The following is a 41,372-nucleotide window of genomic DNA, read 5'->3' as shown; positions in this document are numbered from 1 at the left end:
CCTTGATCACGTTGATCGGGTCAGTAGGCAACAGCTGCGGGAACGGCAGCGGGTTGCGCGACCAGATCATCATCGCGAGGGTTTGCAGCAGGATCGACACGCCGATCGCGGTGATCAGCGGGGCGAGACGCGGTGCTTTACGCAACGGCCGGTAGGCCACGCGCTCGATCGTGTAGCCGACCAGCGAGCAAACCACTGCCGCGATGATCAACGCGATGATGAGCGTCGGCACATTGCCGAGGCCGGGGAAATGGTTCTGAAGCACACCTACGGCTGAGAGCGCAACCATCGCGCCCACCATCAACACATCGCCGTGCGCGAAGTTGATGATGCCCAGGATGCCGTAAACCATCGTATAGCCCAGTGCGATGATGGCGTAAACGCTGCCAAGCACCAGCCCGTTGAGGACCTGCTGGATGAAGATATCCATTTAATGCTCCTTAGCCCGTGCGACTGGATTCGCGTTCTTCATCAGCCGGTGGGCGGTGATGCGGTACGCCAATCTCAACGGCACTGCGGGTACTGATGTAAAAGACCGGTAAGGGTTATCCGCTATCCGGTTCGTCTTACGACTGGGATGCAGTCGGGGACGAACCGATGGCGGATGCAAAAACGGCACCGTTGGGTGGTTTCGGTGCCGTCAGGCTGTACGTCCCGTCATCACATCTTCACGACGTCGAGAACCGCTTTCTTGCCGTCCTTGAAGTCGTAAAGCGTAATGGCGCCCTCTTTCAAATCACCCTTGTCGTCGAACGCGATGTGGCCGATTACCCCGTTGTAATCGGTGGACGGCATCGCAGCCAGCACCTTGGGCGCCTCGATCGAATTAGCGCGCTTCATTGCATCGACAATCACGTACACAGCGTCATACGTGAACGGTGCGTAAATCTGCACCGGCGTGTGGAAGCGGTCCACGTACTTCTTTTCGAAGTCCGCTCCCTTGTCCATTTTCGAAAGCGCGAGTCCCGCCTCCGAACAGACCAGGTTTTGCACGGCGGTTCCCGCCAGCTCACCCACCTTGTCGGTACACACACCGTCGCCGCCAAGGATTTTTGCCCTGATACCGAGCGCCGCCGCCTGTTTGGTAAACGGCCCGCCCGTTGCGTCCATGCCGCCGAACATGATCACGTCCGGCTGAACACTCTTGATCTTTCTAAGGACGGCCTGAAACTCCGTAGCCCTGTCATTCGTAGCTTCACGCGCGACGATCTTCGCCCCGCTCGCCTGTACTGTCTTCGCGAACTCGTCGGCCAGTCCCTTGCCGTATACGGTCGAGTCGTCGACGATCGCGATGCGTTTCGCGCCGAGCACTTTCGTCGCGTAGTTGGCAAGCGCCGGGCCCTGCTGGGCATCGGTCGCGACCACCCGATAAGTCGTCTTGAAACCTTGCTGCGTGTACCCCGGATTTGTCGACGACGGTGAGATCTGCACGATCCCGGCATCGCTATAGATCTTCGACGCGGGAATCGAGACGCCTGAATTCAGGTGGCCGACCACGGCGACAACATGATCGTCGACAAATTTTTCAGCGACCGCCGTACCCGTTTTCGGGTCCGCGCCATCATCTTGTGCGTCGAGTTCCAACTGGATCTTGTGACCGTCGATGGTCAAGCCTTGCTTATTGATTTCCTCGACCGCCAGACGCGCGCCGTTTTCATTGTCCCTGCCAAGATGCGCAATACCCCCCGTTAGTGGGGCCGCATGACCGATTTTCACAACAGTCGTTTCACTCGCCGGTGCCGCTGCCGCCGTGGCAGCCGATGCACCTGCTCCCGCCTCGCTATCCTGCTTCTTGCCGCACGCGGTCAACATCGCAACCGCGGTCACGATGGACACGGCGTAAGCAAACTTGACTCGCATTAAGTAGGTCTCCTGCGCCTTGCAAAATCTATTGTTCGGGACCCGGAGGCCTTGAGAACGCGCGCATTGTAACTCCAATTATGCGACGGGCAATATTGTTGAAACGGTGGGGTTTTCCTGCATTGCAACCTTATTTTGAGAGAGGAATTCCGCAAAAGGCGCAACCGGGTTGCGACTGTTTTTCGTGCATCAGTTGCACCATCGCTGCGCCCAATGGCATCAAGTGTTGCAGCGATCTGGCCCGATCCCTGATTGCACCGTGGTTCGCGTTAAGTATTACGTTTCCATTGATATCAGGACGCGCGCACTATTTTAGTGCGCCAAAAATCGGGGCAACGCGTTTGATACGATTTAAACGGGGCCACATCATCGAAAAATTGATTAAAAGCCAAATCACAATTCAAAGGAATTTGTGTGGGAGGACACTTAAAACGGCTCGATACACTGATCTGGCACTTTATTTTCTGCGGGCTCACGATTTTGCGGGCGTAAAAAAAGCGCGCCCTCGGGCGCGCTTTCCTTTCAGAAACGTCGGCTGATTGTCAGGCAGGCAGACCCAGCCCGCGCGGCAACGGAAACGCGATGTTTTCCTCGATGCCTTCGAGCGCACGCACGTTGCGCACGCCGAGCTCACGCAACCGGCCGATCACCGCTTGCGCCAGCGCTTCCGGCGCCGAGGCGCCCGCCGTCACGCCGATCCGGCGCTTGCCTTCAACCCACACCGGATCGATCTGGTCCGGCGAGTCCACCATATAAGAAGGCACGCCAAGCTTTTCGGCCAGCTCGCGCAACCGGTTCGAATTCGAACTATTCGGGCTGCCAACCACGATCACGACGTCGCATTGCGGCGCCATGAACTTGACCGCGTCCTGGCGGTTTTGCGTGGCGTAGCAGATGTCCTGCTTCTTCGGCTCGCGGATCGCGGGATATTTCGCCTTCAGGGCGCCGATGATCTCGGCTGCGTCGTCGACCGACAGGGTGGTTTGCGTCACGAACGCGATCCGCTCGGGATCGGCCAACTGCAAGGCCAGCACGTCTTTGATGTCTTCCACCAGATGCATGCCTTCGCCCGCCTGCCCCATCGTGCCCTCGACTTCAGGGTGGCCCTTGTGGCCGATCATCACGATGTCGAAGCCGTCCTGGCGCATCTTCGCGACTTCGATATGCACCTTTGTCACGAGCGGACAGGTGGCGTCGTACACCCGCAGGCCACGCGACTCGGCCTCCGAACGCACCGCTTTCGACACGCCATGCGCGCTGAAGATGACCGTATTGCCAGCCGGCACTTCTTCCAGTTGCTCAATGAAGATTGCGCCCTTCTTGCGCAAATCCTCGACGACATAGGCGTTATGGACGATTTCGTGGCGCACGTAAATCGGCGAGCCGTGCAGCTTGATGGCCCGCTCTACGATTTCAATGGCCCGATCGACGCCGGCACAGAACCCACGCGGCTGCGCCAGCAGGATCTCGGTTTCGGCAAGAGTCGTATCCGTGATGCTCATGTTTACAGAATCCCGATGATTTTCACTTCAAACGCCAGCGCCTGGCCGGCAAGCGGATGGTTGAAATCGAACAACGCCGACGTCTCGCCAACTTCCTTGAGGACGCCCGCGTAGCGGCCGCCACCCGGCGCGTTGAATTCGACCAGGTCACCCGGCGAAAAATCCTCGCCGATCATGCTGTTTTCGCGCAGCGTGGCCAGCGAAACCCGCTGGATCAGCTCCGGATTGCGCGGACCGAACGCCTGACCCGGCGTTAGCTGAAAGGTCGAATGGTGGCCCACCTTCAAACCCAGCAAAATATCTTCCAGCGGCGGCGCCAGTTGACCCGCGCCGAGCAACAGCGTGGCCGGCTTGTCGGTAAACGTATTGATGACTTCGGCGCCATCGGCAAGGGAAAGCCGGTAATGAAGCGTGACGTGTGAACCGGGCTTCACTTCGGAAATGTCGATGATGCTCATGCAATGCTCGCTCAGTCGAAGCGCGCTGCACGCGTGCGCCGCGGGCGCAGTTGGCGCCGCAGTTGACGCGCGTGGCAAACCCTCGGGGTGCCGTGCGCAAAGCGTCTATTGTAAGCCACATAGCGGGCGGCGGCTTGGCTCCGTCGCGCGCATCGCGGCTCGGCCGCGCACCGCGCGCCGCCACAAACCCCAACTGGAGGATGCATATCTATATGGCCGACTATGCCTGCACGATAGACGAAGCCGCACTTGAAACGGCCTTGCCGGAGCCCATCGCGCCCGTCGTCGCGCCCGCCATCGCCGCACCCGCTGCACCCGCCCCGGCGTCGCCACGCGCTGGCGCCACAACGGGTCATACCGCGGCCGCAGCCGGCGTCAGCTCCGCGGACGCCACCGCGAACGGCGGCGCCCACCCTGCCCGCTCGCTTGTACGCGGCAAATGGCACAAAAACGACATGCCGCGCGAGCGGCTGATCGAGGAAGGGCCGGGCGTCCTGTCCGACACCGAAATGATCGTACTGGTGCTTGGCGCAGGATTGCCCGGCCACGACGTGTTCGACGTGGCGCGCACACTGCTCGACCGCTTCGGCTCGCTACGCGCCATGCTCGACGCAACTTACTCGGACTTCGACGGCTTGCGCGGCATCGGGCCGGCGAAAAAGGCCCAGTTGATTGCCATCATGGAAATGGCGCGGCGTTCGCTGGTCGATAAAATGCGTGACCGCTCGCTGATGAACTCGCCCGAAGCCGTGCAAGACTATCTGCGCCTGCGCATCGGCGGAAGTCCCCACGAAGTCTTCGTGTCGCACTTTCTCGACGCCCGCCACCGGCTGATCCGCTGCGAGGAGAGCGCCCGGGGCACGCTCACGCGCATGGCCGTCTATCCGCGCGAAATCGTGCGGCGGGCGTTGAGCCTGAATGCGGCCAGCCTGATCGTCGCGCATAATCACCCTTCCGGCGCCGTCCAGCCGAGCGCGAGCGACTGCCGGCTGACGCATACACTGCGCGAAGCCCTTGCGCTGATCGACGTCCAATTGATCGATCATCTGGTGATCGGCGCGGATCGCACATACTCCTTTGCCCGCGCCGGCTGGCCGTGACACGGTGCGAACCAGGGTCGCGGCAACGTCGTGCCGAGTTCGGCATCGCAAATAAGGTTTGATTTTGCGGCTTTTTTTCTGCTAGAATTCCGGTTTGCCTATTTCCAACCCCCTGTTCCGAAGCCACCAAGGCGTTCCGGAAAGGAAACGTGCCTCGAGTTTCAATAAACTCTCAGCGCGGCTCTTTTCGGGAAACTTTCACGGCGTTCGAACTCAGAATTAGCGTATTAGGAGTGCTCTCATGGCACGCGTATGCCAAGTAACTGGGAAAGCGCCGATGAGCGGCAACAACGTTTCCCACGCGAACAACAAAACCAAGCGCCGGTTCCTGCCGAACCTGCAAAACCGCCGTATTTGGGTGGAAAGCGAAAACCGTTGGGTGCGTCTGCGCGTTTCGAACGCCGGCCTGCGCCTGATCGACAAGAACGGTATCGACGCTGTGCTCGCAGATCTGCGCGCACGCGGTGAAGCCTAAGGAGTAAATCATGGCGAAAGGCGCACGCGACAAGATCAAGTTGGAATCGACCGCAGGCACGGGTCACTTCTATACGACGACGAAGAACAAACGCAACATGCCGGAAAAGATGCTGATCAAGAAATTTGATCCGGTCGTCCGTAAGCACGTTGACTACAAGGAAACCAAGATTAAATAAATCTTGGCTCCTGCCTGACGAAGGCAAAAAGATTTGCAAAAAAGCCTCGCATTCGTGCGGGGCTTTTTTGTTTTCAACGTCCCAATATCGCGCTGATTAGCTGCCCTTTAGCTGTCCTTTCGCTGCCAGGACAGTCTTATCCCGTTCGGCTAGCTTTCCCTCATTCGTCGCGACGCGTATCCTTTCTCGTTTTAGCGGCATGCACACAGCATGGCGTCACGGCAAAACGAAAGACGGAGATGCAGGCGATGGAATTCGATGTAGCGATTGTCGGTAGCGGTCTGGCGGGCTTGAGCGTCGCGCTCAACCTCGCGGAGACCCGGCGGGTTGCGGTGGTCGCCAAGCGATCGATGACCGAAGGCGCGAGCGATTGGGCGCAAGGCGGGATCGCCGCCGTTCTGGATTCGGCAGACAGCGTCGAAAACCACGTGCGCGACACGCTGATCGCCGGTGGCGGCCTGTGCGACGAGACGGCGACGCGTTTTATCGTCGAGCATGGGCGCGCTGCGATCGAATGGCTAATCGAGCAAGGCGTGCCGTTCACCAAAGACGACGCCGCCGAACTCGGCTTTCATCTGACACGCGAAGGCGGCCACAGCCATCGCCGGATCATTCATGCTGCGGATGCAACGGGCCATGCAGTGGTCACCACGCTCAGCGAACGTGTACGCCGCCATCCGAACATCACCCTGCTCGAGGACCACTACGCGATCGACCTGATCACGTCCGACCGTCTGGGTCTGCCGGGGCGTCGCTGCCACGGTTTGTATGCACTCGATCTGCAAAGCGGCCGCACCGTCACAATCGAAGCGCCGCATACCGTGCTCGCCACCGGCGGCGCCGGCAAGGTCTATCTGTACACCACCAACCCCGACACCGCGACCGGCGACGGCATCGCAATGGCCTGGCGCGCCGGCTGCCGCGTGTCGAACATGGAATTCATCCAGTTCCATCCCACCTGCCTGTTCCATCCTTATGCGAAGTCGTTCCTGATCTCAGAGGCCGTGCGCGGCGAGGGCGGCATTTTGAAGCTGCCGGATGGCACGCGCTTCATGCCGAACCACGACGAACGCGCCGAACTCGCGCCGCGCGACATCGTCGCGCGTGCGATCGACTTCGAGATCAAGAAACGCGGCATCGATTGCGTCTATCTCGACATCAGCCATCAGCCGCCCGAATTCCTGCGCGAGCACTTCCCGACGATTCTGGCCCGCTGCCTGGAATTCGGCATCGACATCACCAAAGAGCCGATTCCGGTTGTGCCCGCCGCGCACTACACGTGCGGCGGTGTCGTGACTGACCTGGCCGGCAGGACTGATCTCGCGGGCCTCTATGCGGTCGGTGAAACGTCATGCACAGGCCTGCACGGTGCGAACCGGCTTGCCAGCAATTCCTTGCTCGAGTGTCTCGTGATCGGACGCTCCGCCGCGCAAGCCATCGAGGAAGAAGGCTTCAGCGCCGCCGTCCACGCGCCGCTGCCTGACTGGGACGAAAGCCGTGTGTCCGATCCGGACGAAGAAGTGGTGGTCGCGCACAACTGGGATGAACTGCGCCGTTTGATGTGGAACTACGTCGGCATCGTGCGGACGGACAAGCGGCTCGCCCGGGCCAAGCATCGGCTTGCCTTGCTTCGTGACGAGATTCACGAGTATTACGCGAACTTCAAGGTGAGCCGCGATTTGCTTGAATTGCGCAATCTGGTCGACGTAGCGTCGTTGATTGTCGAAGGTGCTCGCTCACGGCGTGAAAGCCGTGGCTTGCATTTCAGCCGTGATTGGCCGGCCACGTTGCCTAAAGCGCTGCCGACGGTGCTGTCGCCGGAGCATGTGCGTAACCGCAACGTGTGATTTCTGAAGCTGAAGTGAAAAAGCCATCGCCGGTTTCCCAGCGATGGCTTTTTCATTGATTGCGAACGCTTAAGCGTGCGCGGCTCAGACGATTCGCATCGAGTAATCCGTTGCACGCACATCTTTGGTCAGCGCACCGATCGACACGCGGTCGACACCCGTTTCCGCGATGGTACGCACCGTCTCGAAGTTCACACCGCCAGACACCTCCAGCACCGCCCGCCCTGCCGTGATACGCACTGCTTCACGCATCGCGTCGAACGAAAAGTTGTCCAGCAGAATGGATTGGGCGCGATGCGCCAACGCGGTTTCCAACTGCGCCAGCGTTTCGACTTCGATCTGGATCGGCACGCCCGCATTCAGCGCGAGCGCCGCATCCATTGCGGCATCGACGCCGCCCGCCGCGGCGATGTGGTTTTCCTTGATAAGAATGCCGTCGTACAAAGCGAGCCGCTGATTCGCCCCGCCGCCCACGCGCACCGCGTATTTCTGTGCGAGCCGCAAGCCCGGCAAGGTCTTACGTGTATCGAGAATGCGCGTTTGGGTGTGGGCAATTGCGTCGACATAGCGGCGCGTTGCGCTCGCCACGCCCGACAGCAGTTGCAGGAAATTCAACGCATTGCGTTCAGCAGTCAACAGCGCACGGACAGGGCCACGCAGCTCGCAGATCGGCATATCCGCCGTCATCCGATCGCCCTCGCGATAACGCCACTGCACATCGATACGCGGATCGACCTGGCGCATCACCGCGTTGAACCAGAGCACGCCGCACAGCACGGCATCTTCGCGCACGATGATGCGCGCATCACGCACGTCGTCTGCAGGGACAAGGCGGCCGGTCTGATCGCCTGCGCCAACATCTTCGGCCAGCGCGTCGGCGACGTTGCGCGCCAGCGCAGCATCGAATGCAGCGCCATACTGCGCATGAATCTCCGCGAACAGCGGCGACACCGCCTCGACCTGATTGCGCTCAACTGCCCCTTCAACCGCCCCCATTACGCCGCTCCCACGTTCGAATACAGTTGCGCGTCGCGTGCGAGATCGCCGCTGGCTTGCACGCGTTTCTTGTGACGCGCCGCGAAGTCGAGCATCCGGTCGATCGGCAGACGCGCCCGTTCGCCGATCGCTCGATCGACGAAGATTTCGTTGTGGCCGCGTTCGAGCACCTCGGCCAGATTGGCGAGGCCGTTCATCGCCATCCACGGGCAATGCGCGCAACTCTTGCAGGTCGCGCTGTTGCCGGCCGTCGGCGCTGCGATCAACGTCTTGCCCGGCGCGGCGAGCTGCATCTTGTGCAGAATGCCGAGATCGGTCGCCACGATGAAATGCGTCGCGTCAAGTTTTTGCGCGGCGTCGATCAACTGCGTGGTCGAGCCGACCACGTCCGCTTGCGCGACCACGTTAGCCGGCGACTCCGGATGCACCAAAACTTTCGCGTCCGGATACTCGGCGCGCAGCAGATCGAGTTCAATGCCCTTGAATTCGTCGTGCACGAGACACGAGCCCTGCCACAGCAGCATGTCCGCGCCCGTCTTGCTCTGGATATAGCTACCGAGATGCCGATCTGGCGCCCAGATGATCTTTTCGCCGCGTGCGTGCAGATCGGCAACGATTTCCAGCCCGATCGACGACGTCACCATCCAGTCCGCCCGAGCCTTGACGGCCGCACTGGTGTTCGCGTACACGACCACCGTGCGATCCGGGTGCGCGTCGCAGAACGCCGAGAATTCATCGACCGGACAGCCGAGGTCGAGCGAACAGGTCGCGTCGAGATCCGGCATCAGAATGCGCTTGTCCGGACTCAGGATTTTCGCGGTCTCACCCATGAAGCGCACGCCCGCCACCACCAGCGTTTGCGCCTCGTGATCGCGGCCGAAGCGCGCCATTTCCAGTGAGTCGGCCACGCAACCGCCGGTTTCGTCGGCGAGTTCCTGCAGTTCCGCGTCGACGTAGTAGTGCGCAACGAGCACGGCTTTCTCGCGCTTAAGCAATGCGCGGATGCGTTCCTTCAACTCCACCTTCTGTTCCGCCGACGGCACGTCGGGCACCTTCGCCCAGGCCTGCCCGATCCCGCAGGTCGTGCCCTGCGCCTGTGGCCGGTCGTATTCGACGGTCCTGATCGTCTGCTGATCCATGATCTCCTCTGCCTTCGCTCTGCCGCCGCGGACTGTCAATCGCGTGTCGTTGAAATTGCCGCGGCCCAAAAAGCAAAACCCCGCCAACGCGGGGTTTTGTGACGTAACGAAATTTTAATAGATTTCGCGCTCAGGCATACGATCAGGCATAACGGCGCAGGCGCATCGCAAAGTCTTGCAGTGCTTTGATACCGCTCTGTTCCGCCCGATGACACCAGTCTTGCAACTGAATCAGCAGTTGATCACGCGACGCATTCGAGCGCTCCCACATCGCCGCCAGTTCATTGCGCATGTCGATGTAGGTCTTGAGCTTCTGGCTGTTCGCGAAGATCTGCGGCAACTGGCGCTTCTGCGGTTCATCGAGACCCGCTTCTTCCTTGTGGAACCAGCTACGCGCACCGCGCATCACCTGATACTTCTCGCGCGCGCCCACTTCCTTCAGATGCGCCAGTTCCTGGCGATATGCGCGCTTGAGCGCCTTGCCGTAACGCGCCATCACTTCGTAGCGGTTTGCCAGCACGGCTTGCAACGTGTCCTGATCGAGCACCAGCTTGCCAGTGGTCAGACGCGGCGTAGGCGCGATCTTCTTCACCTTGGCCAGACGGAACGCCGACATGATGCGGATGTACATCCAGCCGATGTCGAACTCGTACCACTTGTTCGACAGCTTGGCCGACGTCGCATACGTGTGGTGGTTGTTATGCAGCTCTTCACCGCCAATGATGATGCCCCACGGGAAGATGTTGGTGCTGGCATCCGACGAGTTGAAGTTGCGGTAGCCCCACCAGTGCGCGAGGCCGTTCACCACGCCTGCTGCCCAGAACGGGATCCACACCATCTGCACGGCCCAGATCGTCAGGCCGACGACGCCGAACAGCGCGACGTTCAGCACCATCATTAGGCTCACGCCGAGGATCGGGTACTTGGTGTAGACGTTGCGTTCCATCCAGTCATTCGGCGTGCCGTGACTGAACTTGCGCATCGTTTCTTCATTCTTGGCTTCGGAACGGTACAGTTCCGCGCCTTCGAGCAGCACCTTCCAGATGCCGCGCGTTTGCGGGCTGTGCGGATCTTCTTCGGTCTCGCACTTGGCGTGGTGCTTACGGTGAATCGCGGCCCATTGGCCGGTCAGCATACCGGTGGTCATCCACAACCAGAAACGGAAAAAATGACTGACGATCGGATGCAGCTCCAGCGCACGGTGCGCCTGGCAGCGATGCAGATAGACCGTTACGCCAATGATCGTGATGTGCGTCGCGACCAGCGTGTACAGCACAAGTTGCCACCACGAGAAGTGCAGCAAACCGTGAGCAAGGAAATCGAGCAAGGAATTCAACAAGGCAATTTACCTGTGGAACAAGAGACGCCAGACACACGCGAAATGCGCGTGTCAAGAAAGTGAAAGCATACAGCGGGATTGGACGATATTCTACTTGAAGCGTTCCAAGTGTTTGTAACAAATAGGGATTTTTTGTGCGGTATCAACCAGATGGAACGCGCCGGCGGTCTTTTTTGGACCCGCCGGCGGGTTCGAAGTGCCCGTCAGTGGGCGCTGTCGGCCTGATTGGCCACGGGAGCAGTCATTGTTACCGCTTGCGGCATGGCGTCGCTGACGTTGCCGACGATTCGCACTTCGCGTTGCGAGAAAGGAATTGCGATGTCGTGTTCGGAGAACAGACGCCAGATGTTGCGATTGACGGCCGAGCGCACGCCTGACGTGCCTGTTGCCGCGTCTTCGATCCAGAAACCCAGTTCGAGGTTGATGCCGTCGGGGCCGAAACCAACCAGATAAGGCGTAGGCGCCGGTTCCTGCAGCACCCGCGCGACGCCCTGTGCGGCCTCGGCGAGCAACGCCATCGCCTGCTCGACGTCGGTGGAGTAGGCGACCTGCACGGCCGCCTTGGCGTAGCCGCGCGTCAAATAGGACGACTGGTTCTGCACCACGTCCGTAATCAGCTTTTCGTTCGGAATCAGCGTTTCGATGCCGTCGAGGCCGCGCACCACCGTATAACGCGTGCGGATCTGCGTGACCATGCCCTGCAAGCCGCTGACATTGATGGTGTCGCCGATGCGCAGCGAGCGGTCGATCAGGATGATGAAGCCCGAGACGTAGTTGCTGGCGATCTTCTGCAAGCCGAACCCGAGCCCGACACCCAGCGCGCCGCCGAACACGCCCAGCACCGTGATGTCGATTCCAACCAGCGACAGGCTGATCAACACCGCCGCCAGCACGAACGCAGCACGCCCGACTCGCGCCACCACCACCTTGAGGTTGGCGTCGAGCGTCTTGGAGCGCATCAGACGGTCTTCGAACGTGGCGCCGAGCCACATCGCAACGATCATCGTCACGCACACCCACAGAAGCCCCGTGGTAAGCGAAAGCAGCGTCATGTGCGCATTCGCGACCCGGAAGCGCACACTGCCCATCCAGGTGATCACGTCGTCCTGGATGCCCATCACGGTGAGCACCATGCCGATCCAGACGACCAGCGAAACGATTTTCTCGACGAGGAACAGCCACGGATGGTTCGAGCCGTCCTGACTGAAAACCCGCCGCGCGAAGAAAAACACGATGTAAATCAGACCGATACCGAACAGCGGCACCAGCGCCAGATCGAGCAGCGCGGTGTGCATGAACGGGCCGGTGATCGCCTGCGCAAGCCACACGAACGCCGCACCAATCAGCGGAAAGAACGCGCGGTTCAGGCTTTCCGCGCCGAAACGCAAGGTCTGGTAACGCGTCTGGCGCCGCAGATCGAGGGTGCGGCGCAACAGGCGCGCGAGCAGCCAGGCAATGCCGAGCGTCACGAGCAGGACGCCGACCTGCCACAGCATCACCGGCTGGCCGAAGTCGCGCGCGAGGTCGCCGAACATATGAGGGAAAATGCGGTTTTGCATGATGTCGCCGAAATCGCCGGAGCAGCGGGGTTCAGTTCAGAAAAGAAACCCGTTTGCGCCGGCAGACAGCCGGTTGCGTTTAGCTCTGGCGTTCCAGCACGGCTGCGAAGAAGCCGTCGGTAGCGTGGCGGTGCGGCCACAGCGACAGGTAATCGCCCATTTCCAGGTCGATGCGCTGCTCGGCGAGCACGTCGCGCGCCGGCACCAATGCGAAGTCCGGATGGTCGGCGAGGAACTGCTGCACGACGGCTTCGTTTTCCGCTTCCAGAATCGAGCAGGTTGCGTAGACGAGACGGCCGCCCTTCTTCACCAGACGCGAGGCACTGGCCAGAATCGACGCCTGCTTCGGCGCCAGTTCGGCGACCGATTCCGGCGACTGGCGCCACTTCAGGTCCGGGTTACGACGCAGCGTACCGAGGCCGCTGCACGGCGCGTCGACCAGCACGCGGTCGATCTTGCCGGCCAGACGCTTGATCTTGGCGTCGTGTTCACTGTCGATCAGCACCGGATTCACGTTCGACAGCCCGCTGCGCGCGAGGCGCGGCTTGAGCTTGGCCAAACGCCGCTCGGAGACGTCGAAGGCGTACAGACGCCCGGTGGAACGCATCGCCGCGCCCAGTGCGAGCGTCTTGCCGCCGGCGCCCGCGCAGAAGTCCACGATCATTTCGCCGCGCTTGGGGGCGACCAGCGAACACAGTAACTGGCTGCCCTCGTCCTGAACTTCGACCCAGCCGTGCTGGAACGCGTCGAGCTTGGTCAACGGCGGCTTACCGACCACCCGCACGCCGAACGGTGCGAAAGGCGTCGCACCACCTTCGATGCCGGCCTTCGACAGCGCGTTCAGCACGTCGTCGCGGCTTGCCTTGATCGGGTTCGCGCGCAGGTCCAGCGGCGCCGGATAATTCAGCGCGGCGGCCAGTTGCGCAAGTTCCGCAGGTTCGAAGCGCTTCGCGAGCGCCTGATAGATCCAGTCGGGCAGATTCAGGCGAATCCGCAGCGGCAGGCTTTCAGGGTCGATCTTCGCGACGTGTTCGAGCCAGTGCGATTCGGTGTCCGACAAGAACGGCTTGAGGGCCGTGCGGCCGGCCGTTTGCATCAGTCCCAGCAAGGCCATGCGGCGCGCCGGGCTGCCCGCGCCGCCTTCGGCCAGATGGGCGAATTCCATCCGGCGGCGCAGCACGGCGAAGACCGCCTCGGCGATCACGCCGCGCTCGCCGTGCCCGAGCTTCGGATGCGCGCGGAAAAAGCGGCTCGTCGTGGCGTCGGCCGGACCGTTCAGCTTCAGGACTTCAGCCAGCAAAGTCTCGGTTTGTCCAATCAAAAAACCATGTAATCTCATGCGCCCTCTCCGGCGGTGTGACCGGCAAAGAGCCATTGCGGCTCCGGCGGCGTAAGCGTGACACGCAAGCCATCGAGAGCAAGACGCCCTTCGACGAACCAGCGCACCGCGCGTGGATAGATAATGTGTTCAGTTGCCAGCACGCGTTCGGCGAGCGTGGCGGGGGTGTCGCCGGCCTCAACGGGGACGGCCGCCTGCGCGACGATCGGCCCGTGATCCAGCTGCGACGTGACAAAATGCACCGACGCGCCATGCAGCCGCACGCCGGCGTCAAGTGCCTGTTGATGGGTTTTCAGGCCCGGAAAGCTTGGCAGCAGCGACGGATGCACGTTCAGCATGCGCCCGGCGTAATGGTCGACGAAACTGGCCGTGAGCACCCGCATGAAGCCGGCGAGCACGACGAGATCAGGTGCGAAGCTGTCGATTTCTTGCGCCAGCGCGGCGTCGAAGCTGTCGCGATCGGGAAACTGGCGGTGGTCGACCACCGCCGTGGCAATGCCGTGCGACGCAGCGAACGCAAGGCCCGCGGCGTCAGGACGGTTGGCAATCACAGCGGCGACTTGCGCCGCCCAGCCTTCGTCCGCGCAGGCGCGAATGATAGCTTCCATGTTGCTTCCCCGTCCGGAAATCAGGATGACGAGTTTTTTCATCCGCGGATTTTATCATTCGGGGGACACTGAAACGGCGACGCGCCGCCGTCTCGTGCGCTGAGCGTTTATAATCGTTTGTTTTGCGGCATCTCGGCCGCCCTACCTCAAACCCGCTATCGTGAGAGTCTTCCGCGGTCTTCCCAATGCCGAAAGCCGTGCGCCCTGCGCACTGACCATCGGCAACTTCGACGGTGTCCACCGCGGCCATCAGGCTTTGCTCGCCCACGTCCGGGCCGCCGCCGATGCACGCGGCCTGCCCGTCTGCGTGATGACCTTCGAGCCGCACCCGCGCGAGTTCTTCAACCCCGCTGGCGCGCCGCCGCGAATCGCCATGCTGCGCGACAAGCTTGAAGCGCTGCGCACCAACGGCGTCGACCGGGTCGTGGTCGAGCATTTCAATCACACCTTCGCGAGCCAGTCGCCGGATACGTTTGTCGAACGGATCATCGTCAACGGGCTGCATGCTCGCTGGGTGATGATCGGCGACGACTTCCGCTATGGCGCCAAGCGCGCGGGCGATTTCGCCTCGCTAAAGGCCGCGGGTCAACAGCACGGTTTCGAAGTCGAGCAGATGGCAACGGTGGCCGATCCGTCCGGCGCGCGCATTTCCAGCTCGGGCGTGCGCACGGCGCTGGTAGCGGGCGATCTCGATTCGGCGCGTGCCGCGCTGGGCCGCGATTACCTGATCAGCGGCCACGTCGTGCATGGCATGAAGCTCGGCCGCGACCTCGGTTTCCCCACGCTCAATCTGCCGATCGCGCACAAGCGCCCGGCACTGGCCGGCATTTTCGTGGTGCGCGTGCATGGCGTGGCGGACGAGCCGTTGCCGGGCGTCGCCAGCCTCGGCCTGCGCCCCACCGTCGACGATTCCGGCCGCGTGCTGCTCGAAGTACACCTGCTCGACTGGCACGGCGATGCGTATGGCAAACTCGTGCGCGTCGAATTCCTGAAAAAGCTGCGTGACGAGGAAAAGTACGTCGACCTCGAAACGCTGACCGCCGCCATCGCGCGCGACGTCGCCAATGCGCGCGCGTGGTTCGCGGCCGTCGGCGCCGGCACGCCGGGCAGCCGTTCCACCGGTTTCGCCACCTCGGCCACCGACCGAATTAGATAGCCGCCGCGGTACATGCGAGCGCGCTGAAGCGCTGCATGTACCCACTGCTGCGCGCATCGAAGGGCGTCCGTGGATCACGCGACATGCCTGCCGGGCGCGCCCAACGCCCTGCGCATCTTGCGCATACCGCAGCCTCGCTGCGCTTAGAAAGAATTCACCGCGACCTCATCATGAGCAACAAGAAAGCCGATTCGAAACCGCAGTCACGCTACCCGGTCAACCTGCTCGACACGCCGTTCCCGATGCGTGGCGACCTGCCCAAGCGCGAGCCGCAATGGGTCAAGGAATGGCAGGAACGCAAGGTCTACGAGACGATCCGCGCGGCCAGCAAAGGCCGTAAGAAGTTCATCCTGCACGACGGCCCGCCGTATGCGAACGGCGACATCCACCTCGGCCACGCGGTCAACAAGATCCTCAAGGACATGATCGTCAAGGCACGCAATCTGGCGGGCTTCGACGCGGTCTACGTGCCGGGCTGGGATTGCCACGGCATGCCGATCGAAATCCAGATCGAAAAGCAGTTCGGCAAGTCGCTGCCGGCCGCCGAAGTGATGCAGAAGGCGCGCGCCTACGCGACCGAACAGATCGAGAAGCAGAAGGTCGGCTTCCGCCGTCTGGGCGTGCTCGGCGACTGGGACAACCCGTACAAGACCATGAACTTCACGAATGAAGCCGGCGAAATCCGCGCGCTCGCGAAGATCATGGAAAAGGGTTACGTCTTCCGCGGCCTAAAGCCGGTCAACTGGTGTTTCGACTGCGGCTCGGCGTTGGCCGAAGCGGAAGTCGAGTACAAGGACAAGACGGATCCGACCATCGACGTGCTGTTCAGCTTCGCCGAGCCGGAGAAGACCGCGCAGGCGTTCGGCCTGAATGCGCTGCCGCGCAACGAAGGCGGCATCGTGATCTGGACCACCACGCCGTGGACCATCCCCGCCAACCAGGCGCTGAACCTGCATCCGGAAATCGTCTACGCGCTGGTCGATACACCGCGCGGTTTGCTGATCCTGGCCGAAGAGCGCGTTGAAGCTTGCCTGAAACTGTACGGAGTGGAAGGCACGGTCATCGCGACCACGCCGGGCGCGAAGCTCGTCAACCTGCGCTTCAATCATCCGCTCGCCTCCGCGCATCCGGCCTACAAGCGCACGGCGCCGGTTTATCTCGGCGACTATGTGACGACCGAAACGGGTACGGGTGTGGTGCACTCGTCGCCGGCGTATGGCGTGGAAGACTTTGTGTCCTGCAAGTCGCACGGCATGGCCGATTCGGACATCATCAACCCGGTGATGGGCGACGGCCGTTATATCGAATCGCTCGCGCTGTTCGGCGGTCTGTCGATCTGGGCGGCCAATCCGCAGATCGTCGAAGCCCTGCAAGCAGCCGGCTCGCTGCTGCGCACCGAGAGGTACACGCACAGCTACATGCACTGCTGGCGCCACAAGACGCCGATCATCTACCGCGCGACCTCGCAATGGTTCGCCGGCATGGACGTGAAGCCGAACGACACCGACAAGACGCTGCGCGAGACCGCGCTCGAAGGCATCGAGAACACCGCCTTTTATCCGTCGTGGGGCAAGCAGCGCCTGTTCAGCATGATCGCCAACCGCCCGGACTGGACGCTGTCGCGTCAGCGTCAATGGGGCGTGCCGATGGCGTTCTTCGTGCACAAGGAAACCGGCGAGCTGCATCCGCGCACGCTGGAATTGCTCGAAGAAGTCGCGCAACGCGTCGAGAAGGCCGGCATCGAAGCGTGGCAAACGCTCGACCCGCGCGAACTGCTCGGCGACGACGCCAACATGTACGAAAAGAACCGCGACACGCTCGACGTCTGGTTCGATTCGGGCACCACGCACTGGCACGTGCTGCGCGGCTCGCATAAAGACGAACTGCAATTCCCGGCTGACCTGTATCTGGAAGGCTCGGACCAGCACCGTGGCTGGTTCCACTCGTCGCTCTTGACCGCTTCGATGCTCGACGGCCGCCCGCCCTACAACGCGCTGCTCACGCACGGCTTCACCGTCGACGGCGAAGGCCGCAAGATGAGCAAGTCGCTCGGCAACGGTATCGACCCGCATGAAGTGGCGAACCGCCTTGGCGCGGAAATCATCCGTCTGTGGATCGCCTCGACCGATTACTCGGGTGAACTGGCGATCTCCGAAGAGATCCTGAAGCGCGTGACGGAAGGTTATCGCCGCATCCGCAACACGCTGCGCTTCCTGCTCGCGAACCTGTCGGACTTCGACTTCGCGCAACACGCGCGTCCGGTCGAAGACTGGCTCGAGATCGACCGTTACGCGGTGGCGCTATCGGCGAACCTGCAAAACGACATCCTCTCGCACTACGACAAGTACGAGTTCCACCCGGTGGTCGCGAAGCTGCAGACGTTCTGCTCGGAAGACCTGGGCGGCTTCTATCTGGACGTGCTGAAAGACCGTCTGTACACCACGGCGGCTGACTCCGTCGCACGCCGCTCGGCTCAGACCGCGCTGTATCACATCGCACACGGTCTGCTGCGCCTAATGGCGCCGTTCCTGTCGTTCACCGCCGAAGAAGCGTGGAAGATCTTCTCGCCGAACAGCGAAACGATCTTCACCGAGACCTATCACGCGTTCCCGGCGGTGCCGGAAGCGGGTGATCTGCTCGACAAATGGACGCTGCTGCGCGCCGCGCGTAGCGACGTAACCAAGGCGCTGGAAGAAGCACGCGTTGCGAACCTGATCGGTTCGTCGCTGCAGGCGGAAGTCGAAATCCGCGCGAGCGGCGCGCGTTACGACGCGCTCACGAGCCTCGGCGACGACCTGAAGTTCGTGCTGATCACGTCGGCGGCGACCGTCGTCAAGGTCGACAGCGAAGCGGAAGAAGGCGTCGAAGTGATCGCCTCGAAGTATCTGAAGTGCGAACGCTGCTGGCACTACCGCGCGGACGTTGGCGCCAATGCCGAGCACCCCACCCTGTGCGGCCGCTGCTTCAGCAATCTGTTCGGCAACGGTGAAGCGAGGAGCGCGGCATAATGGCGAAAACCATGTCGAAATCGTCAGCCGCCGGTGGTTCGCTGGCGCCGTGGCTCGGTGTCGCGCTGATCGTGATCCTGTTCGATCAGCTCACCAAAATCGCGGTCCAGAAGGTGTTCGCCTACGGTGTTCCGCATGAGGTCGCGCCGTTTTTCAACCTGATCCTCGTGTACAACCGCGGCGCCGCCTTCAGCTTCCTGGCGATGGCGGGCGGCTGGCAGCGCTGGGCGTTCACCGCGCTCGGCGTGGTCGCGGCGCTGGTGATCTGCTATCTGCTCAAGCGCCACGGCGGGCAGAAGATGTTCTGCACGGCGCTCGCGCTGATTCTGGGCGGCGCGCTCGGCAATGTGATCGACCGGCTGGCGTACGGCCATGTGATCGACTTTCTCGATTTTCACGTGCGCACGTGGCACTGGCCGGCGTTCAATCTCGCCGACAGCGCGATCACGATCGGTGCGATCCTGCTCGTGCTCGACGAGTTGCGGCGCGTGCGCGGCTCGCGCTAACGAGTATAGGTAGACCACGCTTTGTCGGAGGCTTTCGTTGGCAACCGCAGAACTCGCAGGAAAACACCTCGTCCTCGGCATGACGGGCGGCATTGCCTGCTACAAGATCGCCGAACTCACGCGTCTGTTGACCAAGGCCGGCGCGACCGTGCAGGTCGTCATGACCGAAGCGGCCACGCAGTTCATCACCCCCGTTACGATGCAGGCGCTGTCCGGCCGGCCGGTCTACACGAGCCAGTGGGACGCTCGCGTGCCGAACAACATGGCGCACATCGATCTCTCGCGTGAAGCCGACGCGATCGTCATTGCACCCGCCTCTACCGACTTCCTCGCCAAACTCGCGCACGGCATGGCCGACGACCTGCTGTCGACGCTGTGTGTAGCACGCGATTGTCCGCTGCTCGTCGTGCCGGCGATGAACCGGCAGATGTGGCAGAACCCGGCCACCCAACGCAACGTCACGCAACTGCGCGCGGACGGCATTGAAGTGCTCGGTCCCGATTCGGGTCCGCAAGCGTGCGGCGAAGTCGGCGACGGGCGCATGCTCGAAGCGGCCGCGACTTACGAAGCGATCGCGTCATTCTTCTCGCCGAAGATCCTCTCCGGCCGCCGCGTGTTGCTGACCGCCGGCCCGACTTTCGAACCGCTCGATCCGGTGCGCGGCATCACCAATCGTTCGAGCGGCAAGATGGGCTTTGCGCTGGCGCGCGCCGCGCAACAAGCCGGCGCCGAGGTACATCTGGTCGCTGGTCCGGTGGCGCTGGAAACGCCGTGGGGCGTGTTCCGCCAAGACGTGCAAACCGCGCAGCAAATGCACGATGCGGTGATGCGCTCGGTCGCCGACGCCGACATCTTCATCGGCGTGGCCGCGGTGGCCGACTGGCGCGTCGATCACGCCAGCGAACACAAGATCAAGAAGACTGCCGAGCGCGCGCTGCCCACCTTCACGTTCGTCGAGAATCCGGACATTCTGGCAGCGATTGCCAAGCTGCAGCATCCGCCGTTCACAGTCGGTTTCGCGGCCGAGAGCGGCGACCTCGAAGTGCACGGCGAAGAAAAGCGCATGCGCAAGAACGTGCCTTTATTGATCGGCAATCTCGGTCCACTGACCTTCGGCATGGACGATAACGAAGTCATCCTGTTCGAAGCGGCAGGTGCCACCAAGCTGCCGCGCGCCGACAAGCAGACGCTCGCGCGCGCATTGATCGTAGAAATTGCCAGGCGTCTGCCCGACACAAGTCTGATTCGCTAAAGCCGCGCGCGGCGGCGCATGTTGCATTCGCCGCGAGCGCCTCTAGCGCACCGATTCATCTGGAGCAGTACTGACATGACGCTACTTTCCGTGCTCGATCAAACGCCCGTGATCGACGGGCACTCAGTGGCGGACGCAATCGCCGCCACCGTCGAACTCGCGCAACTGGCTGACGACCTCGGCTACACGCGCTATTGGTGCGCCGAGCATCACGGCTTGCGCGGCGTGTCGAACCCGTGCCCCGAGGTGATGCTGGCGCGCCTCGGCAGCGTGACCAAACGCATTCGAATCGGCTCAGGTGGCGTGATGCTGCCGTACTACAGCCCTTTCAAGGTCGCCGAGCAATTCATGATGCTCGAGGCACTGTTTCCGAACCGTATCGACCTCGGCGTAGGACGCGCCCCAGGAGGCGACATGCGCACGGCGCAGGCGGTCGCGGCCGGTGCCTACAATCGCGGCGAGATTTTTCCGCAGCAGGTCGCCGATCTGGTCGGCCTGATGCACGGCACACTGCCCGAGGATCACCTTGGGCACGGCGTGCTGCTTCAACCGCAAATCGCTACGCGTCCCCAATTGTGGGTACTCGGGTCGAGTGAATTCGGCGGCCTGCTGGCGGCGCAACTCGGCATCCGCTTTGCGTTCGCGCATTTCATCAACGCGCATTTCGGGCATCAGGTGGCGCTGGCTTATCGTGAACGCTTCAAGGCTAGCCTGGAAACAGAACAGCCCTATCTGGCCGCCTCGGTATTTGTGATTTGCGCCGACACCGAACAGGAAGCCGCCGACCTGGAAAAAGCGGTCGATCTGCGCCGCGTGCAGATGGCCCTTGGCCTGAATGCGCCGATTCCGACGGTCGAGCAAGGCGCTGCGCAGGAATACGGCGTGCGTGAGCAACTGGTGATCGACCGCGAGAAGCCGCGCAGCATCATCGGCACGCCGGAAACCGTCACTGAGCGGCTGCATGCCTTGCAGGAGCAGTTCCAGGCCGATGAATTGATCGTGCTCACCGTAGCGGGCAGCTATCGCGCCCGGCTGCGCTCCTATGAACTTCTCGCCGACGCGTTCCAACTCGGACGCCCGGCCTCCACTCCTTAACCCTTCGAACCTGCATGAAACTCGACCTGAAGATTCTCGATGCGCGCATGCGCGAACAACTCCCGGCCTACGCAACCACCGGCAGCGCGGGCCTCGACCTACGCGCCTGCCTCGACGAACCGCTGACCCTCAAACCCGGCGAAACCGCACTGGTGCCGACGGGTCTGGCGATTCACGTCGCCGATCCGGGTTACGCGGCGCTGATCCTGCCGCGTTCGGGTCTGGGTCATAAACACGGCATCGTGCTGGGCAACCTGGTCGGGCTGATCGATTCAGATTATCAAGGGCAACTGATGATTTCGACCTGGAATCGCGGCACAACCACGTTCGTATTGAATCCGATGGAGCGCCTTGCCCAACTGGTGATCGTGCCGGTCGTGCAAGCTGAATTCAACATCGTCGACGATTTCGAGACCAGCGAGCGTGGCGCAGGCGGGTTCGGCAGCACCGGCAAGCACTAAGCCCTATCGATCGATAAGCGTTGAAGCCTCGCTTGCTTCCAACAAGCGCTTCGCGCAACGCAAAAAGCAGAACGGCGCGGGGTTCAACCCGCGCCGTTCTGCTTTCAGATGAGACTGAAACGCTTACTCGACCGACTTACTCAACCTCAACCGCTTCCGGATTCGGATTACGCGGCGCCGGATGCTCGTCGAAGGTCAACTGCACCTTGTCTTCCGCATCCACGTCGACCGTCACGCGGCCGCCATTCATCAGCTTGCCGAACAGCAACTCGTCGGCCAGCGCACGACGGATCGTGTCCTGGATCAGACGCTGCATCGGCCGCGCACCCATCAACGGATCGAAACCGTGTTTCGCGAGGTGAGCACGCAGCGCGTCGGTGAAGAGCGCATCGACCTTCTTCTCGTGCAGCTGATCTTCCAGTTGCATCAGGAACTTGTCGACCACGCGCATGATGATTTCTTCATCGAGCGAGCGGAAGCTGATCGTTGCGTCCAGACGGTTACGGAACTCCGGTGTGAACATGCGCTTGATGTCGACCATTTCGTCGCCGGTTTCCCGACGGTTCGTGAAGCCGATCACCGCCTTGCCCATTGCCTCGGCGCCCGCGTTCGTCGTCATGATGATGATGACGTTACGGAAATCCGCCTTGCGGCCGTTGTTGTCCGTCAGCGTGCCGTGGTCCATCACCTGCAGCAGCACGTTGTAGATGTCCGGATGCGCCTTTTCGATTTCGTCGAGCAGCAGCACGCAGTGCGGCTTCTTCGTGACGGCTTCGGTCAGCAGACCGCCCTGGTCAAAACCGACATAGCCTGGCGGCGCACCGATCAAACGGCTCACCGCATGACGCTCCATGTATTCCGACATGTCGAAGCGGATCAATTCGATCCCCAGCGTGAAAGCCAGTTGCTTCGCCACTTCCGTCTTGCCGACGCCCGTGGGGCCGGAGAACAGGAACGCGCCGATCGGCTTATCCAGCTTGCCGAGACCCGCACGCGCCATCTTGATCGCGGCCGACAGTGCGTCGATGGCCGGGTCTTGCCCGAACACCACGCTCTTCAGATCGCGATCCAGCGTTTGCAGCTTGCTGCGATCGTCTTGCGACACGCTTTGCGGTGGGACGCGAGCAATCTTCGAGATGATTTCTTCGATCTCGTTCTTGCCGATGGTCTTCTTCTGCTTCGACTTCGGCAGGATGCGTTGCGCCGCGCCCGCTTCGTCGATCACGTCGATCGCCTTGTCCGGCAGATGACGATCCGTGATGAAGCGTGCCGACAACTCAGCCGCCGCCGACAGTGCGCCCGACGAATACTTCACGCCGTGGTGCTCTTCGAAGCGCGACTTCAGGCCGCGCAAGATCGCCACCGTCTGCTCGACGGTCGGCTCAGTCACGTCGACCTTCTGGAAGCGGCGCGACAATGCCGCGTCTTTTTCGAAGATGCCGCGATATTCCGTGAACGTGGTCGCGCCGATGCACTTCAAAGTGCCCGACGACAACGCCGGCTTCAGCAGATTCGACGCGTCCAGCGTGCCGCCCGACGCAGCGCCTGCGCCGATCAGCGTATGAATTTCGTCAATGAACAGGATTGCGTGCGGACGTTCCTTCAATTCCTTGAGGACCGTCTTCAGGCGTTGCTCGAAGTCGCCGCGATACTTGGTGCCAGCGAGCAGCGCGCCCATGTCGAGCGAATACACCTGCGCATCGGCCAGAATATCCGGCACTTCGCCGCGCGTAATGCGCCAGGCAAGCCCTTCGGCGATCGCGGTCTTGCCGACGCCGGCCTCACCGACCAGCAGCGGATTGTTCTTGCGGCGGCGGCATAGCACCTGGACCACACGCTCGACTTCCGACTCGCGCCCGATCAGCGGATCGATGCGGCCGTCTTTCGCCATCTGGTTCAGGTTCTGCGTGAACTGGGCGAGCGGCGTTTCCTTCTGCGCGGCGGCTTCGTCGGACTCGGCATTCGCGTCGCTCGCTTTCGCGGCGTCCGTGCTGCTGGTCTTGGCAATGCCATGCGAGATGAAATTCACCACATCCAGACGCGTCACGCCCTGCTGCTGCAGGTAGTACACCGCATGCGAATCCTTCTCGCCGAAGATCGCCACCAGCACATTCGCGCCGGTCACTTCCTTCTTGCCATTCGAGGTGGATTGCACATGCATGATCGCGCGCTGGATCACACGCTGGAAACCCAGCGTGGGCTGCGTGTCGACGTCGTCCGTGCCAGGCACGGTCGGCGTGTTGTCATGAATGAAGTTGCGCAGGTTCTGGCGCAGATCCTCGATATTGGCCGCGCATGCACGCAACACCTCCGCCGCTGTTGGATTGTCCAACAGTGCCAGCAAAAGATGTTCGACCGTTATGAACTCGTGCCGCGCCTGGCGTGCTTCCATGAACGCCATGTGCAGGCTGACTTCCAGTTCCTGGGCAATCATGCTTCCTCCATCACACACTGCAGCGGATGCCCGGCCTGCCGTGCGTGGGTAACGACTTGCTCGACTTTGGTCGACGCGATGTCCCGCGTATAGACCCCACAAACTCCCCTGCCCTCGCGATGCACCTTCAACATCACCTGCGTTGCGGTTTCACGATCTTTATTGAAATATTCCTGCACGATCATCACGACAAATTCCATTGGCGTGAAGTCGTCATTCAGCAGCACTACCTTGTACATGGAAGGCGGCTTCAGCTTCTTTTCCTGCCGCTCCAGTACGGTGCCGTCCTGCTTGTCCGGGATAATCGCCATACACCCATTCTAAACAACTAGGACAGGCCCGCAATCCTGTCAAAACCCGGCCGACCGGCCGGTGAGCCCGTTCGCTCCCGCCTGATGGGTAAATACCCCCAAGCGGTGCGTCATTCGACGAGCCGATTGCGGAGCCGGCCCCTATCCTGTGATGCGTCGCGGCCGTGCTGCGCCGCAGTCGGATCGAGTATCGCACAACCTGCCCATACTGGCTGACGGCACGCGCCCGGCCAGCGGACGGCGTGCGACCCGCAGAACAGCATGTGAGTCGATTATGCGACTTTTCAAGACAGCACGCTTGGGCAACCGCACATAAGAAAACAAAAGCGGGAAAAACCCTGGAAAACGCCTGTTTGCAACGCGACAACGACGTCTCAAAATTTTCTTGACACTCGAATAAAGAGCCTCAACAATCAAGCTGGCACTTTTTTCACTGCGCCATAAATCGAAAAAATGCCGATGGTGAGCTTGTGAGGAGGGAGCGGCTGCATCGCGCGGCCGTCGAGCTTTTCGAGGGCTCGTGGTAGTGACATGAGTTACAGGGGAAGTTGGAATGGCAACTGGTACGGTCAAATGGTTCAATGACGCAAAAGGTTTCGGATTCATCACGCCTGACGAGGGTGGTGAGGATCTGTTTGCACACTTCTCGGCCATCCAGATGAATGGGTTCAAGACCCTCAAGGAAGGTCAAAAAGTAACCTTCGAGGTCGTGCAAGGCCCGAAAGGCAAACAGGCATCGAACATCCAGGCACCTGCCTGAACCTGTTCGTTACCCGTCCTTTGAAACCCGGCTCCGTGCCGGGTTTCTTTTTTTGGGCGGCGCGTTCTAATTTGAGGCGGATTGCCACTGCGGCCACCGTGGCTTGAAACGTCGACAAAGCGAATGTCTCAAATACTGGACACCCGCTTTCCTTTCCGAACGCTTTCGATAGTCACCCGTTGGCGGCCGCACGACTACCCGCCATCGCACGTTGTAGCGCCAGACTGCGAGCGAGATCGCCTTCGTACACTGCAATGCCCTGGTGCCGCAGATTCGACCGCGCATCGACCGCTGGCGTGATACCGATGCTTGCGATGAGGCGGCAAAATGCATAGTCCTCGGACAGATACAACCGCGACTCCGGATCGATCATGGTGTCGAAGAACGCGTAGAGGAATGCCGCCGGCTCACCCGTATCCAGTTCCGGACGGCCTGCGAGCCTCGAACGGCAATGAAGCTCAGGAAAGCGTTGCATCAGCGCCAGAAAGACTTCTCGCTTGATCAGCATGAAGCCGGTGGGCGCATAGAGAACGTCGAGAAAGCCGTCAGCGTCGGCTTCCAGTACATCTCCCCGCACTATTGCGGGGTACATGGCGTGGCGGGCGCGAAAATCGGCCTTCGTCGAACCGGCCGGGACCGCCTGCTCCAGACCGGCGGCCGGCCACCCATCGTTCTTCAGCGGATAGACGCCGGCCACCACCGGCCGATCGGTCTGCAACAGGCGAACCACATCCGCGCCTTTGAAGCCGATATCACCGTCGATCCACATCAGATGCGTGAAGCGGGCATCGGCGAGAAATTCCGCCACCATGGTGTTGCGCGCGCGAGTGATCAGACTGTCGAAGCTGTTGAAGTTGACCCGCAAGCCGAAGCCTTGTTGGGCCGCCTCGTCGTAGAGGTCGAGAAGTCCAAGCGCGTAGTCGGTCGTCACGACCGCGCCATAGCTGGGGGTGGCGACGTACACATTGGCAACGGAATCTTTGTGGGTCATCGTTTTGTCACTCTCACGCAGGGAAGTTGGTTGGGTTCGCCGGCAGGTGGGCGCGCCTCGCTAACAGGCGGGCGCGATTTCCAGCCGGGCGTACCGTACCCGACGGGGTGCGGGGAGTTCTCGATATTGGTCGGATGCGACCTCTTGAAACGTCGTAACGTGACGTGGCGTTTTGAGCAAACGCTGTAGGAATGCATGAATCGCATGCAGATGCGCTTCATGCGCTGTAAAACAAAAAACCCCGGCCACCTCACGGCGCCGGGGTTTTGTTGACTCAGGCTGGAAAAACCAGCGCGAATCGCTTACATATTTTCGATCAACACCTGGCCAAAGCCCGAGCAGGACACCTGCGTCGCGCCTTCCATCAAGCGCGCGAAGTCATACGTGACCCGCTTTTGCAGAATCGACTTTTCCATCGACTTGATGATCAGGTCGGCCGCTTCAGTCCAACCCATGTGACGCAGCATCATTTCAGCCGAGAGAATTTCCGAACCCGGATTGACGTAGTCCTTGCCGGCGTACTTCGGCGCCGTGCCGTGCGTGGCCTCGAACATCGCGACCGAATCCGACATGTTCGCACCCGGCGCAATCCCGATACCGCCGACTTGCGCGGCCAGCGCGTCTGAAATGTAGTCGCCGTTCAGGTTCAGCGTGGCGATCACGTCGTATTCCGCCGGACGCAGCAGGATCTGCTGCAGGAACGCGTCGGCGATCACGTCTTTCACCACGATGTCGCCGCCCGTTTTCGGGTTCTTGATCTTCATCCACGGACCGCCGTCGATCAGCTCCGCAGCGAATTCCTTCTGCGCCAGCGCATAACCGTAGTCGCGGAACGCGCCTTCGGTGAACTTCATGATGTTGCCCTTGTGCACCAGCGTGAGCGAGCGGCGCTCGTTGTCGATCGCATACTGGATCGCCTTGCGCACGAGGCGCTCCGTGCCTTCGCGCGACACCGGCTTGACACCGATCCCTGAGGTTTCCGGGAAGCGGATCTTCTTCACACCCATTTCTTCGCGCAGGAACTTGATGACCTTCTTCGCGTCTTCCGACCCGGCGGGCCATTCGATGCCGGCATAGATGTCTTCCGAGTTCTCGCGGAAGATCACCATGTCGATCTTCTCCGGCTCACGCACCGGTGAAGGCACGCCCTTGAAGTACTGCACCGGGCGCAGGCAGACATACAGATCGAGGTCCTGACGCAGCGCGACGTTCAGCGAACGGATACCACCGCCGACCGGCGTGGTGAGCGGACCCTTGATCGAGACGACGTATTCCTTCAGCACCTGCAGCGTTTCTTCCGGCAGCCACACGTCCGGGCCGTACACCTTGGTCGACTTCTCGCCGGCGTAGATTTCCATCCAGTGGATTTTCTTCTTGCCCGCGTAGGCTTTTTCTACCGCGGCATCCACCACCTTCAACATCACCGGCGTGATGTCGAGGCCCGTACCGTCGCCTTCGATATACGGAATGATTGGCTGGTCGGAAACGTTGAGCGAGAAATCTGCGTTGACGGTGATCTTGTCACCGCCGGTCGGAACCTTGATGTGCTGATACGGCATGATCGGACTCCAGTGAAGGCTGTGCTGAAAGCTGATGGGAGACTGCGAAAACCGGGTGCTCCTCGCTACGCGCAATGCCGGACGCCCGCGAGCGGCCTGGTCGTCTATTCTAGCCCACGCCGACGCAGCCACGAGCCGGTATGCCGCTCGGGGTTTTCCAACATTGTCGAAAATCAAAATCAGTCGCTCGCTTAGTCTTATGTCTTATATAAGACAGAGGACTTGCAGCAGATCATTATGCATTATTATTCCGCCATTTACTACCGAGCCAGCGCCCCTCCTGGCCTGCGCGGCACGCTCCCGCCGCCGCTCGACCTTCATCGATTCCTCTATGCGACTCCTCGCCCTGAACAAACCGTTCGGCACCATCTGTCAGTTTTCGCCGCATGAAACGCGGGCGTCGCTGGCCGACTGGGTGAAAGTGCCCGGCATCTATCCGGCGGGCCGGCTCGACTCCGATAGCGAAGGGCTGCTTCTCCTTACCGACGACGGCGCGCTGCAAGCGCGCATCGCCGAGCCGCGTCACAAACTTGTCAAACGTTATTGGGCACAGGTGGAAGGCGCAGTCGATGATGCCACGCTGAAGAAGCTCGCACGCGGTGTCGACCTCGGCGATTATGTGACACGGCCCTGCCGCGCCGAATACGTCGAGCCGACCGACTCGCTTTGGACTCGCACGCCGCCGATCCGCTATCGCGCCGCGATTCCGACCACATGGATCGAGTTGTCGATCACTGAAGGCAAGAACCGCCAGGTACGACGCATGACCGCCGCAGTGGGTTTCCCGACATTGCGTCTCGTGCGTGCCGGTATCGGCGCACTCGATATTTTTTCGCTTGGGCTGCAGCCGGGAGAGAGTGTCGAGTTGCCGCTGAAGGCCCCATGGGAAGGCATCGCCTGAACGCATTTGCATGCGCGCCATGTCTGCACCGAACCCACACTGAACCCGCATCGAACCGCTATTTTGACCCCCCGGCGAGAAAGCTAACTCGTTGTATCCGCAAACAAAATAGCGCGTGAAACCAATATGAAAAACGCGTGAAACAATTGCGTTCACGATCGCTCTGCGGCCATTCATTTGCTTCAGCACGTCGGCATATAAATTTTCCACGAAATTCACGTCAACCGGTGCGCGAGCTCACGCGTTATTCGACGCAGATGCCGCCCGAAGCTATCCGGCATTCAGCCTTAAGGGCCTTTGCACACGCCGCTCTCGCGGTGAGTACGGGGAGTCTGAGCGCTAAGCAGACGCGTCGAAAAAATGTTCGATGCGGCTGTCAACCGAAAGGTGGATGGCACGTTTACCGACATGACTCTACATATAACCGGGTCATTTGGTTAATCAACTAAAGCTGAGGATTCACAAAATGAACAAACTGATCGCCGCTCTGGTCGCTGGTCTCTTCGCAACGGCAGCATTCGCACAAGCTTCGGCACCGGCAGCAGCTTCGGCAGCTCCGATGGCAGCAGCTTCGTCGGCAAAGAAGACCACGAAGCACGCTCACAAGAAGTCGCACAAGAAGGCAGCAGCAGCAGCTGCAGCTTCGGGCGCTTCGGAGTAAGTTTGTTGTAAAAACGCAGTCAAGAACTAGCTTCATTGCCGTTCTTACGGCGTTGAAAGGCAGATCACCGCAAGGCGATCTGCCTTTTTGTTTTTGACGCGCTCGCGTAACATTCGCGAGTTAAATTTCAGCAAGGAGTCATGCCGTGCGATTTCCCATGCGCTCGTTGATTGCGCGTTTCGCTGTTGCCGTTGCACTGCCGCTCGCCGCGATGTCGTTCGCCGCGACCACCGCTGCCCCCGCTCATGCGCAACAGATGCCGGCGGGCGCTAAGCAGCCCGGCGACTTTCCGCGCGCAAAGCTGACCGCGGGCATGTTCGTGATCGACGCAGCCGTCGCCGCTAACGACGCCGATCGCGAACAGGGTCTGATGTATCGCACGACCCTCGCGCCGAATGAAGGCATGCTGTTCGTCTTCAATGAAAACGCCGTGCATTGCTTCTGGATGAAGAACACGTTGATCCCGCTGTCGATCGCTTTCATCCGCGCCGACGGCACGGTCACCGACATCGACGAGATGCAGGCCGAGACCACCAACAATCACTGCCCGAAGAACAACGGCGTGTATGCGTTGGAAATGAGCAAGGGCTGGTTCTCGTCGAAAGGCATCAAACCGGGCATGAAGATCCAGGGCTTGCCGGCCGCACAATAAAGGCGCGTCGACCACGACGACACCCTGCCGAGTCTTCAGCGGCCGCTTTTCACAAAAAGCCGGTGCCTTTCGCGAGGCGCCGGCTTTTTTCCATTCAGCGCGGGGCGGGTGATGCCCGGCACCACCCGGCAGAGGCCGGCGCCGTCGCGCGAGCCCATACCAGCAGGCCTTCACACGCGGCTGGCAAGATTCCTGCAAAAGACAGGCCGACGCGCTATCCTAGTATTCTTGGTAAAGCAGCATCCAAGGCTCCCCGGGCAGCACAGACTGCCGCCCGGCAAGCGTTTCAGGCGCGCCATTTCAAGGAGGTTCACGTGCCCCGCAAGACTCCCATCGAGCGCTACCGGAATATCGGCATTAGCGCTCACATCGACGCCGGCAAAACCACCACCACTGAACGCATCCTGTTCTACACAGGCGTGACCCACAAGATCGGCGAGGTTCACGACGGTGCTGCGACGATGGACTGGATGGAACAGGAGCAGGAGCGCGGCATCACGATCACATCGGCTGCCACGACTGCTTTCTGGAAGGGTATGGCCGGCAACTATCCGGAACACCGGATCAACATCATCGACACCCCGGGTCACGTCGACTTCACAATTGAAGTTGAGCGCTCGATGCGCGTGCTCGACGGCGCCTGCATGGTGTACGACTCGGTCGGCGGCGTGCAGCCGCAGTCCGAAACCGTGTGGCGTCAGGCGAACAAGTACAAGGTGCCGCGCATTGCGTTCGTCAACAAGATGGACCGCGTCGGCGCGGACTTCTTCCGTGTGCAACGACAGATCGGCGATCGCCTGAAGGGCGTCGCGGTGCCGATCCAGATTCCGGTCGGTGCGGAAGATCATTTCCAGGGCGTGGTCGACCTCGTCAAGATGAAGGCGATCTACTGGGACGAAGAGAACCAGGGCATCAAGTTCGAGTACCGGGACATTCCGCCCGAGCTCGAGGCGACCGCGAAGGAGTGGCACGACAAGATGGTCGAGGCTGCCGCTGAAGCGAGCGAGGAGCTGCTCGACAAATACCTGCACGGTGGGACGCTGACCGAAGATGAAATCAAGCACGGCATTCGTGTGCGTACCATCGCCAACGAGATCGTGCCGATGCTGTGCGGCAGCGCGTTCAAGAACAAGGGCGTGCAGGCCATGCTCGACGCGGTGATCGACTATTTGCCTTCGCCGCTCGACATCCCCGCGATTACCGGACACGACGAGCACGACAACGAAATCGAGCGGCATCCGAAAGACGACGATCCGTTCTCCGCGCTCGCCTTCAAGATCATGACCGACCCGTTCGTGGGCCAACTGATTTTCTTCCGCGTGTATTCGGGCGTGGTGAATTCGGGCGATACCGTCTACAACGCGACCAAGGAAAAGAAGGAACGCCTTGGCCGGATCCTGCAGATGCATGCGAACGAGCGCAAGGAAATCAAGGAAGTCTACTGCGGCGACATTGCCGCGGCAGTCGGCCTGAAAGAAGCGACCACGGGCGACACGCTGTGCGATCCGCAACACGTGATCATTCTTGAAAAGATGATCTTCCCGGAACCGGTGATTTCGCAGGCCGTCGAGCCGAAAACCAAGGTCGACCAGGAAAAGATGGGCATCGCGCTCAATCGTCTGGCGCAGGAAGACCCGTCGTTCCGCGTGCAGACGGATGAAGAATCCGGCCAAACCATCATCTCCGGGATGGGCGAGTTGCACCTGGAAATTCTGGTCGACCGGATGAAACGCGAGTTCGGCGTCGAAGCGACCGTCGGCAAGCCGCAGGTTGCTTACCGCGAAACGGTGCGCAACAAGGTCGAAGACGTCGAAGGCAAGTTCGTCAAGCAGTCGGGCGGCCGCGGCCAGTACGGCCACGCGGTGATCACGCTCGAACCGTCGGCGCAAGGCAAAGGCTACGAATTCGTCGACGCGATCAAGGGCGGCGTGATTCCGCGTGAATACATTCCGGCAGTCGACAAGGGCATTCAGGAAACACTGAAGGCCGGCGTGCTGGCGGGCTATCCGGTGGTCGACGTGAAAGTGACGCTGACCTTCGGTTCGTACCACGACGTCGACTCGAACGAAAACGCGTTCCGCATGGCCGGTTCGATGGCGTTCAAGGACGCCATGCGCAAGGCCAAACCGGTACTGCTCGAACCGATGATGGCCGTCGAAGTGGAAACGCCGGAAGACTTCATGGGCAACGTGATGGGCGATCTGTCGAGCCGTCGTGGCATGGTGCAAGGCATGGAAGACATCGCCGGCGGTGGCGGCAAGCTGGTGCGCGCCGAAGTACCGCTTGCGGAGATGTTCGGCTATTCGACTTCACTGCGCTCGGCAACGCAAGGTCGCGCGACGTACACGATGGAGTTCAAGCACTACGCTGAAACGCCGAACAACGTCGCGGAAGCCGTGATCAACGCAAAGCAGAAGTAAGCGCCGAGGGTTGCAACACGCCATGTGCTGCGACCCGCGATGCAATGAAGGCTGACAGCAAAAGGCCCGTCCCCTGTGGATGGGCTTTTTTTCGTCCGTGACACCGCCTGGAGCAGCCGGCAACACGCACGTTTTTGAACGTGCAAAAATGCCAAACGGCGCCGGGCCGACCGCCCGGACTAACGCCCTCAAGGAGACACACCATGAGCCAGGATCACGAACACCCGCACTATAAGGATGAGCAACCGCCGGCGCCGATCGATTGGCGCGAGCACGGCGTCAAGGTCATCAAGGGCGACCAGCTCGACAGCAATACCGCGCAAACGCCGGGCATGAATCGCGCGGCGGCGATCAACGCGGCGCGCGTCGGCGCGCAGAAAATCTGGGCCGGCACCGTGACGATCCATCCGAATGCAAAGACCGGCGCGCATCATCACGGCGCGCTCGAAAGCGTGATCTACGTGGTGCGAGGCCAGGCACGCATGCGCTGGGGCGAGCATCTCGAGTTCACCGCCGAAGCCGGCCCGGGCGACTTCATCTTCGTGCCGCCCTATGTGCCGCATCAGGAGATCAACGCCAGTACCGACGATCCGCTCGAATGCGTGCTGGTGCGCAGCGACAATGAAGCGGTGGTGGTAAATCTGAACATCGACGCGGTGGAAGCGCCGGAAACGGTCTTCTGGGTCGATCCGATTCACAAGCATCCGCACGATCACTAAACTTCTATCACGCAACTCATGACGCCGACTGCTTCGCTGCGCCCTCGCCTCATCACGCTGTATGCCGTCCTGATCGCCGCCAACCTCGGCGCGTGGGCGTGGGCGCTGATCGCGTTTCGCCACTATCCGCTGCTGCTCGGCACCGCGCTGCTCGCGTATGGCTTCGGTCTGCGCCACGCAGTGGATGCGGACCACATCGCGGCGATCGATGCCGTTACGCGCAAGCTGATGCAGGCGGGCAAGCAACCGCTCGGCGTGGGCCTGGCGTTTTCGCTGGGCCATTCGACAATCGTGATCGCGGCGACGATCGGCATTGCGTGGACTGCGCATTCGCTGCACGGCCGCTTCGACACCTTCAAGGCGGTCGGCGGCACGATCGGCACCGTCGTCTCGGCAGTGTTTCTGCTGGTGCTGGCGTGCGTGAACCTCGTGATTCTGCGCGACGTGTGCCGCCGCTATCGCCACGTCCAACGCGGCGGCGAACTCGCTGCTGAAACGACGGCAGGCGTCGCGCCCGCCGGTCTGCTGTCGCGCGCATTGCGGCCGATGTTCCGGCTCGTGACGAAAAGCTGGCACATGTACCCGGTCGGCGTGCTGTTCGGTCTCGGCTTCGACACCGCGACCGAGATCGGCCTGCTGGCGATTGCCGCGTCCGAAGCCGGCAAAGGTCTGCCGCTGTATTCGATCCTCGTGTTCCCGGCGCTCTTCACCGCGGGCATGACGCTGGTCGATTCGACCGACAACGTGCTGATGGTCCACGCCTACGGCTGGGCCATGGACGATCCGAAACGCAAGCTCTACTACAACGCGAGCATCACGTTCGTTTCGGCGGTGGTGGCAATCGTCATTGGCGGCGTTGAAGCGCTGGGCCTGCTGTCGGACAAACTCGGTTTGAGCGGCGGCGTATGGGATGCGGTGGCGGGTCTCAACGAACGCTTCGGCGTACTGGGTTACGGCATCGTCGCAACCTTCATGGCGTGCTGGATCGGCTCGGTGCTGTTCCATCGCTGGCGCCGCGCCGGCATCGTTGCACGGTAAATCCAACGTGCCTTCGCAGAAGACCGGCATGGTTTCCACGGCGGCGACGACACAACGGCAGTTTCCGCGCTGCGGCATCCTGCGCTTTTGCGCAACCGTGCGAGACAGCCCGCCGAGCGTTGTCGTGACGACACACGCCGGCCCTTTTATACGCCAAACGGCGACCGGACCGCGCAGCAAGCGCGCCGAACCGATGGGCAATCGCTTACACTGAAACCGCTTTTCAGCACTGCAGCGCGCTGCAGCTTTTCGTCATTGCAATAAAGTCGCCTGTCGCGTGCATCTGGCGCGGCCCTTCAGAACCGACAGCAGAACGGACTGGATACTCCATCGATGAAGACTCCCGCGGACCGATTTCTCGAACTCGACCTAGCTCGCCACACCGCCGACGCCTACGGCAACCACGCCATCGACGAATTCATCGCCGGCCGCATCACGCGCCGCGATCTGCTGCGCTATGCGAGCGTGATCGGTTTGTCGCTGGCCGGCGGCGGCGTGCTGAATGCGCCGCGAGCCCGCGCGCAAGGCGCACCGAGCCCGTCCAACCAGACGATCCGCGTGGCCCACCTGACGCCGGCCGGCGCCGTCGATCCGCTCACCGTGAACGATGCCGCGAGCCTCGCGCTGCTGAATCAGACCGGCGAATTCCTGATCGACGACGACGGCGAAAAACTCGTGCTGAAGCCGGCGCTTGCCTTGTCGTGGAAGCCGAACGACAAGGGCGACGTGTGGACCTTCACGCTGCGCCCGAACGTCAAATTCCACGACGGCCAGGCATTCACCGCCAAAGACGTCGTCGCCACCTTCGATCGGCTCGCCGATCCGGCGAGCGGTTCGGCGGCGCTCTCGGTGCTCAAGGGCGTGCTGTCGAAAGGCGGTGCGAAGGTCGTCGACGAACACACGGTCGCCTTCCATCTCGATGCACCGAACGGCAACTTCCCGTACTACGTTTCCTCGGACAATTACAACGCCGTGATCCTGCCCGCGAACTATGCGGGTGGTTATGAAAAGAGCTTCATCGGCACCGGTCCGTTCAAGCTCGAAAAGTATCAGGCGAAGGTCGGCGCCTCGTTCGTGCGCAATCCGGACTACTGGGGCGACAAAGCGTTACCGCAACGCGTACAGTTCTCGTTCTACGCCGACGAACAGGCACAAATGCTCGCGTTGCAAGGCCACCAGGCCGACGTGATGGGCACCTTCACCGTGCAGGGCGGCGCCGGTATTCTGAACAATCCGGATTACAAGGCAATCGGCGTGAAGTCGAGCGCGCATCGCCAGATTCATATGCGCAACGACAATCCGTTGTTCAAGGACAAGCGCGTGCGCCAGGCGCTGGCATTGTCGCTCGACCGCGACGTGCTGGTGCGAGGGCTGTTTAAGGGCCGTGCACAGATCGGCAACGACAGCCCGTTCGCACCGGTATTTCCGTCTTCCGATGCAGGCGTCGCGCAACGCAGGATCGACATCGCGAAGGCGAAGCAACTGCTTGCGCAAGCGGGCGTGCCGAACGGCTTCGACGTCACGCTGACCACCGAGAAGTACATGGAGATTCCCGATCTCGCGGTGGTCGTGCAGAACGCAGCGAAGGCGATCGGCGTGCGCATCAATCTGAAGGTGGAGAGTCAGTCGCTGTACTACGGCGCGGGCACACCGGGGAAATCGGATTGGCTCGACTCGCCGCTCGGCATCACCGATTACGGTCATCGCGGCGTGCCGAACGTGTTTCTGAACGCGCCGCTCACCAGCACCGGCACGTGGAACGCCGCGCACTTCAAGAACCCGCAATACGATCAACTGGTCGCGCAGTTCGTCGCGGCAGTCGACCTGGGCACGCAAAAGAAAATCTCCGGGCAGATTCAGACGCTGCTGCTCGACGAAACGCCCGTGATCATTCCGTTCTTTTACGATCAGTTGATCGCCATGCGCAAGGGTGTGAACGGCGTGCGCTTCACCGCACTCGCGCAACTCTATTTCGACCGCGCGGTGTTGAGCGCGTGATGTGGATGCAAAAGCGGTTTGAACGTAAAAGCGGTTTGACGCGAAGGCGTTGAAAGCATGAGCGCACGGCACTTCTTCGGCAGGAGATCACAATGTCGACCACGGTGACCCCTTCCGCCGCTCCGGTCCCCACCGGCAACGCCGGCCGTGTCGCGCGATTTCTGGCGACGCGGGTCGGTTTGTCGTTGATTACGCTGTGGCTGCTGTCCGTGATCGTGTTCGCGGGCGGCCAGTTGCTGCCTGGCGATATCGGCCGCGCCGTGCTCGGGCCGCTCGCCGATGCGCGCGCGGTCGCCGCGCTCAATCATCAGCTCGGCGCGGACCGGCCGCTCATGACGCAATACGTCGAGTGGATCTCGCATTTCGTGCGCGGCGACATGGGGCTTTCCTATGCGTACCGTGAACCGGTTGCGCCGTTTATCGCCGACGCCCTGGCGCATTCGGCCAAGCTCGGTCTGCTCGCGTTTATCGTCGTCGTGCCGCTCGGCATTGCGGGCGGTGTGTGGTCGGCCATGCACGCGGGACGCTGGCTCGATCGCACCATCAGCATCGCCGGTTTGTCGGCGACCGTGGTGCCGGAGTTCGTCTCGTCGATCGTGCTGATTCTGGTGTTCGGCGTGTGGCTGCGTTGGTTGCCGATCGAAGCGTCGTATCCGCCCGAAGCGAGCGCGCTCGAACAATTGCGGTATCTGATTCTGCCGGTGCTGCCACTGGTGTTGGTGTTCTTCGGCTACATCGCGAGAATGGCGCGCGCGGGCACCGTCGAAGCGCTCGATGCGGACTACACCCGCACGGCAATCCTCAAAGGCTTGCCGCGCCGTACCGTGATCTGGCGGCACGTGTTGCGCAATGCGCTGCTGCCGACCATCACCGTCGCCGCCACGCAGCTCGGCTACATGATCGGCGGCCTCGTGGTGGTCGAGACGCTGTTCCACTATCAAGGTATCGGCTCGCTGATCTACAACGCCGCCAAGGCCAAGGATTTTCCGATGCTCGAAGCGGGCGTGCTGACAATCGGCGTGGTCTACACCGCCGCCAACCTCGTCGCCGATGCACTGCATATCCTGCTCAATCCGCGACTACGAGTGAGGAGCGCCGAATGAGCACCATCGTTCCGCCGGCCGCGCCGCCCGCTCCACGCCCGGCTACTGAACCGCGCTTCGACCAGTTGCGCGTCCTGCTGCGCTCGCCCACGTTTGTGGTCGGCGTGTTGATCGTTGGATGGTGGGTGGTCTGCGCGATCGCCGGGCAATGGATCGTGCGGATCGACCCGTACGCATCCGATCCGCTCAACTCGCTCACACCGCCCGATGGCACGCATTGGTTCGGCACCGATCAGCTCGGTCGTGACGTGTTCTCCCGCGTCATTGTTGGCGCGCGCGACATTCTGACCATTGCGCCTTTGGCGACCCTGCTCGGCACGGTCGCGGGAACAGCCCTCGGCTTGATCGTCGGCTATTTCGAGGGCTGGGTGGACAACGTCGTGGGCCGCGCGATCGACGCTGTGCTCGCGCTGCCGCTCGTGATCGTCGCGTTGCTCGCGCTGGCCGCGGTCGGCGCATCGAACTTCACCGTGATCTTAGTGATCGGCATTACCTTCACGCCGATCACCGCGCGCACAGTACGCGCGGCCGTGTTCGCCGAACGGCATCTGGACTACGTCGCCGCAGCGCAACTGCGGGGCGAACGCGCGCCGTACATCATGTTCGCGGAGATTCTGCCGAACGTGCTGCCACCGATCATCGTCGAGGCGACCGTGCGGCTCGGGTATGCCATTTTCGCGGTCGCGACGCTGTCGTTTCTCGGCTTCGGCATTCAGCCGCCTTCCGCCGACTGGGGGCTCGCGCTGTCCGAGTCGTACACGCTGATGGCGGGTGGCGCATGGTGGACCGTGGTGTTCGCGGCCGGCGCCATCGCCTCGCTCGTGGTCGGCGTGAATCTGATCGCCGATAGCGTGCAAGGAGTGCTCGACCGATGAACGGCCCGCCGCCCGCCTCGTTCCCCGCCTTCGACGTGTCGAAAAGCGATCGCACGGATGCGCTGACTGTCGTCGGCCTGACAGTCACGTACCGGATGCGCGGACGTGATCGTGAAGTGCTGCAGGACGTATCGTTTCGCGTACGGCGCGGCGAAGCATACGGCCTCGTCGGGGAATCGGGCTGCGGTAAATCGACGGTCGCAATGGCGGCGCTGCGCTATCTGCCACGAAACGGCAAGGTGAAGGCGGGCAAGATCATCATCGCCGGCCAGGACGTGCAGAAGCTCGACGCCGACGCGTTGCGCTCGATGCGAGCAAACGCGATTTCGATGGTCTATCAGGATCCCGGGCGCGCATTAAATCCGTCACTGACGATCGCGCGGCAAGTCACGGAAGCCTTCGAAGCGGCCGGTGTCTCGCGTAACGAAGCAGTGCAGCGCACGGTCGAGATACTGAAGCGGGTGCGCATAGCTTCACCCGAACGCGTGATGGACAGCTATCCGCATCAGTTGTCGGGCGGCATGCAGCAGCGTGTCGTGATCGCCATGGCGCTCGCGTCGAACCCCGCCTTGCTGATTCTCGACGAACCGACCACAGGCCTCGACGCCACCGTCGAAGCAGAAGTGCTCGACCTCGTGGCGCAACTGCGCGAAGAACTCGGCACCGCGGTGCTGTTCATCAGCCACAACCTCGCGGTGATCGGCCGGATGTGCGAGCGCGTCGGCGTTCTTTACGCAGGCAAGCTGGTCGAGGAAGGCGCCACCCAGGACGTGTTCGCGCGGCCACGTCATCCCTATACCGTTGGACTGCTGCGCTGCTTGCCGACCGCGGGACGCAGCAAGGACACCGAGCGGCTCGACACCATCGCGGGTAATTTGCCCTTGCCCGGCTCGGTCACGCAAGGCTGCATTTACGCGGACCGTTGCCGACTCGCCGACGACCGCTGCCGCCGTGAAGCACCGCCGCCGTATCGCGTGAGTGCCGCACACGGCGATCAGATGTCGCGCTGCCATTACCACGAACGCGCGATCGAACTGCCGCGTGCGTCCGCGGAAGGACTGCCCCTGCATGACGTTGCGTTGCGTGACGGCGAGCGCCCTGCTCTCGTGCTGCGCGCGGAAAAACTCTCGAAAACATTCCACGTATCCGGCGCTCCGCTGCGCGCGGTCGACAACGTTTCGATCGATCTCGCCAGTGGCGAAACGCTCGGCCTCGTCGGCGAATCCGGCAGCGGCAAGACGACGCTCGCGAAATTGATGCTTGGCCTGCTGACGCCCGATGCGGGCAGCGTGCTCGAACTCGACGGCACGCCACTCGCCGCGCGCGTCACGCGACGCAACGACGAGCAGGTCAAGTCGCTGCAGATCGTGTTCCAGAATCCGGACTCGGCGCTCAATCGCGCGCATTCGGTGAAGCGGCTGATCGGTCGTGCGTTGTCACGCCTCGCCGCGCTGCGCGGCGCTGCAATCGACGAACGGCTCGCTGCGTTGACAGCGGCGGTGCGTTTGCCCGAACGCTATCTCGGCTCGCGCACGCGTCAGTTGTCCGGCGGACTCAAGCAACGCGTGGCGATCGCGCGCGCGTTTGCCGGTGAGCCACGCGTGGTGGTTTGCGACGAACCCACGTCCGCGCTCGACGTCTCCGTGCAGGCCGCGATCCTCAACCTGCTCGCCGATCTGCAACGCGAGCGTGGCGTGAGCTACGTGTTCATCTCGCATGATCTGCACGTGGTGCGCTATCTGTCGGATCGCATCGCGGTGCTGTACCTCGGCCGGCTTCTGGAGATCGGACCGGCAGCCGCGGTCTTCGGCGGACCACACCATCCCTACACCGAAGCGCTTCTGTCTTCGGTGCCGACACTCGACGCCCGCGGCAACACCGCCCGCGTACGGCTGTCCGGCGATCTGCCCAGCGCCGCATCGCCGCCGTCCGGTTGCGTATTCCATACGCGCTGCCCGCGCAAACTCGGGGCGATCTGCGAGCAGCAAGACCCGCCCTTCCTCGAAGCCGGCAGCGGTGACGCTGGCCAGCCGTCCGCGCATCGCATCCGCTGCCATATCCCCGTCGACGACCTGCGTGTGCTGCAATCCGCCGCGCGCGACAACACCGGCAAGGTCTCCGGCAGCGGCTCGGAAAACGCACCGGAAAACACCGCGCGCAACGAATAACGCGCAATAAGGCGGCCTTCCGGCCACGCGTTTCATCATCGAAACATTTCCCTGCGTTTTTTCCTCGCGGGCATCGCACACCCCTATTCGACGCCCGTCGCCGCAAGGCTTTGCGGGCAGTGGCATGGATATCGCTAAGTACCGTCCATACATTCGAAGCCAAAGAGATCGGAAAAGAGTCGGAAGCGCCGCTTGTGCGAATCGCCGTGGCAAGAAGCGATACGCGACGCAGCGCACCCGGACGGTACCGGCTGACGTGCATGCAAGCGCTTGTCGGCGCACCGGCTACGGTGCCGGGAAGACAGTGATGGTGTTTGACTTGCATCCGCAAAACAGACTCGGGGGGCGATGAGGCCTGCGTTCAGACAGGCCCACCGTCGAAGTATCAGCGTGGGGGATGGCGGCAGCGAGGTGCCGGCGTCCCCTCGGGAGAGACGTGATGAAAACCAGAAAATTCAATCAGTACTACTTCGGGGTTATACGGAGTACGGCAATCGCGGCAGGGGTGGCCTTATTGATAACCCAGGTCGCGTACTCCGCGTCGACGGATGCGGTCCCCAAGTTGATGACGGTTGCCGATGCGCCAATGCCTGCGAGCGGCGCGCACGCAGCGACGCAAATCGCGCAGGACGAGGGTTCAGCGGTGGGCGCAGCGGCCACCGGCACCGCGCCCGATGAACCGACCGCTGCCGACGACGCGGCCCTGGTGTTCAGTCCGCGCGACTGCACAAGGACCAGTGTCGGGGGGTGCGAGCAGCATCGCGGCGGCAACGGCGCGGCGAGCGCAGGCAGCGGTGGCGCGGGTGCGAGCGGCAATGGTGCCGGCGGCGCGGCCCTGGTGTTCAGTCCGCGCGACTGCACAAGGACCAGTGTCGGGGGGTGCGAGCAGCATCGCGGCGGCAAC

The 41,372-nt window shown here is 61.9% G+C and carries 35 protein-coding genes and 1 pseudogene; 22 read left to right on the top strand and 14 right to left on the bottom strand.

Translation table 11 applies throughout. The features are described 5' to 3' along the window. The 4 genes from FSO04_RS33700 to FSO04_RS33685 all read right to left on the bottom strand — a co-directional run. A partial coding sequence (locus FSO04_RS33700; protein WP_166618304.1) for a branched-chain amino acid ABC transporter permease occupies positions 1-430 on the bottom strand: 430 nt, incomplete at its 3' end. Between the two features lie 230 nt (positions 431-660). Beyond that, complete coding sequence (locus FSO04_RS33695) at positions 661-1,860, bottom strand: branched-chain amino acid ABC transporter substrate-binding protein (protein WP_154565880.1); 1,200 nt, start codon at positions 1,858-1,860, stop codon at positions 661-663. A 542-nt stretch (positions 1,861-2,402) separates the two neighbouring features. Next, complete coding sequence (gene ispH / locus FSO04_RS33690) at positions 2,403-3,362, bottom strand: 4-hydroxy-3-methylbut-2-enyl diphosphate reductase (RefSeq protein ID WP_154565879.1); 960 nt, start codon at positions 3,360-3,362, stop codon at positions 2,403-2,405. Positions 3,363-3,364: 2 nt separating this feature from the next. Continuing rightward, positions 3,365-3,820 (bottom strand): FKBP-type peptidyl-prolyl cis-trans isomerase, encoded by a 456-nt coding sequence (locus FSO04_RS33685; protein ID WP_042321518.1) that lies wholly within the window; start codon positions 3,818-3,820, stop codon positions 3,365-3,367. A gap of 212 nt (positions 3,821-4,032) precedes the next feature. Between FSO04_RS33685 and radC the strand changes: the two genes are divergently transcribed. From radC to nadB, 4 genes are all read left to right on the top strand, one after another. Next, positions 4,033-4,920: a RadC family protein gene (gene radC / locus FSO04_RS33680; protein ID WP_233465062.1), complete on the top strand. Its 888-nt coding sequence runs from the start codon at positions 4,033-4,035 to the stop codon at positions 4,918-4,920. 241 nt (positions 4,921-5,161) lie between these two features. Next, complete coding sequence (gene rpmB / locus FSO04_RS33675; RefSeq protein WP_007180631.1) at positions 5,162-5,395, top strand: 50S ribosomal protein L28; 234 nt, start codon at positions 5,162-5,164, stop codon at positions 5,393-5,395. Between the two features lie 10 nt (positions 5,396-5,405). Beyond that, entirely contained in the window at positions 5,406-5,573 is a 168-nt protein-coding gene (gene rpmG / locus FSO04_RS33670) for a 50S ribosomal protein L33 (protein WP_006050116.1), read from the top strand. 248 nt (positions 5,574-5,821) lie between these two features. Further along, positions 5,822-7,420 carry an L-aspartate oxidase gene (gene nadB / locus FSO04_RS33665; protein WP_154565878.1) on the top strand — a complete coding sequence of 533 codons (1,599 nt, stop codon included), beginning with the start codon at positions 5,822-5,824 and terminating at the stop codon, positions 7,418-7,420. Between the two features lie 84 nt (positions 7,421-7,504). Here nadB and nadC read toward each other — a convergent pair whose 3' ends face one another. The 6 genes from nadC to purN form a co-directional block, all read right to left on the bottom strand. Continuing rightward, positions 7,505-8,416: a carboxylating nicotinate-nucleotide diphosphorylase gene (gene nadC / locus FSO04_RS33660; RefSeq protein WP_154565877.1), complete on the bottom strand. Its 912-nt coding sequence runs from the start codon at positions 8,414-8,416 to the stop codon at positions 7,505-7,507. Beyond that, positions 8,416-9,555 (bottom strand): quinolinate synthase NadA, encoded by a 1,140-nt coding sequence (gene nadA / locus FSO04_RS33655; RefSeq protein WP_154565876.1) that lies wholly within the window; start codon positions 9,553-9,555, stop codon positions 8,416-8,418. The genes nadC and nadA overlap by 1 nt, the downstream gene beginning before the upstream one ends. 142 nt (positions 9,556-9,697) lie before the next feature. After that, positions 9,698-10,894, bottom strand: coding sequence for a DesA family fatty acid desaturase (locus FSO04_RS33650; RefSeq protein ID WP_154565875.1), 1,197 nt, complete (start codon positions 10,892-10,894; stop codon positions 9,698-9,700). 203 nt (positions 10,895-11,097) lie between these two features. Continuing rightward, a complete protein-coding gene (locus tag FSO04_RS33645; protein ID WP_154565874.1) occupies positions 11,098-12,453 on the bottom strand; it encodes a mechanosensitive ion channel family protein in 1,356 nt (451 codons plus the stop codon). A 79-nt stretch (positions 12,454-12,532) separates the two neighbouring features. Continuing rightward, positions 12,533-13,792 carry an RsmB/NOP family class I SAM-dependent RNA methyltransferase gene (locus tag FSO04_RS33640; RefSeq protein ID WP_154565873.1) on the bottom strand — a complete coding sequence of 420 codons (1,260 nt, stop codon included), beginning with the start codon at positions 13,790-13,792 and terminating at the stop codon, positions 12,533-12,535. After that, complete coding sequence (gene purN / locus FSO04_RS33635) at positions 13,789-14,442, bottom strand: phosphoribosylglycinamide formyltransferase (protein ID WP_154565872.1); 654 nt, start codon at positions 14,440-14,442, stop codon at positions 13,789-13,791. Before purN ends, FSO04_RS33640 begins: the two co-directional genes overlap by 4 nt. A 118-nt stretch (positions 14,443-14,560) precedes the next feature. On the opposite strand from purN, the gene FSO04_RS33630 reads away from it, so the two are divergent. The 6 genes from FSO04_RS33630 to dut all read left to right on the top strand — a co-directional run bounded on the left by FSO04_RS33630 (position 14,561) and on the right by dut (position 21,878). Then, entirely contained in the window at positions 14,561-15,556 is a 996-nt protein-coding gene (locus FSO04_RS33630) for a bifunctional riboflavin kinase/FAD synthetase (protein WP_168435941.1), read from the top strand. 170 nt (positions 15,557-15,726) lie between these two features. Beyond that, positions 15,727-18,564 carry an isoleucine--tRNA ligase gene (gene ileS, locus FSO04_RS33625; RefSeq protein WP_154565871.1) on the top strand — a complete coding sequence of 946 codons (2,838 nt, stop codon included), beginning with the start codon at positions 15,727-15,729 and terminating at the stop codon, positions 18,562-18,564. Beyond that, positions 18,564-19,070 (top strand): signal peptidase II, encoded by a 507-nt coding sequence (gene lspA, locus FSO04_RS33620; protein WP_093638890.1) that lies wholly within the window; start codon positions 18,564-18,566, stop codon positions 19,068-19,070. Before ileS ends, lspA begins: the two co-directional genes overlap by 1 nt. 37 nt (positions 19,071-19,107) lie before the next feature. Further along, on the top strand, positions 19,108-20,322 hold the full coding sequence (coaBC, locus tag FSO04_RS33615; protein ID WP_154565870.1) for a bifunctional phosphopantothenoylcysteine decarboxylase/phosphopantothenate--cysteine ligase CoaBC: 1,215 nt from the start codon (positions 19,108-19,110) through the stop codon (positions 20,320-20,322). A 75-nt stretch (positions 20,323-20,397) separates the two neighbouring features. Beyond that, a complete protein-coding gene (locus tag FSO04_RS33610) occupies positions 20,398-21,417 on the top strand; it encodes an LLM class flavin-dependent oxidoreductase (protein WP_154565869.1) in 1,020 nt (339 codons plus the stop codon). Positions 21,418-21,431: 14 nt separating this feature from the next. Next, entirely contained in the window at positions 21,432-21,878 is a 447-nt protein-coding gene (dut, locus tag FSO04_RS33605) for a dUTP diphosphatase (protein WP_154565868.1), read from the top strand. 136 nt (positions 21,879-22,014) lie between these two features. Here dut and clpA read toward each other — a convergent pair whose 3' ends face one another. Together clpA and clpS are read right to left on the bottom strand one after the other, a co-directional pair. Then, complete coding sequence (clpA, locus tag FSO04_RS33600) at positions 22,015-24,312, bottom strand: ATP-dependent Clp protease ATP-binding subunit ClpA (RefSeq protein WP_074282414.1); 2,298 nt, start codon at positions 24,310-24,312, stop codon at positions 22,015-22,017. After that, positions 24,309-24,623, bottom strand: a complete 315-nt coding sequence (gene clpS / locus FSO04_RS33595; RefSeq protein ID WP_006050100.1) for an ATP-dependent Clp protease adapter ClpS — start codon at positions 24,621-24,623, stop codon at positions 24,309-24,311. Before clpS ends, clpA begins: the two co-directional genes overlap by 4 nt. Before the next feature lie 553 nt (positions 24,624-25,176). On the opposite strand from clpS, the gene FSO04_RS33590 reads away from it, so the two are divergent. Further along, positions 25,177-25,383, top strand: coding sequence for a cold-shock protein (locus FSO04_RS33590; protein WP_007180614.1), 207 nt, complete (start codon positions 25,177-25,179; stop codon positions 25,381-25,383). Positions 25,384-25,555: 172 nt separating this feature from the next. Here FSO04_RS33590 and FSO04_RS33585 read toward each other — a convergent pair whose 3' ends face one another. Continuing rightward, a complete protein-coding gene (locus tag FSO04_RS33585; RefSeq protein ID WP_154565867.1) occupies positions 25,556-26,374 on the bottom strand; it encodes a hypothetical protein in 819 nt (272 codons plus the stop codon). 302 nt (positions 26,375-26,676) lie between these two features. Continuing rightward, a complete protein-coding gene (icd, locus tag FSO04_RS33580; RefSeq protein WP_154565866.1) occupies positions 26,677-27,933 on the bottom strand; it encodes an NADP-dependent isocitrate dehydrogenase in 1,257 nt (418 codons plus the stop codon). A 331-nt stretch (positions 27,934-28,264) separates the two neighbouring features. Between icd and FSO04_RS33575 the strand changes: the two genes are divergently transcribed. The 11 genes and pseudogenes from FSO04_RS33575 to FSO04_RS33525 form a co-directional block, all read left to right on the top strand. After that, the gene (locus FSO04_RS33575; protein ID WP_054042670.1) at positions 28,265-28,834 is read left to right on the top strand and encodes a pseudouridine synthase; all 570 of its coding nucleotides are present in this window, start codon (positions 28,265-28,267) and stop codon (positions 28,832-28,834) included. Between the two features lie 466 nt (positions 28,835-29,300). Further along, the gene (locus FSO04_RS33570) at positions 29,301-29,495 is read left to right on the top strand and encodes a hypothetical protein (protein ID WP_041758551.1); all 195 of its coding nucleotides are present in this window, start codon (positions 29,301-29,303) and stop codon (positions 29,493-29,495) included. Between the two features lie 145 nt (positions 29,496-29,640). Then, positions 29,641-30,147: a DUF192 domain-containing protein gene (locus FSO04_RS33565; protein WP_168435940.1), complete on the top strand. Its 507-nt coding sequence runs from the start codon at positions 29,641-29,643 to the stop codon at positions 30,145-30,147. 314 nt (positions 30,148-30,461) lie between these two features. Beyond that, a complete protein-coding gene (gene fusA / locus FSO04_RS33560) occupies positions 30,462-32,567 on the top strand; it encodes an elongation factor G (RefSeq protein ID WP_168435939.1) in 2,106 nt (701 codons plus the stop codon). Positions 32,568-32,770: 203 nt separating this feature from the next. Further along, positions 32,771-33,286 carry a cupin domain-containing protein gene (locus FSO04_RS33555; protein ID WP_154565865.1) on the top strand — a complete coding sequence of 172 codons (516 nt, stop codon included), beginning with the start codon at positions 32,771-32,773 and terminating at the stop codon, positions 33,284-33,286. Positions 33,287-33,304: 18 nt separating this feature from the next. Next, the gene (locus FSO04_RS33550; protein ID WP_154565864.1) at positions 33,305-34,324 is read left to right on the top strand and encodes a HoxN/HupN/NixA family nickel/cobalt transporter; all 1,020 of its coding nucleotides are present in this window, start codon (positions 33,305-33,307) and stop codon (positions 34,322-34,324) included. A gap of 333 nt (positions 34,325-34,657) precedes the next feature. Next, entirely contained in the window at positions 34,658-36,322 is a 1,665-nt protein-coding gene (locus FSO04_RS33545) for an ABC transporter substrate-binding protein (RefSeq protein WP_154565863.1), read from the top strand. 92 nt (positions 36,323-36,414) lie between these two features. Then, positions 36,415-37,425: an ABC transporter permease gene (locus tag FSO04_RS33540; RefSeq protein WP_154565862.1), complete on the top strand. Its 1,011-nt coding sequence runs from the start codon at positions 36,415-36,417 to the stop codon at positions 37,423-37,425. Beyond that, the gene (locus tag FSO04_RS33535) at positions 37,422-38,300 is read left to right on the top strand and encodes an ABC transporter permease (protein ID WP_154565861.1); all 879 of its coding nucleotides are present in this window, start codon (positions 37,422-37,424) and stop codon (positions 38,298-38,300) included. The genes FSO04_RS33540 and FSO04_RS33535 overlap by 4 nt, the downstream gene beginning before the upstream one ends. Next, positions 38,297-40,468, top strand: coding sequence for an ABC transporter ATP-binding protein (locus FSO04_RS33530; protein ID WP_154565860.1), 2,172 nt, complete (start codon positions 38,297-38,299; stop codon positions 40,466-40,468). Before FSO04_RS33535 ends, FSO04_RS33530 begins: the two co-directional genes overlap by 4 nt. A gap of 439 nt (positions 40,469-40,907) precedes the next feature. Next, positions 40,908-41,372 (top strand): annotated as a pseudogene (locus tag FSO04_RS33525) (hypothetical protein); the annotation flags it as partial.

The organism is Paraburkholderia madseniana, assembly GCF_009690905.1.
In the GTDB taxonomy this organism is placed as follows: domain Bacteria; phylum Pseudomonadota; class Gammaproteobacteria; order Burkholderiales; family Burkholderiaceae; genus Paraburkholderia; species Paraburkholderia madseniana.
This window is presented reverse-complemented; position numbering and strand designations above follow the sequence as displayed.

Excerpts from the sequence above, each read along its gene's own strand:
- nadC (WP_154565877.1), bottom strand. The coding sequence starts at position 8,416 with ATGGGGGCGGTTGAAGGGGCAGTTGAGCGCAATCAGGTCGAGGCGGTG.
- FSO04_RS33545 (WP_154565863.1), top strand. The coding sequence starts at position 34,658 with ATGAAGACTCCCGCGGACCGATTTCTCGAACTCGACCTAGCTCGCCAC.
- FSO04_RS33550 (WP_154565864.1), top strand. The coding sequence starts at position 33,305 with ATGACGCCGACTGCTTCGCTGCGCCCTCGCCTCATCACGCTGTATGCC.
- FSO04_RS33555 (WP_154565865.1), top strand. The coding sequence starts at position 32,771 with ATGAGCCAGGATCACGAACACCCGCACTATAAGGATGAGCAACCGCCG.
- radC (WP_233465062.1), top strand. The coding sequence starts at position 4,033 with ATGGCCGACTATGCCTGCACGATAGACGAAGCCGCACTTGAAACGGCC.
- FSO04_RS33540 (WP_154565862.1), top strand. The coding sequence starts at position 36,415 with ATGTCGACCACGGTGACCCCTTCCGCCGCTCCGGTCCCCACCGGCAAC.
- FSO04_RS33535 (WP_154565861.1), top strand. The coding sequence starts at position 37,422 with ATGAGCACCATCGTTCCGCCGGCCGCGCCGCCCGCTCCACGCCCGGCT.
- icd (WP_154565866.1), bottom strand. The coding sequence starts at position 27,933 with ATGCCGTATCAGCACATCAAGGTTCCGACCGGCGGTGACAAGATCACC.
- FSO04_RS33645 (WP_154565874.1), bottom strand. The coding sequence starts at position 12,453 with ATGCAAAACCGCATTTTCCCTCATATGTTCGGCGACCTCGCGCGCGAC.
- FSO04_RS33530 (WP_154565860.1), top strand. The coding sequence starts at position 38,297 with ATGAACGGCCCGCCGCCCGCCTCGTTCCCCGCCTTCGACGTGTCGAAA.
- clpS (WP_006050100.1), bottom strand. The coding sequence starts at position 24,623 with ATGGCGATTATCCCGGACAAGCAGGACGGCACCGTACTGGAGCGGCAG.
- FSO04_RS33575 (WP_054042670.1), top strand. The coding sequence starts at position 28,265 with ATGCGACTCCTCGCCCTGAACAAACCGTTCGGCACCATCTGTCAGTTT.
- rpmG (WP_006050116.1), top strand. The coding sequence starts at position 5,406 with ATGGCGAAAGGCGCACGCGACAAGATCAAGTTGGAATCGACCGCAGGC.
- nadB (WP_154565878.1), top strand. The coding sequence starts at position 5,822 with ATGGAATTCGATGTAGCGATTGTCGGTAGCGGTCTGGCGGGCTTGAGC.
- FSO04_RS33585 (WP_154565867.1), bottom strand. The coding sequence starts at position 26,374 with ATGACCCACAAAGATTCCGTTGCCAATGTGTACGTCGCCACCCCCAGC.
- FSO04_RS33610 (WP_154565869.1), top strand. The coding sequence starts at position 20,398 with ATGACGCTACTTTCCGTGCTCGATCAAACGCCCGTGATCGACGGGCAC.
- ispH (WP_154565879.1), bottom strand. The coding sequence starts at position 3,362 with ATGAGCATCACGGATACGACTCTTGCCGAAACCGAGATCCTGCTGGCG.
- ileS (WP_154565871.1), top strand. The coding sequence starts at position 15,727 with ATGAGCAACAAGAAAGCCGATTCGAAACCGCAGTCACGCTACCCGGTC.
- lspA (WP_093638890.1), top strand. The coding sequence starts at position 18,564 with ATGGCGAAAACCATGTCGAAATCGTCAGCCGCCGGTGGTTCGCTGGCG.
- purN (WP_154565872.1), bottom strand. The coding sequence starts at position 14,442 with ATGAAAAAACTCGTCATCCTGATTTCCGGACGGGGAAGCAACATGGAA.
- FSO04_RS33570 (WP_041758551.1), top strand. The coding sequence starts at position 29,301 with ATGAACAAACTGATCGCCGCTCTGGTCGCTGGTCTCTTCGCAACGGCA.
- nadA (WP_154565876.1), bottom strand. The coding sequence starts at position 9,555 with ATGGATCAGCAGACGATCAGGACCGTCGAATACGACCGGCCACAGGCG.
- FSO04_RS33685 (WP_042321518.1), bottom strand. The coding sequence starts at position 3,820 with ATGAGCATCATCGACATTTCCGAAGTGAAGCCCGGTTCACACGTCACG.
- FSO04_RS33695 (WP_154565880.1), bottom strand. The coding sequence starts at position 1,860 with ATGCGAGTCAAGTTTGCTTACGCCGTGTCCATCGTGACCGCGGTTGCG.
- FSO04_RS33590 (WP_007180614.1), top strand. The coding sequence starts at position 25,177 with ATGGCAACTGGTACGGTCAAATGGTTCAATGACGCAAAAGGTTTCGGA.
- clpA (WP_074282414.1), bottom strand. The coding sequence starts at position 24,312 with ATGATTGCCCAGGAACTGGAAGTCAGCCTGCACATGGCGTTCATGGAA.
- FSO04_RS33640 (WP_154565873.1), bottom strand. The coding sequence starts at position 13,792 with ATGAGATTACATGGTTTTTTGATTGGACAAACCGAGACTTTGCTGGCT.
- dut (WP_154565868.1), top strand. The coding sequence starts at position 21,432 with ATGAAACTCGACCTGAAGATTCTCGATGCGCGCATGCGCGAACAACTC.
- rpmB (WP_007180631.1), top strand. The coding sequence starts at position 5,162 with ATGGCACGCGTATGCCAAGTAACTGGGAAAGCGCCGATGAGCGGCAAC.